Raw genomic sequence first — 55634 nt, forward strand, 5'->3', positions numbered from 1 at the left:
GCAGCGCCAGCGAGATGCCGATCGAGAAGGCGTCCATCACACCGGCCAGGGTCGAGCCCTGCTTGCCCAGCTTGAGGAAGACCTCGCCGAGGCTGCCGTCCTCGTACATGCCGGCGGTCATGTACCCCTCGGCGCCGGCGACGCTGAACGACGTCGTCATGCTGGTCCGCTTCTTGGGCAGCCGCTTGCGCACGGGGTGCGACATCGTGGTCGCCGGCGCGGCCGCCTCCGCCTTCGCCTCGGCCTTCTTGGCCTTGGCGTCGGACAGCGGCTGGCCGACCTTGCAGTTGTCCCGGTAGATGGCCAGCGCCTTCAGGCCCAGCTTCCAGCCCTGGAAGTAGATGCCCTCGACGTCCTCGACGGTCGCGGTCTCCGGCATGTTGACCGTCTTGCTGATGGCGCCGGAGATGAACGGCTGCACCGCAGCCATCATCCGCACGTGGCCCAGCGGGGAGATGGCCCGCTCGCCCATCGCGCAGTCGAAGACCTCGTAGTGCTCCGGGCGCAGGCTCGGGGCGTCGACGACGTGCCCGTGCTCGGCGATGTACTCGACGATCGCCTCGATCTGCTCGTCCTGGTAGCCCAGGCTGCGCAGCGCCCGCGGGACCGTCTGGTTGACGATCTGCATGGACCCGCCGCCGACCAGCTTCTTGTACTTGACCAGCGAGAAGTCCGGCTCGATGCCGGTCGTGTCGCAGTCCATCATGAAGCCGATCGTGCCGGTGGGGGCCAGCACCGAGGCCTGCGCGTTGCGCCAGCCGAACTCCCCGCCGATCTCCAGGCACGCCTGCCACTCGGCGGTGGCGGCCTTGAGCACGTCGGCGTCGTCGGCGCCGACCGGGCGGATCGCGTCGTTGGCCGCGCAGTGCTTGCGCATGACCCGGGCGTGCGCGTCGGCGTTGCGGGCGAACCCGTCGTAGGCGCCCACGATGCCGGCCAGCTCGGCCGAGCGGCGGTAGGCCGTGCCGGTCATCAGCGAGGTGATCGCCGCGGCCAGGGTCTGGCCGCCGCGGGAGTCGTAGGCGTGGCCGGTGGCCATGAGCAGCGCGCCCAGGTTGGCGTAGCCGATGCCCAGCTGCCGGTAGGCCCGCGTGGTCTCCCCGATCGGGTCGGTCGGGAAGTCGGCGAAGCAGATCGAGATGTCCATCGCGGTGATGACCAGCTCGACGGCCCTCACGAAGTTCCGGGTGTCGAACGTGCCGTCGTCCTGCAGGAACTTCATGAGGTTCAGCGACGCCAGGTTGCACGAGCTGTTGTCCAGGCTCATGTACTCCGAGCACGGGTTGGACGCGTTGATCCGCCCGGTCTCGGGGTTGGTGTGCCAGTCGTTGATCGTGTCGTCGTACTGGATGCCCGGGTCGGCGCACTCCCAGGCGGCCTGGGTGACCTTGCGGAACAGGGTCTTGGCGTCGACGGTCTCGATCACCGAGCCGTCCATGCGGGCGCGCAGGCCGAACGGCGTGCCGTCCTCGACGGCGCGCATGAACTCGTCGGAGACCCGGACGGAGTTGTTGGCGTTCTGGTACTGCACGCTGGTGATGTCCCGGCCGCCGAGGTCCATGTCGTACCCGGCGTCGCGCAGCGCGCGGATCTTGTCCTCCTCGCGCGCCTTGGTCTCGATGAACTCCTCGATGTCGGGGTGGTCGATGTCGAGGACGACCATCTTGGCCGCGCGGCGGGTGGCGCCACCGGACTTGATCGTGCCGGCGGAGGCGTCGGCGCCGCGCATGAAGCTGACCGGGCCGGACGCGGTGCCGCCGGAGGACAGCAGCTCCTTGGAGGAGCGGATGCGGGAGAGGTTCAGGCCGGCGCCGGAGCCGCCCTTGAAGATCAGCCCCTCCTCCCGGTACCAGTTGAGGATCGAGTCCATCGTGTCGTCGACGGCGAGGATGAAGCAGGCGCTGACCTGCTGCGGCGCGGCGGTGCCCACGTTGAACCAGACCGGCGAGTTGAAGCTGAAGTACTGGTGCAGCAGCATCCAGGTCAGCTCGTGCTCGAAGACCTCGGCGTCGCCCTCGGTGGCGAAGTAGCCGTGCTCCCGGCCGGCCGCGCCGTAGGTCAGCACCACCCGGTCGATGAGCTGGCGCAGGCTGGTCTCCCGCTGGGGGGTGCCGACGGCGCCGCGGAAGTACTTCGTGGTGACGATGTTGGTGGCGTTGATGCTCCACTCGGCGGGGAACTCCACGCCGCGCTGCTCGAAGTTGATCGAGCCGTCCCGCCAGTTGGTCATGACGACGTCCCGGCGCTCCCAGGTCACCTCGTCGTACGGGTGCACCCCGGCGGTGGTGAAGACCCGCTTGACCTTCAGGCCCTTCCCCCTGGTCGGCGCCTTGGCGGCACGACGCGTACGGCCCGACAGGCGGTCCTCGGTCTCGGTCACGAGCTCTCCCTGAGTTGTGTGCGGTGCTGGTCGGAGAGGCGGCTGGGGAAGAGCCGCACCCTTCCTAGCTGGTGCTGCTGACGTTTCTCAGCCGCCGGCGGAGGAGGCGCTGGTGCGCCCCCCGCCCCGCCGGCGGGGTGGTGGGTCCTGCATGCCGGGCAGCGGGGGCGTGCCGGCGGCGACGTGCCGGGCCCGCAGCTCGGTGATCGCCTTCTCGAAGTCCTCCAGCGAGGTGAACGCCCGGTACACGCTGGCGAAGCGCAGGTAGGCGACCTCGTCGAGCTCCCGCAGCGGCCGCAGGATGGCCAGCCCCACCTCGTGGCTGGGGACCTCGGCCGCGCCGGAGGCCCGGATGGCGTCCTCGACCTGCTGGGCCAGCTGCTGGAGCTGGTCCTCGTCGACCGGCCGGCCCTGGCAGGCGCGGCGGACGCCGGCCACCACCTTGCTGCGGGCGAACGGCTCGCTCACGCCGCTGCGCTTGACGACGGCGAGCACGGCCTCCTCCACCGTGGTGAACCGGCGGCCGCACGCGGGGCACGAGCGGCGGCGACGGGTGGTCGCCCCCTCGTCGGCCTCGCGCGAGTCGATGACCCGGCTGTCGGGGTTGTGGCAGAAGGGGCAGCGCACGCGGTCCCCTCCCCTCCGGGCCTGCTCCGCCACGGTGTCCGCCCGGCCGGCTGTGGACCTCCCTGGGGACATCCGGTGGACGTCGTGGGGAGGGCCTGCGGACCGGCCTGTGGACAACTGCCTGCGGTGCAACTACTAGATGTAGGGGAACCCTAGGCCGGTCCCCACTACATCTGCAAGCCGAGCTGTGGCGCGTCGTCGGTCGAGACGACTCCGTGACCAGCGCGTCCCAGCCGCCCCACGGGCCCCGGCGGGCACGCCGACGAGCGCGCCTCCGGCGGTGCGGCGGCGCGGGAGGGAGCGGGGGCGGGACGGCCGGCTCAGGCCCGCAGCGCCTGGTCGGGACGCACCGGGCGGGGCCGGGCCCCCCGGTCCCCGAGCCGCATCGGCCGAGTCAGGCAGTCCGTGCCGGTCGCGCGCGGCATGAGCACCGTCGCGTCCCCGAGGTCCGGCTCCGCGCCGGCGCCCGTCTGCGGCGCCTCGGGCTGCGTGCGCGCGTCGAGCGCCCGGTGGCGGCCGGGCGCCGCCCCGGCCCGGTGCCGGCCGGCCGCGGCCGCCGCGTCGGTCGCGGCCGGCAGCTCGGCGGTCACGTCGCCGCCGTGGCGGCGCCGGGTGGCCGCGCGCGGGGCCACCGGGAGGACGCCGGCCGCCCGCTGCTCCCGGGCCGCCGCCTCGCTCAGCGACAGCCGCGGGGCGGCCGAGGCGCCGGGGAGCAGCTCCTCGGCCGGGCCCAGGGACAGCGCGGCCGGGGCGTCCGGCACGAGGACCGGCGCGGGATCGGCCTCGGGCAGCCGGACCTCGGGGAGGCCGGTCCAGACCTCGCGGTCGGCACCCACCCGAACCCACACCTGGCACGCACCCCCGCCGTCGTGCCGCCAGCCCAGCAGTGACCCCGGGCACCAGACGCCGTCGACGAGGACCTCGACGTCCTGGGAGGGAGTGCTGAAGACGGCGGCCCGGCGCCCTGGGGTGGCTGACACGGACCCGACGGTAGGTCCGTGACCTGCGACGGTGCGTCAGCGACTCGGCACGGCGGGTTGACGAACCTCGGCGTCCCGTCTTGTCGCTCCTCGACCGCCGCACCCCGCCACCGCTCCCCGCCGCCCCGGTCAGGGCAGTTCGAGCACCTGGCCGGGGACGACGGCGGAGCCCTCGAGGTCGTTGATCTCCGTGATGGCGTGGACCACCGCCCGCACGTCCCGGGTGTCGCCGGCGACCTCGCCGGCGATCGACCACACCGTGTCGCCCTCCCGCACCACGACGCTGCTGCCGCCGGCCAGCCGCAGCTCCCCGCCGGCGTCACCCCCGACGACCGGCGCCACCCAGGCGCCGAGCGCCACCGCGCCGCCCAGGGCCAGCGCGCCCACCAGCGCCCGCCCGCGGCGGGTCAGGCGCAGCCGCGCCTCCCCGCGGCCGGCACGAGCCGGAGCGGCGGCCGACCCACCCGGACGGACCCGGTGCGGACGCGGCAGGACGTCCCCGGGAGCCGGTGCACGGCCGGCCCCCCTCGCCGGAGCCGGGTCCGGGGCGCGGGACCCCGGGGCGCCCGGACGGTCGGGCACCGGGCGCAGGTGCCCGGTGACCCGCGGCCCGGACCCGGGGAGGACCGACCCGGCCGGCGACCGCGCCGGACCCGGCGCCGCACCCGGCCAGGGGGCCGCACCCGGCCGGGGGGGCGCACCGGGCCGCCCGGCCGCGCGGGCACCCCCGGTCGCACCGCCGACGCCCCCCGACCCGAGCAGCGGCCGCCAGGGCACCTGCACCACCGCGTCGAACTCCAGCACCGCCTGCCGCACGTCCACCACGAGCCCTCCCCCTCCCGACCCCGTCGCACCGACCCCGGTGCGTCGAACACGCGTTCGATCGAACGTCTGTGCGATGTCTACCGCATCCCGCTGACGGGGTCGACCCGACCACGCGTCCGGGCTTCGAACACGTGTTTGAAGTACCGGCCCCGAGGCGCTACCGTTCCGATCGACACCCGTCCGCCCCCGCCTCCGGGCCACCGGACCCGGGCCGCCCCTCCTCGGGGGCCGCCGGGCACCGGGGGCGGGCGCAGGACAGGGGGCCGTGGCGGCACGGCCGGCGAGGAGGAGACGTGGCGGGCACCAGGGGGACGTCGGGCAGCGGGGTCCGCGGGGGCGACGGCCCGTCGCGGCGCCCGTCCGGGAGCCGGTCCGGCGCGGGGGCCGGCGCGCCCGACGCGGACGGGACGGCGTCGGTGCGCACCTTCCCCGACCGCGGCGAGGCGGGCGACGGGCTCACCCAGCGGCAGCGGCGGGTCCTCGAGGTGATCCGCGACTCGATCGAGCGGCGCGGCTACCCCCCGTCGGTGCGCGAGATCGGTGAGGCCGTCGGGCTCTCGTCGGCCTCCTCGGTGGCCCACCAGCTGAGCGTGCTGCAGAAGAAGGGCTGGCTGCGCCGCGACCCGAACCGGCCCCGGGCGCTCGACGTCCGGCTGCCCGGCGACTCCCCCGGCGCCCCCGCGCCCGCGGTGGCTGCCCCCGGCGGCGCCGACGAGACACCCGCCCCGACGTACGTCCCGCTGGTCGGCCGGATCGCCGCCGGTGGCCCGGTGCTGGCCGAGCAGGCGGTGGAGGACGTCTTCCCGCTGCCCCGCGAGCTGGTCGGCGAGGGCACCCTGTTCATGCTCCGGGTCAGCGGTGACTCGATGGTCGAGGCGGCCATCTGCGACGGCGACTGGGTGGTCGTGCGCCAGCAGCCGACCGCGGAGAACGGCGAGATCGTCGCCGCCATGATCGACGGCGAGGCGACGGTGAAGACCTACAAGCGGCGGGACGGGCACCTGTGGCTGATGCCGCACAACCCCGCGTACGAGCCCATCCCGGGTGACGACGCCACGGTCCTCGGCCGCGTGGTGACGGTGCTGCGCCGGGTCTAGCAGGGGCCCGTCCGGCTCGGGGCCCCGACCCGGGGGTCAGCCGCGCCGGCGGAGCAGCCGGCTGCCCAGCCAGACGAGCACTCCGGCGGCGGTGGCCGCGGCCGCCGCGGCCACCGCCGTCGGCACCCCGCCGTCGCCCGGACCGGCCAGCAGGCCGTCGGCCGCCGGCGACTCCCCCGGCGGGGCGGGCACGGGCGGCAGCGGGACCACGGTGACGTCGCCGGGCAGCCCCTCCCCCGCCACCACCAGCGCCGACGAGTCGCCGGTGAAGCCGACCGCCTCCCCCTGGGGTGCGGCCGGCAGCGCGACGCGGCGGGGCTCCCCTGCCAGCGCCCCGGCGACGTCGGACCCGGACAGCGGCCAGACGTAGGCGTCGGTGTAGGTGCGCAGCGCCAGGGCCCGTCCGTCCGGGGAGACCGCGCCGCCGGTGACCATCAGCTGCCCGGCCCGTCCGACCGGTCCGCCGGGCGTGCCGGTGAGCACCAGGTCCACGCGGGCGACCTCGGCCAGCCCGACCGTGCCCTCCTCGACCAGCGCCGACACCGGCCGGAACACCGCGCTGGCCCCGAGCACCTCCTTGGTCACCAGGTACGGCGTGCCGTCCGGGGCGAGCAGCAGCGCCTCGGCGTCCCGGGGCCGGTCGGGGTAGGCCAGCCGGTACACCGCCGTGCTGCCGTCGGGACGCAGCGCCAGCAGGGCGACCGTCGCCCGCACCCCGGTGTTGTCGCCGGTGTCGGCCAGCCAGACCGTCCCGTCGGCCCCCACCGCGAGGTCCTCGGGGTCGTAGGGGTCCACCGCCCCGGTCCGGACGTCGAGGACGGTGCAGGCCCGGTCCAGCGCGAACACCTCCAGGCCCGCGCCGCCGTCGTTGTGCACCAGCAGCCGGTCGCCCACCTCGGCCAGGCCGGAGACCTCCGGCAGCCGCGGGTCGGTGATCTGGCAGCGGGTCGCCGGCGGGGCGGGGGCGGCGGCCGCCGCACCCGCCGAGGCCGGCAGGGTCGCGGTCAGCAGCAGCGTCAGCGCCAGCCCGGTGCCCGCACCCCGGCGCCGCACCGGGGTGCGGTCAGGCGGAGGACCGGCCGGTGCGCGCACCGGCCCAGCGTGGCACCACCGCGGCGTCCAGCGCGTGGACCACGCCCAGCAGCAGGACGCCGACCGCGCCGCCGACGAGGGCGTCGGTGACCCAGTGGAAGTCCAGGGACACCATCGCGACCCCGGTCGCCACCGGGCCGGCGACGCTGAGCAGCAGCGCGGTGCGCTGCACCCACGGGGCCAGCCGGTACTGCACGACCTGCCAGCGGGCGACCCCCCACATGAGCACGGCGTTGGCCACGTGCCCGGAGGGGTAGGAGGCGCCGTCCCGGTGGAAGAAGGACCCGGGGTAGGCCGGCGCGGTGCGGCCGGTGCCGTACTTGAACGAGTAGACGACGGCGGTCAGCAGCACCAGGGCGAGCAGCACCCGCACCAGCGGCACCGCGGTGCGGAACCGCCAGCCGAGGTAGCCGACCAGCCCGGCCAGGACGACGAGGATGAACCCGCGCCCCCCGAGCTGGGTCACCGCCCACACCGGCCAGTAGGCGCCGGAGTCGGCGAGCGCCCAGGAGCTGACGACCTCGGAGACCCGCAGGTCCACCCGTTCGAGCACCCCGCGGCCGAGCAGGTCCGCCGTCACCGCCACGGTGACCACCGCGGCCGCGGCGAGCAGCCACCGCGGCGGGCGGCCCACGGGCACGACCGGGGCGGCGCCGGCGTCCGGCGGGGTGGCGCCGGGGCGCCGCCGGACCGCGCCCCTCGTCACGGGGTCACGGTACCGGGCCGTGACCTGACCGTGACGTCGCTCGACGGGGGTCGGCTCAGCCGACCGGTGCGGCGAACTCCTCCAGGGCCGCGGCGAGCGCGCCGTCGACGCGGGCGCCGAGCCGGGTGCCGCCGGCCTCGTGGGTCTCGCGGAGCACCTCGCCGTCCCGGTGCACCCGGGCCACCAGGTCGCCGCGGTCGTAGGGCACCAGCACGTCCACCTCGACGTCGGGGTGCGGCAGCCGGCCGGCGAGGACCTCGCGCAGCTGCTCGATCCCCTGGCCGGTGCGGGCGGAGACCCACACCGCCCCGGGCAGCGCCCGGCGCAGCGTGAGGATGGCCTCCTCGCTCATCGCGTCGACCTTGTTGACGACGACGAGCTCGGGCACCCCGGCGGCGTCGATGTCGTTCAGCACCACGTGCACCGCGTCGATCTGCCCCAGCGGGTCGGGGTCGGAGCCGTCGACGACGTGCACCAGCAGGTCGGCGGCGGCCACCTCCTCCAGGGTGGAGCGGAAGGCGTCCACCAGCTGGTGCGGCAGGTGCCGGACGAAGCCGACGGTGTCGGTGAGGGTGTACTCGCGGCCGTCCGGCGACTGCGCCCGGCGCACCGTCGGGTCCAGGGTGGCGAACAGCGCGTCCTCCACCAGCACGCCGGCACCGGTCAGCCGGTTGAGCAGGCTGGACTTGCCGGCGTTGGTGTACCCGGCGATGGCCACGCCGGGGACGGCGTTGCGCCCGCGGGAGGACCGCTGGGTGGCCCGGGCGGTGGCCATGCCGGCGATCTCCCGCCGCAGCTTGCTCACCCGCGCGCGGATCCGCCGGCGGTCGGTCTCGATCTTGGTCTCCCCGGGACCGCGGGTGCCGATGCCGCCACCGCCGGCGACCCGGCCACCGGCCTGCCGGGACAGCGACTCACCCCAGCCGCGCAGCCGCGGCAGCATGTACTGCATCTGCGCCAGCTCGACCTGCGCCTTGCCCTCCCGGCTGGAGGCGTGCTGGGCGAAGATGTCGAGGATCAGCGCGGTCCGGTCGACCACCTTGACCTTGAGGATCTTCTCCAGCGCGTTGAGCTGGCCGGGGGTCAGCTCGCCGTCGCAGATCACGGTGTCGGCGCCGGCGGCCGCGACGATGTCGCGGATCTCGGCGGCCTTGCCCGACCCGACGTAGGTGCCGGCGTCGGGCTTGTCCCGCCGCTGCACCACCGCCTCGAGCACCTGCGAGCCCGCGGTCTCGGCCAGCGCGGCCAGCTCGGCCAGCGAGCGGTCGGCGTCGGCCTGCGTGCCCTCGGTCCAGACGCCGACCAGCACCACGCGCTCCAGGCGCAGCTGCCGGTACTCGACCTCGGTGACGTCGGCGAGCTCGGTGGACAGGCCGGCGACGCGGCGCAGCGCCCCGCGGGCCTCCAGGGCGTAGGAACCGGTCGTGTCGTCGGCCCCGTCCTCGGGGAACGGCCCCTCCCCGGCGGACGCGGCGCGCAGCGCGCGCTCCTCGGCGTCGGCGAGCACGGCGCGGTTCTGTGCGGTCGTCATCGTCTCCAGCGTGGCAGACCCCAGCACGCGGGGCACCTGAGTTGTCATCAGTCCGTGCAACAACGGGTGCGCCGTGATGCATCCCGGCACGCGTGACCTGGTGGGGGTCGGGTAGGGCGCGGGTGAGGACCCACGACCCCAGGAGGCCCCAGGTGAGCGAGACCGGCAGCACCCCCGACGAGGAGCTCGACGACCCCGGCCGCGACCCGGTGGGCCTGGGCGTGCCGCGCAACCCGATGTCCGGCGGGTTCGGCAACGTCACCGGCGGATCCGACCAGGACACGGGTCAGGGCGAGCCGGAGGGCAGCCCCGGCATCGCCGGGCAGTCGCTGATGCCCGACTCCCCCGAGGAGAGCGGCAACACCCGCGACGGCGGGGACGGCAGCCCCGGCCCCGGGTAGCGGCGGGCTCAGCCGGCCAGCCACTCGGCGGTGAGCTCGCCGGCGGCGACCACGACGGCGGGCCCGGTCAGCACCGTCGTCCGGCCGTCGACGGTGACCCGCAGCCGCCCGCCAGGGACGTCGACGGTCACCGTGCCGGTCGCGGCGCCGGCCGCCTCCAGGGCCGTCCACGCGGCGGCGCAGGCGCCGGTGCCGCACGAGCGGGTCTCCCCGACGCCGCGCTCGGACACCCGCAGCCGCACGTGCCGGCCGGGCTCGACGACGTTGACGAACTCGACGTTGACGCCGTCGGGGAACAGCCCGGCGTCGACGGCCGGCGCGGCGGTCAGGTCCAGGGTGTCGACGTCGACGCGGGTGAGGCAGGCCAGGTGCGGGTTGCCCATCGACACCGCGCGGCCGGGGAACACCGCGCCGTCCAGCTCCGCGGTGCCGTCGCCGAACGGGCGGGCCGGCCCCATGTCCACCCAGTAGCCGCCGTCGGGCGCGGCGCCGACCCGCCGCGGGCCGCCGCGGGTGCCGACCCACAGGCCCTCGGCGCAGGCGGACCGCTCCACCAGCCCCTCGGCGACCAGCACGTGCAGGAACAGCCGGATGCCGTTGCCGCACATCTCGGCGGTGGACCCGTCGGCGTTGCGGTGGTCCATGAACCACTCGCACCGGCCCAGTGCCTCGCCCAGCACGGTCGGGGCGTCGGGCACGTGCACCGAGCGGACGACGCGCAGCACGCCGTCCCCGCCGAGGCCGGCGCGGCGGTCGCACAGCCGCCGCACCACCCGGGCGTCCAGCCGGTCCTCCGGCCAGCCGGTGCCGTCGGGGTCGGGCAGCACGACGAAGTCGTTCTCCGTGCCGTGGCCGACCAGCACCCGCCGCGCGTTCACCGGTCCAGCGTACGGGCGGTGATCACCTGCAGGGCGGCGTCGGCCAGGTCGGGGCGGGCGGCGTCGAGCCAGCCGGTCGACCGGTCGCGGCGGAACCACGAGCGCTGCCGGCGCACGAAGCGCCGGGTGGCGGCCACCGTGCGCTCGCGCGCCTCGGCGGCGGTGAGCGTCCCGGCGAGCTGGGCCAGCACCTGCGCGTAGCCCAGCGCCCGCGAGGCGGTCGGGCCCTCGTGCAGCCCGTCGCGGGCCAGCGCCTCGACCTCGGCGACGAACCCGGCGGCCCACATCCGGTCCACCCGCAGCGCCACCCGCCGGTCGAGCTCGGCCGGCTCCCGGTCCAGGCCGACGACCACCGCGGGGTAGTGCGGCCGCGGCTCGGGCAGCGTCGCCCGGAACGGGCCGCCGGTGAGCTCGACGACCTCCAGCGCCCGCACCACCCGCCGCCCGTTCGAGGGCAGGACGGCGGCCGCCGCGGCGGGGTCGACCCGCGCCAGCCGGGCGTGCAGCGCGGCGGGCCCGGCGTCGGCGAGCTCGGCCTCCAGCCGGGCGCGCACCGCGGGGTCGGTGCCGGGGAAGTCCAGCTCGTCGAGGACGGCGCGCACGTACAGCCCGGAGCCGCCGACCAGCAGCGGGACCACTCCCGCCGCCCGCAGCCGGTCGACCTCGGCCCGGGCCAGCCGCCGGTACTCGGCCACCGACGCCGCCTGCCGCACGTGCCAGACGTCGAGCAGGTGGTGCGGCACGCCGTCCCGCTCCGCCGTGTCGGGCTTGGCGGTGCCGATGTCCATGCCGCGGTAGAGCTGCATCGAGTCGGCGTTGACCACCTCGCCGCCCAGCCGGTGGGCCAGCGCCACCCCGAGCGCGGTCTTGCCGGTGGCGGTGGGGCCGACCACCGCGACCACCGGCGGCGGCCCGCTCACCGCACTCGCCAGTCGGCCACCAGGTAGCCGACCCCGAAGGGCGCCTCGTGCGCGTGCAGCCGCCCGGTGACCGCCCGCCCGGCCAGCACGGCGCCCACCGCCCGCCAGGTGGGCACGCCGGCGGCGAGCAACCGGGCCCCCTCCGTGGCGTCCAGCGCGGCCAGGGCGTCGGCGTCCCCGCCGGCCAGGGCGGCGGCCACCGCGTCGTCGAACGGCTCCGCGGCGTCGTCGAGGTGCCCGGGTGCCTTGACCGACCGGCGCGCCGAGCCGTCGCCCATGGCCAGGACGGCGACCCGGGCCGGCAGGTCGGCGAGGGCGCCGGCCAGGTCGCCCGGGCCGACGCCGAGGCGCAGGCCCGCGTGGCCCGCCTCGTCCAGCAGCCAGGCCCCCACCGTGTGCGCCAGCGGGGTCCGCCACCTGCCCGGCCGGACCCGGCCGGCGAACGGGACGCCCAGGTCGACGCCGAAGCCGCGCAGGTCCCCGCCGTCGCCCTGCCCGTACCGGACGCCCGCGCCGCCCCCGGCGCCGACGACCACGACGACCTCCGGCCGGGCCGCCAGCAGCGCGTCCACCGCCGTGGCGCAGGCCGCCCGCAGGCCGGCGGTGTCCCCGGCGGCCCGCCCGGCCACGGCCGGCAGCAGCAGGGGCGGGCACGGGCAGAAGGCGACCGCCGCGGGGGCCGGGCGGGGGGTGCCGGGGGCGCCGGGACGGGCTGGGGCCGAGCTCACCCGGGCAGTGTCCCGGATGCGTCGTGGGACACTCCGGGACGTGTCGAGCACGGAGAACGCCGCGAGCCCCTCCCCGCTGTCCGAGCCGGAGCCGACCGGGTCCGAGGCGGTCGCCCCCGAGGCGGGGACCACTGGGGGGCCGACCCCGGGGGACGCCGCCGTGGCCGACCCGACCGCGGCGCCCGCCGCCTCCGAGGACGGGGCCGCTCCCGGTGCAGCCCCCGCCGACGACATGAGCACCGCGGACACCCCCGCCGACGACGTGGTCGCCCCGGCCACCCCCGCCGAGGACACCACCCCCCACCCGGCTCCGGCCGCGACCCCGGCCGCCGTCCCGCACCCGCCGGCCGAGGCCGCCGCGCCGTCCGACCCCGCCCGGTGGGGCCGGGTGGACGAGGACGGGACGGTCTACGTCCGCACCGCCGAGGGCGAGCGTGTCGTGGGCTCCTGGCAGGCCGGCGAGCCCGCGGCGGGGCTGACCCACTACGCCCGGCGCTACGACGACCTGGCCACCGAGGTGACCCTGTTGGAGGCGCGCCTGCGGGCGCACACCGGGAACCCCAGCGAGATCAAGGCCAAGGCCCAGGCGCTGGCCGAGTCCATCCCCACCGCCGCCGCCGTCGGCGACCTGGACGGGCTGGCCGCCCGCGCCCGCGCCATGGTCGGGACGGCGGACTCCGCGGCCGCCGAGTCGCGGGCGGAGAAGGCCGCCGCCCGGGCCGCCCAGGTGGTCCGCAAGGAGGCGCTGGCCGCCGAGGCCGAGCAGATCGCCGCGGAGTCCACCGCGTGGAAGGCCGCCGGCGACCGGCTCAAGGCCATCGTCGAGGAGTGGAAGACGATCCGCGGGATCGACCGCAAGACCGACGAGGCGCTGTGGACCCGCTTCGCCGCCGCCCGGGACGCCTTCGGCCGCCGCCGCGGCGCGCACTTCGCCGCCCTCGACGCCCAGCGCGGGGAGGCCCGCGCGGCCAAGCAGGGACTCATCGCCGAGGCGCAGCGGCTGTCCACGTCGACCGACTGGGGCGCCACGAGCGCGGCCATGCGCACGCTGATGGACCGGTGGAAGGCCGTGCCGCGCACCGGGCGGGACGGCGACGACGACCTGTGGAAGCAGTTCCGCGCCGCGCAGGACGTCTTCTTCGCCGCCCGCGCCGAGTCCGACAGGGCGCGCAACTCCGAGCAGGTGGCCAACCAGCAGGCCAAGGAGGAGATCCTGGCCCAGGCCGAGAAGCTGGACCCGGCCACCGACCTGCGGGGCGCGCAGAACGCGCTGCGCAAGCTGCAGGAGCGCTACGACGCCATCGGCCACGTGCCGCGCGCCGCGATGCGCCAGCTGGAGGACCGGATGCAGGCCGTGGAGCAGCGGGTCCGCGGCGCCGTCGACTCCTCCCGCCCGCGGGTGGCCCCGGAGAACCCGATGGTCACCTCGATGCGGCAGGCGGTCACCAAGGCCGAGGAGCAGCTCGCCAAGGCCGAGGCCGCGGGCGACGCCCGGCGGGTCGAGGAGGCCCGGGCCAACCTCAGCACCCGCCGGGAGTGGCTGGCCGAGGCCGAGCGGTCCGCCGCCCGCCGCTAGCCGCAGCGGCTCAGCAGCCGCCGACGGGCGTGAGCGGGGGCGGGACGCCGACCCCCGGCATGCCGAGGGCGACGCCCGGCGTCGTCGGGCGGGTGCCGGCCTCGTGCGCGTCCCCGGCGCGGGTCCGCCGGTGCGCGCGCAGCGGCCCGTCGGCGACCAGGTGGTGCGGCGCGGCCTGGGTGACCACGGTCTCGACGACGTCGCCGGGGCGCACCGCGCGCGCCCCGTCGTCCCCGGGCCGGAAGTGCACCAGCCGGCCGTCGCGGGAGCGGCCGCTCAGCCGGCCGGTCCGCGCGTCCTTGCTGCCCTCCCCGGCGGCGACCAGCAGCTCGACGGTGCGGCCGACCTGGGCGCGGTTCTCCGCCCAGCTGATCTCCTCCTGCAGCGCGGTCAGCCGCAGGTAGCGCTCCTGCACGACCTCCTTGGGCAGCTGGCCGTCCATGTCGGCGGCCGGCGTCCCGGGGCGCCGGGAGTACTGGAAGGTGAACGCGCCGGCGAAGCGGGCCTGCCGGACCACCTCGAGGGTCTGGGCGAAGTCGGCCTCGGTCTCGCCGGGGAAGCCCACGATGACGTCGGTGGTGATCGCGGCGTCGGGCATCGCGGCGCGCACCCGGTCGAGGATGCCGAGGTAGCGGTCCTGCCGGTAGCCGCGGCGCATCCGGCGCAGCACGTCGTCCGACCCGCTCTGCAGCGGCATGTGCAGCTGGTGGCACACCGCCGGCGTCCCGGCCATCGCCTCGATGACGTCGTCGGTGAACTCCCGCGGGTGCGGGCTGGTGAAGCGGATCCGCTCCAGGCCCTCGATCCGGCCGGCCGCGCGCAGCAGGCCGGCGAAGGCGCCGCGGTCGCGGAACTCGACGCCGTAGGCGTTGACGTTCTGCCCGAGCAGGGTCACCTCGAGCACACCCTGGTCGACCAGCGCCTGCACCTCGGCGAGGACCTCCCCGGGCCGGCGGTCCCGCTCCTTGCCGCGCAGCGCCGGGACGATGCAGAACGTGCAGGTGTTGTTGCACCCGACGCTGATCGACACCCAGCCGGAGTGGGCGGAGTCCCGCCGGGCCGGCAGGGTGGAGGGGAAGACCTCCAGCGCCTCCGCGATCTCCACCTGGGCCTCAGCGTTGTGCCGGGCGCGCGCCAGGAGCGCGGGCAGCGAGCCGACGTTGTGCGTGCCGAAGACGACGTCCACCCACGGGGCGCGGCGCACGATCTCCCCGCGGTCCTTCTGCGCCAGGCACCCGCCGACGGCGATCTGCATGCCCGGGCGCGCGTCCTTGACCGGGCGGAGGTGGCCGAGGTTGCCGTAGAGCCGGTTGTCGGCGTTCTCCCGCACCGCGCAGGTGTTGAGCACGACGACGTCGGCGTCGGCCCCCTCGGGTGCGGCGGTGTAGCCGGCGGCCTCCAGCAGCCCGGACAGCCGCTCGGAGTCGTGGACGTTCATCTGGCAGCCGTAGGTGCGCACCCGGTAGGTCCGCGCGGGTGCCTCGAGGTCGCTGGTCATGACGGGTCGAGGGTACGGCGACCCGAACGGGTGTCCCCCGGTCGACCGCACCCGGGCAGTCGTTACGCCTTCGTGATCGCGGGGCGCCGATACCGTTGCCGACCGCCTCTAGGGTCTGCCGGGTGACCAGCCGTACCGCCGGAGAGCCTCTCGTCCGCCTGTCCGCGGTCGACAAGTGGTTCGGCGAGCTGCACGTCCTGCAGGACATCGACCTGTCGATCGACCGCGGTGAGGTGGTCGTCGTCATCGGCCCGTCGGGCTCGGGCAAGTCGACGCTGTGCCGAACGGTCAACCGGCTGGAGCCCATCGACTCCGGCGAGATCACCATCGACGGCCAGCGGCTGCCCGACGAGGGCCGGGAGCTCGCCCGGCTGCGCGCCGACGTCGGCATGGTCTTCCAGAGCTTCAACCTGTTCGCGCACAAGACCGTGTTGGAGAACGTCACGCTGGGCCCGGTCAAGGTGCGCAAGCAGCCGAAGGGGGACGCCGAGCGGCGCGCCCGCGAGCTGCTGGACCGGGTCGGCGTCGGCAGCCAGGCCGACAAGTACCCGGCGCAGCTGTCCGGCGGGCAGCAGCAGCGGGTGGCGATCGCCCGGGCGCTGGCGATGGACCCCAAGGTCATGCTCTTCGACGAGCCGACCTCCGCCCTGGACCCGGAGATGATCAACGAGGTCCTGGACGTGATGACCGCGCTGGCCCGGGACGGCATGACGATGGTCGTCGTCACCCACGAGATGGGCTTCGCCCGCCGGGCGGCCAACCGGGTCGTGTTCATGGACGGCGGCCGGATCGTCGAGTCCGCCACCCCGGAGACCTTCTTCACCCGCCCGCAGTCGGACCGGGCCAAGGACTTCCTCGCGAAGATCCTCACCCACTGAGCCCGCAAGAGAGGAACGCACATGCGCATCACCCGCTACGCCGCCACCCTGGGGGCGGCCGGCCTCGTGCTCGCCGGCTGTGCCAGCGAGGCCGGCCAGCAGGCCGAGCAGGCCGCCTCGGAGGCCCCCGAGGTCGCCCAGGACGCGGAGTTCCCCGCCGGGACGACGATGGCCGAGCTCGCCGAGGCCGGGACGATCACCGTCGGCACCAAGTTCGACCAGCCCGGCTTCGGCCTGGCCAACCCGCAGGGCGTGCCCGAGGGCTTCGACGTCGAGGTCGCCAAGATCGTCGCCGGGGAGCTGGGCATCGCCCCCGAGGACATCGAGTGGACCGAGACGGTGTCGGCCAACCGGGAGTCGTTCATCCAGAACGGCGACGTCGACATCGTGGTGGCCACCTACACGATCAACGACGCCCGCAAGCAGCTCATCGACTTCGCCGGGCCCTACTACGTGGCCGGCCAGGACATCATGGTCGCCACCGGCAACCCGCTGGCCATCGAGGGCCCCGACGACCTCGCGGGCAAGCGGGTCTGCTCGGTCGAGGGCTCCACCCCGGCGCAGAACATCCGGGACAACTACCCCGAGGCCCAGCTGACGCTGTTCGACGTGTACTCCAAGTGCGCCGACGCGCTGCGCAACGGCCAGGTCGACGCGGTCACCACCGACAACGTCATCCTCACCGGGCTGGTCCAGGGCGGGCAGGGCGCCTTCGAGCTGGTCGGCAACCCGTTCACCGAGGAGCCGTACGGCATCGGCCTGGCCAAGGGCGACGACGAGTTCCGCGCGTTCGTCAACGACACGCTGGAGCAGGCCTTCGAGGACGGCACCTGGGCCGCGGCCTGGGACCGCACCGCGGGCGCGATCACCGGCACGGAGGCCCCCGAGCCGCCCATGGTCGACCGCTACTGACCGACCGGATCCCGTGACGCCGCCGGGCGGGGCCTCCCGCCCGGCGGCGCGTCGCCGTCCCGACCCGGAGAGGAGGCGCCGTGGACTTCGTGAGCGAGAACGCCGACCTGTTCGTCGACGCGTTCCTGGCCACCCTCGGCCTGTCGCTGCTGGCCGGCCTGCTGGCGCTGGTGCTCGGCACGCTCCTCGCCGCGATGCGGGTCAGCCCCGTCCCGCCGCTGCGCGGGCTGGCCACCTTCTACGTCGAGACCTTCCGCAACACGCCGCTCACGGTGGTCTTCTTCTTCCTCATCTTCGGGCTGCCGCAGATCGACTTCGTGATCGGCTTCTTCTCGGGTGCGGTCCTGTCGGTCGGCCTCTACACCGCGGCGTTCGTCTGCGAGGCGGTGCGCTCGGGCATCAACGCGGTGGCGGCCGGTCAGGCGGAGGCGGCGCGGGCGCTCGGGCTGACCTTCGGGCAGTCCCTGCGCGAGGTCGTCCTGCCGCAGGCGTTCCGGACCGTCGTCCCGCCGCTGGGCAACGTGCTGATCGCGATGGTGAAGAACACCTCCATCGCCGCGGGCTTCTCGGTCAGCGAACTCAGCTCCCTGCTGCCCCGGCTGGTCAACGCCGACGCCGGTGACCTGACCCTCGTGCTGGTCGGCGTGGTCGTCGGCTACATGGTCATCACCCTGCCGTCCGCGCTGGCGGTCAACCGGATCGAGCGCCGGGTGGCGATCCTGCGATGACCACACCGGTGCTGTTCGACCTGCCCGGCCCCCGGGCCCGTCGGCGGATCCGCATCGCCACGGCGGTCGGCGGCCTCCTCGTCGCCGCGCTCGTCGCCCTCGTGCTCGTCCGGCTGGCCGGCAACGGGCAGCTGGAGGCCCAGCGCTGGGCCGTGCTGTTCGACCCGGCCAGCCAGGTGCCGCAGGCGCTGGGTCAGGCCCTGCTGCGCACGCTGCAGGTCGCCCTCATCGGCATGGTGCTGGCCACCGCGCTGGGCCTGCTGCTCGCGGTCGGGCGGCTCTCGGAGCACCGCTGGGTGCGCATCGTGGTGTCCACGGCCATCGAGTTCTTCCGCGCGGTGCCCCTGCTGGTCCTGATCTTCGCGCTGTTCTTCCTGCTGCCGAAGTTCGGGATCCGGCTCAGCGCGTTCTGGGCCCTCGTCGGCGGCCTGGTCCTCTACAACGGCGCGGTGCTCGGCGAAATCTTCCGCGCCGGCATCCTGTCGGTGGACCGCGGCCAGCGAGAGGCCGCCTACGGGCTGGGCATGCGCAAGACGCAGGTGATGACGCTGGTGCTGCTCCCCCAGGCCACCCGGCGGATGCTCCCGGTGCTCATCGCCCAGCTCGTCGTCCTGCTCAAGGACACCTCGCTGGGCTTCATCATCAGCTTCCCGGAGCTGCTGCGCGGCGCCCGGAGCCTGGTGGAGTTCTTCACCCTGCAGTTCGGCAACCAGTACACCTTCCAGCTCTACGTCGCCGCCGCCGTCGTCTACATCGTGATCAACCTGCTGCTGTCGTGGCTGGCGCGGTACGCCGAGGGGCGCACCCGGCGCAGCGCCAAGACGGCGGCCACGACGCAGACCGAGCTGCCCGCCGACGTGCAGATGGGCGGTGGTGGCGGCGCCGTCCCGGCCGGGCGGTGACAGCGGACGCCGGGTGGGACGGGTGGTCCTCCCGGCGGTGCCGACCGGCGGCCAGACTGCCGAGAACTGCGTCGTGGACACCGCCCTGCGCCCCGCCGTGCCTCCGCTCCCGGTGCCGGTGCACCGCCCCGCCACCCCGATGGACCCCGCCCAGGAGTTCGTGACCCGGCTGCGCGCCTCCGCGTCCTCGCTGGCCGCGGCCGCGGGTGCGGAGTCCGCGGTCGTGCGCGAGGTCGTGCCGCCCGCCCGGCACCGGCGTTCCCGGTGCCGCGTGGTGCTGCGCTTCACCGGCCGGGAGGAGACCGACGTGACGTTCCTCGGACCGGTGAGCTCGCTGACCGCCGGCACCGAGCGGGCCTTCGACCTGCAGATCCGGGCCTGGCTCGCGTCGGGTCAGGGCCGGGAGGGCAGCTGGCTGGTGGCCGACGAGGAGGCCTCGGACGGCGTCGCGGTCGACGTGACCGCCTGGTCGGCGACCGCGCGCCCCACCGACTGACGCCCCCGCGCGCCCGGCTGGGCCGCCGCGGAGGGTCTGCGTGGCCAGCCGGGTCAGGCCGGCCGCGGGGCCCCGGGGCCCGTCGGGGCAGCCCGCGCGGTCAGGGCAGCCAGGCGTCCAGGCCGGGCTCGTCCTGCCCGCCGGCCTCCTCGCCGGAGCGGTCCCCGCCGGAGCGGTCCTCGTCGAGCGCCTCGCGGGCCACCCAGCCGGCCAGCCCGCCCCCGTAGCCGCGTCGCGCGAGCATGCCCACCAGCCGGCGCTCGGCTGTGGCCCGGTCGACCCGCCGCAGCCCGGGCAGGCGGCGCTGCACCAGGCGGCGGGCCGCGTCCCACTCGTCCTGGTCGTCGACGAGGGTGACCGCCTGCTCGGCGACCTCCCCGTCGACGCCCTTGGCGCGCAGCTCCGCCTTGAGGGCCCGTCGCGCCAAGCCGCGCCCGGACTGACGCGAGGTCACCCAGGCCCGCGCGAAGGCGGCGTCGTCGATCAGCCCGACCTCGCCGAACCGGTCGAGCACCGAGCCCGCGACGTCCTCGGGGATCCCGCGCCGGGCCAGCAGGTCGGCCAGCTGCGCGCGGGTCCTGGCCGCGCCGGTCAGCGCCCGCAGGCAGATCGACCGGGCGACCTGCTCGGAGTCGCCTGGGTCGTCTCCCGCGCGGTGGCCGCCGGCCGGCGGGGCGGCGTCCGGACCGTCCGGGTCGGGGGACGGGCCGGGCCGCCGCCCGCGTCGGCGTCCGGGAGCCGGGCGCTCCCGGGCCTCGGGCCAGCCGCCCACGGTCAGAAGTCCGCCGGCGGGGCGGCGGCTGCGGCGGCCGCGGCGTCGACCTGCGGCCCGATGCCGAGCTTCTCCTTGACCTTCTTCTCGATCTCGTCGGCGAGGTCGGGGTTGTCCCGCAGGAAGGTGCGGACGTTCTCCTTGCCCTGGCCGAGCTGGTCGCCCTCGTACGTGTACCAGGCGCCGGACTTGCGGATGAAGCCCTGCTCGACGCCGGCGTCGATCAGGCCGCCCTCGCGGCTGAAGCCGTGGCCCCACAGCAGGTCCAGCTCGGCCTGCTTGAACGGCGCGGCGACCTTGTTCTTGACGACCTTCACGCGGACCCGGCTGCCGACCGCCTCGGTGCCCTGCTTGAGGGTCTCGATGCGGCGCACGTCGAGGCGGACCGACGAGTAGAACTTCAGCGCGCGGCCACCGGTGGTGACCTCCGGGGAGCCGTAGACGACGCCGACCTTCTCGCGCAGCTGGTTGATGAAGATCGCGGTGGTGCCGGAGTTGTTCAGCGCACCGGTGATCTTGCGCAGCGCCTGGCTCATCAGCCGGGCCTGCAGGCCGACGTGGCTGTCGCCCATCTCGCCCTCGATCTCCGCGCGCGGCACGAGGGCGGCGACGGAGTCGATGACGATGACGTCCAGCGCGCCGGAGCGGATGAGCATGTCGGCGATCTCCAGCGCCTGCTCACCGGTGTCGGGCTGGCTGACCAGCAGGGCGTCGGTGTCGACGCCGATCGCCCGGGCGTACTCGGGGTCCAGCGCGTGCTCGGCGTCGATGAAGGCCGCGATGCCGCCGGCGGCCTGGGCGTTGGCCACGGCGTGCAGGGCGACCGTCGTCTTGCCGGAGGCCTCGGGGCCGTACACCTCGATGACGCGGCCGCGCGGCAGGCCACCGATGCCGAGGGCGATGTCGAGGGCGATCGAGCCGGTGGGGATGACCTTCATGGCCACCTCGGGGCTGTCACCCAGCCGCATCACCGAGCCCTTGCCGAACTGCTTGTCGATCTGGGCGAGGGCCATGTCGAGGGCCTTGTCGCGGTCGAGCGCTGCCATGGTGCTCACCTTCGGGGAGTCGCGGGTGCAGTGTGTGGTCGAGCGGGTCGGTGCCGACGCTAGAGCGGGGATCTGACACTTCCGGGGGATCGGCCGACCTGTGGAACGACGCCCGGCCTGTGGACTGCGCTGGCCAATCTATCCCGAACACCTGTTCGACTGCCAGCGTGACACGCCGCTCCCGCGACTCAGCGCTCCCTGCGCGGCACGTCGTACTCCTCGCAGATCGCCAGCCACACCCGGCGCACCGGCAGGCCGGCCTCGATCGCCTCGACGGCGGTCCGCCCGCCGAGGGCGGCGAACACGTGGTCGCGGGCGACGGTCTCCCCGCGCAGGGGCCCGAACTGCTCGGCGAGCCGGGACCGGAACTCCTGCAGGCGCACGCCACCGACGCTAGCGCGCGCCGGGGCGGCCCGGCGGCTCCTACGCTGGGCCGGTGATCGGCACCGGCTCGGCCACCCTGGACCTCGTCCTCGAGATCGGCATCGCGCTGGCCCTGCTGGCCTCCCTCGTGCTGCTCTGGCGCAACTACCGGGGGCGCTGAGCCGCTCTCGGGCCGGTCTGCGCCCCGGTGCGCGCCCACACCACCAGCAGCGGGACGACCAGCGCGGCCGACACGACGGCCACCAGCCCGTAGCCGCCCAGGGCGAGCAGCGGGCCGCCGACGACCCCGGCCAACGCGGCACCCAGGCCCATCAGCAGGTCGCTGCCGCCCTGCGCGGCCGGCCGCTGCCCCTCCCCCACCGCCTCGGTGACCAGCGTGGAGCCGGCGATGAGCCCGCAGGACCAGCCCAGCCCGAGCAGCAGCAGCCCCGCGCCCAGCTGCACCGCGTCCCGCGGGGCCGCCGTCCCCGCCAGCGCGGCCGCCGCCAGCAGCAGGCCGGCCCCCAGGGCGACCGTGGCCCGGCGCCCGGCCCGGTCGGCCAGCAGCCCGACCAGCGGGGAGAACAGGTACATGCCCGCGACGTGCACGCTGATGACCAGGCCGATGACGCGCAGCTCGGTGCCGCCGTCGTGCCCCATGTGCACCGGGGTCATGACCATGACGCCGACCATCACCGCGTGGGAGACCACGACCGCGGTCAGGCCCAGCCGGCCGCGCGGGTCGGCCCACACCGCGCGGACCGCGGCCGAGGTGGCCCGGCGCGGCCGTCCGGCGTCCGCCCCGGTCCCCCGCAGCCGGCGGGCGAGCAGCAGCGGGTCCGGGCGCAGCAGCGCGAGCAGGCCGAGCGCCACCGCGGCGAACACGGCGACGGAGATGGCGTAGGCCCCGGTGAGCGGCGGCAGCCCCAGAGCGGTGCCGAGGACCTCGCCCGGCCCGGCCAGGTTGGGCCCGAGGACCGACCCCACCGTGGTGGCCCACACGACCAGGGACAGCGCCCGGCCGCGGTGCTCGGGCAGCGCGAGGTCGGCGGCGGCGTAGCGGGCCTGCAGCCCGCACGCGGTGGCCGCCCCGAAGGCGAACAGGCCCACCAGCAGCAGCGGCAGGGAGGAGACCACCGCGGCGACGAGCGTCAGCAGGCACCCGAGGACGGCGATCGCGTACCCGGCGGCCAGCCCGGCCCTACGGCCGGCGCGGTCGCTGACGCGGGCCAGCGGGACGGCGAGGACGGCGGCGCCGAGCACGCCGGCGGTCTGGCCGAGCCCGGCCGCGGTGTCGGTGCCGGCCACGTCGCGGGCCAGCAGGCCGCCGACGGTGATCCCGACCGTCACCCCCAGCCCGGCCAGGGCCACGGCGCCGCCGAGGACGCCGACGGTCCGGCGCTGGACGAGGACGGGGTCGTGGACCCGGGTCTGCGCGGTCACGGCCGGGCGCCCCTACAGGCCCAGGGAGCGGCCGACGATCTCCCGCATGATCTCGTTCGTGCCGCCGTAGATGGGCTGGATGCGGGCGTCGCGCCAGGCCTTGGAGACCGGGTACTCGTCCATGTAGCCGTAGCCGCCGTGCAGCTGCAGGCAGCGGTCGGCCACCTTGTTCTGCAGCTCCGTCGTCCAGTACTTGGCCATCGCCGCGTCCACGGGCGTCAGGTCGCCGGCGCCGAGCTGCCGCACGCACTCGTCGACGAAGGTCCGGGCGATGGTGACCTCGGTCTGCAGCTCGGCGAGGACGAACCGGCTGTGCTGGAAGCTGCCGACCGGCCGGCCGAAGGCGGTGCGGCCGGTGACGTACTCGACGGTCCGGGCCAGCACCGCCTCGGCGGCAGCGACCGCGCCGACCGCGATCGACAGCCGCTCCTGCGGCAGGTTGTCCATCAGGTGCGCGAAGCCGCGGTTCTCCGTGCCCAGCAGGTTCTCCGCCGGCACCCGCACGCCGTCGAAGAACAGCTCCGCGGTGTCCTGCGCCTTGAGCCCGACCTTGGCCAGGTTGCGGCCGCGGGTGACGCCGGGCATACCGCGCTCGACCACTAGCAGGCTCAGCCCGCGGGAGCCGGGGGCGTCGGGGTCGGTGCGCGCGACCACGATGACCAGGTCGGCGTTGATGCCGTTGGTGATGAAGGTCTTGGCGCCGGTGAGCACCCAGCCGTCGCCGTCCCGGCGGGCCGTCGTCGTGATGCCCTGCAGGTCGCTGCCGGCGCCCGGCTCGGTCATGGCGATCGCGGAGACCAGCGCGCCGCTGCAGAAGCCGGGCAGCCAGCGCTGCGCCTGATCCTCGGTGGCCAGGTCGCGCAGGTAGGGGGCGACGACGTCGTTGTGCAGGCCGAAGCCCAGGCCGGTGGCGCCGATGCGCATCACCTCCTCGTCGAGCACCGCCTGGAAGCGGAAGTCGCGCACGCCCCCGCCGCCGTGGCGCTCGTCGAGGTCCATGCCGAGCAGCCCGTGCGCGCCCGCCGACGTCCACACCTCGCGCGGCACGATCCCGTCGCGCTCCCACTGGTCGTGGAAGGGCACGACCTCCTTGCCCGCCCACGCGCGGACCGTCTCCCGGAAGTCCTCGTGCTCGGCCTCGTAGAGGGAACGGCGCATGGCCCTCAGTGTGCCGCACACCACGGGCACCCCGGCCCGGTGATCACGGACCGGCGAACTGTCGTCGCCGGCGTGGACACTGGGCCCGTGCCCGCCCTCGACCGGTTCTCCGAGCCCACCCGGGCGTGGTTCACCGGCGCCTTCGCCGAGCCGACGCCGGCCCAGGAGGGTGCGTGGCAGGCCATCAGCAGCGGCGGCCACGCCCTGGTCGTGGCCCCCACCGGCTCCGGCAAGACCCTCGCGGCGTTCCTCTGGTCGCTCGACCGGCTGGCCAGCAGCCCGCCGCCGGCCGACGAGGTGATGCGCTGCCGGGTCCTCTACGTCTCACCGCTGAAGGCCCTGGCCGTCGACGTGGAGCGCAACCTGCGGGCCCCGCTGGCCGGGATCGGCCAGGCCGCGGCGCGCCTGGGCCTGCCGCGGCCGGAGATCCAGGTGGGCACCCGGTCCGGGGACACCCCGGCCGAGGAGCGGCGGGCCTTCGCCCGGCGGCCCACCGACATCCTCATCACCACGCCCGAGTCGCTGTTCCTGCTGATGACCAGCGCGGCGCGGGAGGCGCTGCGCGGCGTGGAGACGGTGATCGTCGACGAGGTGCACGCGGTGGCCGACACCAAGCGCGGCGCACACCTCGCGGTCACCCTCGACCGGCTCGACGAGCTGCTGGAGCGCCCGGCGCAGCGGATCGGCCTGTCGGCGACGGTGCGACCGATCGAGGAGGTGGCCACCTTCCTCGCCGGTGGCCGCCCGGTCGAGGTGGTCGCTCCGGCGTCGGTCAAGCAGTGGGACCTCTCGGTCGTGGTGCCGGTCGAGGACATGAGCACCCTGGGCCAGCCCACCGGCGAGCTCGAGGGATCCGCCGCCGGCGACCAGCCGCGGACGTCGATCTGGCCGGCGGTGGAGGAGCGCGTCCTCGACCTGGTCGCCGCGCACCGCAGCACGATCGTGTTCGCCAACTCCCGCCGGCTGGCCGAGCGGCTGACCAGCCGGCTCAACGAGCTGGCCTACGAGCGGGCCACCGGCGAGCCGGTGCCGCCGGGCACGAACGCCGCCGCCCTCATGGCGCAGGCCGGCTCCGGCGGCGGGGTGCCCGAGGGCGTGCAGCCGGTCGCCGCGGCGCACCACGGCTCGGTGTCCCGCGAGCAGCGCGCGGTCGTCGAGGAGGCGCTCAAGTCCGGCCGGCTGCCCGCGGTGGTGGCCACCTCCAGCCTGGAGCTGGGCATCGACATGGGCGCGGTCGACCTGGTCGTGCAGGTGGAGGCCCCGCCCACGGTGGCCTCCGGCCTGCAGCGGGTCGGGCGGGCCGGGCACCAGGTCGGCGCGGTGAGCCGCGGCGTGCTCTTCCCGAAGTACCGCGGCGACCTGGTGCAGTGCGCGCTGGTCGCCGAGCGGATGAAGGCCGGTGCGATCGAGTCGATCCGGTACCTGCGCAACCCGCTGGACGTGCTCGCGCAGCAGGTCGTGGCGGTCGTCTCCGAGCGGCCGCGCACCGTCGACGAGGTGGCCGCGCTGGTCCGCCGGTCGGCACCGTTCGCCTCGCTGCCGGACTCCGCGCTGCACGCGGTGCTGGACATGCTGGCCGGCCGCTACCCCTCCGACGCCTTCGCCGAGCTGCGGCCGCGGCTGACCTGGGACCGCGTCACCGACACCCTCACCGCACGCGGGGGCGCCCAGCGGCTGGCGGTCACCAGCGGCGGCACCATCCCCGACCGGGGCCTGTTCGGCGTCTTCCTCGTCGGCGGCGAGGACGCGCGCGGCGGCCGCCGGGTCGGCGAGCTGGACGAGGAGATGGTCTACGAGTCGCGGGTGGGCGACGTCTTCCTGCTCGGCTCGTCCTCGTGGCGGATCCAGGAGATCACCCACGACCGGGTGCTGGTCAGCCCGGCGCCCGGGCAGCCGGGGAAGATGCCGTTCTGGCACGGCGACGCGCCCGGCCGGCCGCTGGAGCTCGGCCGTGCCCTGGGCGCCTTCCTGCGCGAGGTCGGCAGCGCGACCCCGCAGGCCGGCCTGGACCGAGCCCGTGCCGCCGGCCTCGACGAGTGGGGCGCGGCCAACCTGCTGGCCTACCTCGCCGAGCAGAAGGCGGCCACCGGCCACCTCCCCGACGACCGCACGCTGCTGGTCGAGCGGTTCCGCGACGAGCTCGGCGACTGGCGGCTGGTCGTGCACTCCCCCTTCGGCGCCCAGGTCAACGCGCCGTGGGCGCTGGTGCTCGCCGCCCGGCTGCGCGAGCGCTACGGGGTCGACGTCGCCTCCATGCACTCCGACGACGGCATCGTGCTGCGGCTGCCCGACACCACCGGCGAGCCGCCGGAGGCCGACCTCGCCGTCCTGGACCCCGACGACGTCGAGCGCGAGGTCACCACCGAGGTCGGCAGCTCGGCGCTGTTCGCCAGCCGGTTCCGCGAGTGCGCGGCGCGGGCGCTGCTGCTCCCCCGCCGCGACCCCCGCCGGCGCACCCCGCTGTGGCAGCAGCGCCAGCGCGCCGCCCAGCTGCTCAGCGTGGCCAGCGAGTTCGCCGGCTTCCCCATCACGCTGGAGGCCGCCCGCGAGGTGCTGCAGGACGTCTACGACGTGCCCGGCCTGGTCGAGCTGATGCGCGACGTCCGCTCCCGGCGGGTGCGGGTCGTCGACGTGCAGACCCAGGCGGCCTCCCCGTTCGCCCAGTCGCTGCTGTTCGGCTACGTCGGCCAGTTCCTCTACGAGGGCGACGCCCCGCTGGCCGAGCGCCGCGCCCAGGCGCTGGCCCTGGACACCGGCCTGCTCGCCGAGCTGCTCGGCCGCTCGGAGCTGCGCGAGCTGCTGGACGCCGAGGCGCTCACCGAGGTCGAGCGGGAGCTGCAGCGGCTGCCGGCCGAGCGCCACCCGCGCGACGTCGACGGCGCCGCGGACCTGCTGCGCCTCGTCGGCGACCTCACCCCGGCCGAGGCCGCCGCGCGCGGCGTTCCGCAGGCGTGGCTCGACGAGCTGGTCGCCGCCCGCCGCGCGCTGGTCGTGCGCATCGCCGGCGAGGAGCGGCACGTCGCCATCGAGGACGCCGGGCGGCTGCGTGACGCGCTGGGCACCGCCCTGCCGGTCGGGGTCCCCGAGGTGTTCACCGAGCCGGTGCCCGACCCGCTCGGCGACCTGGTCGGCCGCTACGCCCGCACCCACGGCCCCTTCCAGCCCGGTGAGGTGGCCCGCCGGCTGGGCCTGGGCGTGGCCGTGGTGACCGCGACCGCGCAGCGGCTGGTCGGCACCGGCCGGCTGGTCACCGGCGAGTTCCGCCCCGGCGGCAGCGGCCAGGAGTGGTGCGACGCCGACGTGCTCCGGTCGGTGCGGCGGCGCAGCCTGGCCCGGCTGCGGCAGGAGGTCGAGCCGGTCCCGGTCGGCACGCTGGCGCGGTTCACCCCGTCCTGGCAGTCGGTGGGCAGCCGGATGCGCGGCCCGGACGGCGTGCTGGCCGTCGTCGAGCAGCTGGCCGGCGCGCTCGTGCCGGCCAGCGCGCTGGAGTCGCTGGTCCTGCCGGCCCGGGTCCGCGACTACTCCCCCGCCATGCTCGACGAGCTGACCAGCGCCGGCGAGGTGCTGTGGGCCGGCGCCGGCGGGCTGCCCGGCGGCGACGGGTGGGTCAGCCTGGTGCCGGCCGACCTGGCGCCGCTGCTGCTGCCCGACCCGCTGGAGCTGGGCGGGTCGGGCGACGGACACGCCGGCTCCCCGGTGCTCGAACAGCTCTCCGGCGGCCAGGCGCTGTTCTTCCGCGGGCTGTCCGACGCCGTCGGCCGGGTCGCCGGCACCATCGACGACGCCGCCCTCGCCGACCTGGTCTGGGACCTCGTGTGGGCCGGCGTGCTCACCAACGACACCCTGGCCCCGCTGCGCACCCGGCTGTCCGGCGGCGGCACGCACAAGCGCACGCCGGCCGCGCCCCGGGCCAGGCTGGACCGCAGCCGCTACGGCCGCACCCGGCTGGGCCGCCCGGCCATGCCGACCCGCGGGGGCCCGCCCGCGATGGCCGGGCGCTGGTCCCGCCTCCCCGACCGGGAGCCGAACACCACCAAGCGGACGACGGCCCGCGCCGAGGCCCTGCTGGAGCGGCACGGCGTGCTGACGCGCGGCGCGGTGGTCGCCGAGCAGGTCGCCGGCGGCTTCTCCGCGGTCTACCCGGTGCTGCGGGCCTTCGAGGAGAACGGCCGGGCCCGCCGCGGCTACTTCGTGGAGACCCTCGGCGCCGCCCAGTTCGGCACGCCGGGGTCGGTCGACCGGCTGCGCGGCTTCGCCGCACCCGACCGGGTGCCCGGCGGCGCGGTGGTGCTCGCCGCCACCGACCCGGCCAACGTCTACGGCGCGGCCCTGGCCTGGCCGGAGCGCCCGGGCACCGCGGCGGGGGCGGGCGGGGAGCCGGGCGGGGCGGTCGACGTCGGCGAGGGCACCGGCGGCGGACGGCGCCCCAGCGGGCACCGCGCCGGGCGCAAGGCCGGCGCGCTGGTCGTGCTCGTCGACGGCGAGCTGGTGCTCTACGTCGAGCGCGGTGGCAAGACGCTGCTGTCCTGGACGGAGGACGAGACGGCGCTCAAGGAGGCGGCCACGGCGCTGTCCGGCGCCGTCGCGGCCGGTGCGCTGGGCCGGATGGTGGTGCAGAAGGCCGACGGCGCCTCGGTGCACGAGTCGACGCCGCTGTCGGCCGCGCTGCAGGCGGCCGGCTTCGCGGCCACCCCCCGCGGACTGCGCCTGCGGGGCTGACCGGCCGCCCCCCGGCACCGGCCGACCGGGGTCACGCCAGGCCGAGAGACCGGTTCACCGCGTGGATGCGGGCGTTGCAGTCCTGCAGCCGCCGGGACATCCGCGTCGCGTCGACGACCCACAGCACGACGAACGCCAGCAGGCCCAGGAAGCCGATGAGCACCACCGTGGTCAGCCAGCTCAGCACGAAGCCCACCGCGTAGGCGACGCCCCACCCGGTGCGCCCCAGGTAGAAGTGGTGGGCGCCGAAGCCGCCGAGGAAGAACCAGAACAGCCAGGCCGCGGTGCCGTCCTTGTACGGCACGGGCACCGCCGGGCGCGCCGGGAGCCCGTACCCGTGCGGCAGGTGGTGGTGGTGCGGCACCGGGCCCGCGGGGAACGACGGGGTGCCCCAGGCCTGCGGCGCACCGGCGGGCTGCCACGGGGCCGGCCGGCCCTCGTGCGGCGGCTGGCCGGCACCGGCGTGCGGCGGATACGTCATGTCGGCTCCTCGGGGTCGGGGCGCCGGGTCGCAGCGACCCCGCTCCCCCTGCATCGGCAGCGCGGGGCGGGCACTCCAGGCGAAGCAGCCGCCGGCCGCAGCGGACCGGCCGCCGGGCGGGGAGACTGGCGGCGTGCCCGAGGGAGACACCGTCTGGCTGGCCGCCCAGCGCATGAACACCGCCCTGGGCGGTGCCACCCTGCGCCGCGGGGAGCTGCGCGTGCCCCAGCTGGCGGCCACCGACCTGGCCGGCCGCACCGTCGCCGAGGTGGTGCCCCGCGGCAAGCACATGCTCACCCGGTTCACCGACGGCTGGACGCTGCGCACCCACTACCGCATGGACGGCAGCTGGCACATCTACCGGCCGGGCGCCCGCTGGCAGGGCGGCCCCGCGTTCAGCGTCCGGGCGGTCCTCGCCACCGACGACTGGGAGTGCGTGGGCTACCGCCTGCACGACGTGGCGATGGTGCGCACCGAGCACGAGGACTCCCTGGTCGGCCACCTCGGCCCCGACGTCCTCGGCCCCGACTGGGACCTCGAGGAGGCGCTGCGCCGGTTGCGCGCGCACCCCGGCGCGGAGATCGGCGCGGCCGTCCTGGACCAGCGCAACCTGTGCGGGCCCGGGAACCTCTACAAGGTCGAGGGCCTGTTCGTGTGCGGCGTGCACCCGTGGATGCGGGTGGCCGACGTCGAGGACCTGCCCGGCCTGGTCGAGCGGACCCGGGCGCTGATGCTGGCCAACCGCGACCGGCCCGAGCAGAGCACCACCGGCGACCTGCGCCGCGGCCGGGACCACTGGGTCTACGGCCGCAAGGACAGGCCGTGCTACCGCTGCGGCACGCGGGTCCTGCGCGGCGACCAGGGCCCGGACCTGCAGGAGCGGATCACCTACTGGTGCCCGACCTGCCAGGCCACCGACGCCCCGGTCGACCCGGCGGCCCGCACCGGCGAGCCCGACCACCCGCCACCGCTGGCCAGCGCCACCTGACCCCCCGCCCCCGCCGCGCGCGCCCCCGCGGCAGGGGCAGGGCCCCGCTCAGGGCTGCTGGTCGCGGTCGGCGGGCTGGGCCACCGGCTGACCGGGGGCGGAGGTCGGCACCGACGGCGTCCCCTCCTCCAGCGCCGGGGCCGCGGCCTGGCCGGTGACCGCCTGCTGCCCCATGGAGGCGCGGATCTGGTCCAGCCGGGAGGCGCCGGCGACGTCCAGGGTCGCCTTCTGCACCTCGAGCATCCGGCCCTCGACCGACGTCTGGGCCAGCTCCGCCTGGCCGAGGGCGTTGGCGTAGCGGGCCTCGATCTTGTCGCGCACCTCGCCGAGGCTGGGCGTGTTCCCCGGCGCGGACAGCTCGTTGACCTGCTTGAGCGAGGCCGCGACGTGCTCCTGCATCTTGGCCTGCTCCAGCTGGCTCATCAGCTTGGTGCGCTCGGCCAGGGTGGTCTGCAGGCGCATGCGGCTCTGCTCGACCGCGCCGCGGGCCTGCTCGGCGGCCTGCAGCGCCTCGTCGTGGCTGCGCTTGAGGTCCTCCATGGCCTGCTCGGCGGCGACCAGCTGGGTGGCGAAGGCCTGCGCCGCCTGCTCGTACTCCGCGGCCTTGGCCGCGTCCCCGTTCGCGCGGGTCTGGTCGGCCAGGACGAGCGCCTGCCGCGCGGAGGCCTGCAGCTTCTCCACCTCGCCGAGCTGCCGGTTGAGCCGCATCTCCAGCTGCCGCTGGTTGCCCAGCACCGCCGCCGCCTGGTTGGCCAGCGCCTGGTGCCGCTGCTGCTCGGCCTCGATCGCCTGCGCGATCTGGATCTTCGGGTCGGCCTTCTCGTCGATCTTCGCGTTGGCGGAGGCCGTGAGGTACCTCCACAGCTTCACGAACGGGTTCGGCATCGGTCCTCCTGCGCAGTAGCGGTCGTCCGCCGGGGCACACCCGTCCGGCGGGCCGCAACGATCGATAGTCCCCGTCATCGTCCCAGGTGCGCCCGAGGGTCAGCCAGCGCGAGGTGGGCGGGCACCGCGGTCGCTAGGGTCGCGGCGTGACCAGCGACCGCTCGGTGCTGAGCGTCCTCGGGGAACTCGTCGTCGACATGCTCCCCGACACGGCGGCCGGCGCCGGGCCGCACGGCACGGCACCGCACTACGTCGCCCGTCCCGGCGGCAACGCGCTGAACGTCGCGGTCGCCGCCGGCCGCCTGGGCGTGCCGGTGCGGCTGCTGGCCCGGCTGGGCACCGGGCCGCTGGCCGTCGGGCTGCGGCGGCACGCGGAGCTGGCCGGCGTCGACCTCGCCGGGCTGGTCCCGGCCACCGAGCCGGTGAGCCTCGCGGTGGTGGGCCTGGGCCCCGACGGCTCGCCGGGCTACGGCTTCCACGTGCAGGGGGCTGCCGACTGGCAGTGGACCGACACGGAGCTCGCCGCCGTCCTCCCGCCGGGGACGGCGATCCTGCACGTGGGCTCCATCTCCAGCTGGACGCCGCCGGGCTGCGAGGCCATCGCCCGGCTGGTGGAGCAGGTGGCCGCCGACGGCCGGGCGTTGGTGAGCGTGGACCCCAACATCCGGCCGATGCTGGCCGACGGCCCGGTCGGGACGGCGCTGGGCAACGCGCCGGGGTCGGTGCGGGCCCGGCTGGACCGGCTGCTCTCCCGCGCCGACATCGTCAAGGTCAGCGCCGAGGACCTCGCCTGGCTCGAGCCGGACGCCGCCGGGGACCTGGACGCGACGGCGCTGCGCTGGGCCGACCGCGGCGTGGCGCTGGTGCTGCTCACCGACGGCGGGGCGCCGCTGCGCATCGCCCGGCCCGGCCGCGAGCTGGTGCACCGGGAGCCGCCGCGGGTGACCGTCGCCGACACCGTGGGCGCGGGCGACTCGCTGGCCGCGGGCCTGTTCGCCGGGCTGCTGGAGGCCGGCGTCACCACCCGGGAGGCCCTGGAGCAGCTGCCCGACGAGCGGCTGCTGCCGATCGTCGACGACGCCGCGCTGGTGGCCGCGCTGAACTGCACCCGCGAGGGCGCCGACCCGCCGATCCGCGACGAGCTGGCCGCCGCCCGCCGGTGAGCGGCCCGGCCGCGTCGCTCACCGCTGGTCGGTCCGCAGCCAGACGGCGGTGTCGGCCGGCAGCCCGCCGTCGACGGCCGCGCTGGCCAGCACCGGACGGCCCTGCCCGGTCAGCGGCACCGGCCGCGCGGAGAGGTTGACGACGCAGCGGAAGGCGGGCCCGCGGTCGAAGGCCAGCACGCCGTCCCCGAGGTCGCGCCAGGTCAGCCGCGCGTCGTCGGCGAGGCCCGGCAGCCCGCGGCGCAGCCGCAGGGCGCTGCGGTACAGCGACAGGGTGGACGCCGGGTCGTCGCGCTGGGCGGCCACGGTCAGCTCCCGCCACCGCTCCGGCTGCGGCAGCCACGGGCGGACGCCGTCGGCGGTGAACCCGAACGGCGGCCGGTCCCCGGACCACGGCAGCGGCACCCGGCAGCCGTCCCGGCCGCGGGCGGTGCGGCCGGAGCGCTCCCAGGTCGGGTCGGTCAGGGCCTCCTCGGGCAGGTCCTCCACCTCGGGCAGGCCCAGCTCCTCCCCCTGGTACAGGTAGGCCCCGCCCGGCAGCGCGAGGGTGAGCAGCGCCGCCGCGCGGGCCCGGCGCAGGCCGAGGACGGGGTCGGCGGGCACGGAGCGGTCGAAGCCCATGGTCGCCGCACCGCTGGCCGCCCGGCCGAACCGGGTCACGTGCCGGGTCTCGTCGTGGCTGGACAGCACCCAGGTGGCCGGGGCCCCGACCGGCGCGAGGGCGCCGAGGGTGCCGTCGATGGCCGCCCGCAGGCTCCCGGCGTCCCAGGGGGCGCGGAGGTAGTCGAAGTTGAACGTGGTGTGCAGCTCGTCCGGGCGGACGTAACGGGCCAGCCGCTCGGGGCCGGCGACCACCGCCTCGGAGACGAACAGCCGGTCGCCGGGGTAGGCGTCGCTGATCCGGCGCCAGCGCCGGAAGACCTCGTGCACCTCCTCGCGGTCCCAGTGCGGGTTGTCCCGCCAGCGGCTGGACTCGAACCGCGCACCGGGGCCGTGGCCGGCGTCCGGCAGCCCGGGGACCTTGGCCAGCGCCGGTGCGGCGTCGACGCGGATGCCGTCGACGCCGCGGTCCAGCCAGAACCGGACGATCCCGTCGAACTCCTCCTGCACCGCCGCGTCGTCCCAGTCCAGGTCGGGCTGCTCCGGGGCGAACAGGTGCAGGTACCACTGCCCCGTCGACCCGTCCGGCTCGCGCACCCGGGTCCACGCCGGGCCGCCGAAGGCGCTGATCCAGTCGTTGGGCGGGCTCGCGCCCCCGTCCCGGCCGTCCCGGAAGAAGTACCGCGCCCGCTCGGGTGCGGCCGGACCGCCGGCGACGGCCGCGCGGAACCACGGGTGCTCGGCGGAGGTGTGGTTGGCGACCAGGTCGACCACCAGCCGCAGCCCGGCGTCGTGCAGCTCGGCGAGCAGCGCGTCGACGTCGGCGAGGGTGCCCAGCCGGGGGTCGATGGCGCGGTGGTCGGTGACGTCGTAGCCGCCGTCGGCCATCGGTGAGGGGTACCAGGGCGTGACCCAGACGGCGTCGGCGCCGAGGTCGGCCAGGTAGGGCACCCGGCTGCGCAGCCCGCCCACGTCGCCCACGCCGTCGCCGTCGGAGTCGGCGAAGCTGCGCAGGTAGACCTCGTAGACGACCGCCGTCCGCCACCACGGACGGCGGTCGTCACGGGACGACGACGTCACCTCGGCCCCGTCCCGGGGCCCGCCCCGAGCCTGCGAGGGGTGGGGAGGACGGGGTCCTCCCTCAGGCCGCGCCCGCCCGGGAGGCCCCGCCGCCGACCGTGGATCCGTGGGTCTGCGCCTCCTGGACCTGCTCGACCCGGTCCTCGGTGGCCATCTGGGTCAGCCGCGCGCCGGCCTCGGCGTCCCGGGTCAGGTTCTCGCCGGTCTGCGGGTCGAAGACGTGCACCTTGCGGGAGTCCAGCCAGAAGTCGGCCTCCCGGCCCTCGCGGATGCGGCTGGTGGCGTCGATGGACACGATCGCCTGGGTGCGCAGCTCCTCGGAGTCCAGCTCCCGGGACAGGTCCCGCAGCTGGGTGCGGATCGCGTCGGGCGCCTCGTAGGGGATGTAGGCGTACTGGGAGTCGCCCAGCCACTCGGTGACGTCGACCCGCGCCCGGAACACCGAGCCCAGCGGCCGCTTGGCGTCGTCGACCAGCGAGGCGTCCTCGAAGTACTCCGGGCGGATGCCGACCAGCAGCAGGTCGCGCCCGCGGACGGCCGCGGCGCGCCGCTCGTCGAGGACGATCGGCCCGAACGGCGTCTGCAGCCGGTCGCCCTCCAGGCTGGCGGGCAGGAAGTTCATCGGCGGGGAGCCGATGAAGCCGGCGACGAAGAGGTTGACCGGCTGCTCGTAGAGTTCCCGCGGCGAGGCCACCTGCTGGATCTTGCCCTTGCGCAGCACGCAGACCCGGTCGCCGAGGGTCATGGCCTCGGTCTGGTCGTGGGTGACGTAGACCGTGGTGATGCCCAGCCGGCGCTGCAGCCGGGAGATCTCGGTGCGCATCTGACCGCGCAGTTTGGCGTCGAGGTTGGACAGCGGCTCGTCGAAGAGGAACGCCTCGGCCTGGCGCACGATCGCCCGGCCCATCGCGACGCGCTGCCGCTGGCCACCGGAGAGGTTGGCCGGCTTGCGCTCCAGGTGCTCCTTGAGCTCGAGCACGTCGGAGGCCTCGGTGACCCGGCGGCGCACCTCGTCGTCGGGCATCTTGGCCAGCCGCAGGGGGAAGGCGATGTTCTCGTACACGGTCATGTGCGGGTAGAGCGCGTAGTTCTGGAACACCATCGACAGGTTGCGGTCGCGCGGGGCGAGGTCGTTGACCCGCTTGCCGCCGATGATCATGTCGCCGCTGGTGATGTCCTCCAGGCCCACGATCATCCGCAGCAGCGTCGACTTCCCGCAGCCGGACGGGCCGACGAGGATCATGAACTCCCCGTCGGCGATGTCCAGGCTGACGTCGTTCACCGCCGGGTAGCCGTCGCCGTACTGCTTGACGATGTGGCGCATCTCGATCGATGCCATGAGATCTCTTCCCTCGCTGAGGTGGGTGGGTACGGGGGTCAGCCCTTGACCGCGCCGTTGGTGAGACCGGCGACGATGCGCCGTTGGAAGAGCAGGACCAGGACGACCACGGGGATGGTCACCAGGACCGCCGCGGCGGCGATGGCCCCGGTGGGGTCCTCGAACTGCGAGGCACCGGAGAACAGCCCCAGCGCCGCGGGCACCGGCCGGGAGGCCTCGGTGGAGGTGAGGGAGATGCCGTAGGCGAAGTCGTTCCAGGCGATGAAGAAGGCGATGATCGCCGTGGTGAACACGCCGGGCGCGGCCAGCGGCACGATCACCTTGCGGAACGCCTGCCACGTCGTCGCGCCGTCGACCTGGGCGGCCTGCTCCATCTCCCAGGGGATCTCCCGGAAGAACGCCGACATCGTCCAGATGGAGATCGGCAGGGTGAGCGACAGGTAGGGGATGATCAGCCCCGGCCAGGTGTCGTACAGCCCGATCTGGCGCCACAGGTTGAACAGCGGCGTGACGATCGAGATGACCGGGAAGATGGCCACCGCGAGCGCCGTGGAGAGGATCAGCCGCTTGCCCGGGAAGTCCAGCCGGGCGATCGCGTAGGCGGCGAACATCGCCAGGACGCAGGAGATGAACGTGGCGATCAGGCAGATGCCGAAGGAGTTGCGCAGCGCCGGCAGGAACAGCCCGCTCGCCGACCCGGTGAGGATCGTCGTGTAGTTGTCCACCGTGGGGGACGTCGGAAGGAACGACTGGTTGGCGATGTCGGAGGCGTCCTTGAACGACAGGGACACGATCCAGGCGATGGGGAACAGTGCGTAGACGACGATCAGGAAACCCCCGACCCACCACCAGGTCCTCTCCCGCGTGGACATCACTTATCCCCTCTCGTCTGGGACAGGTCGACCCTGAAGCCCTTGATGAAGCCGAAGGCGATGATCACCACGGAGAGGAACAGCAGCACCGACACCGCCGAACCCAGGCCGATCTCCACCCGCGCGATGGTCTGCCGGTAGGCCAGGAAGGACACCGACTCGGTCCCGTTCGCGCCGGCGGTCATGATGAAGATCGAGTCGAAGATGCGGAACGCGTCCAGGGTCCGGAACAGCAGGGCGACCATGATCGCCGCCTTCATGTTCGGGATGGTGACCCGCCACATCCGCTGCCACCAGGTGGCACCGTCCACCTTGGCCGCCTCCTGCAGCACCTCCGGCACCTGGGCCAGGCCGGCGAGCAGCAGCAGCGAGATGAACGGGGTGGTCTTCCAGATCTCGGCCAGGCAGATGACCAGCAATGAGGTGGCCTGGCCGCCGAACCAGTCGGTCTCCGCGGAGATCCCCGGCAACCAGCCGAACCAGCTGTTCACGAAGCCGGTCTCGATCTGGAAGGCGAACGCCCAGGCGAAGGCGGACACGACCGTGATGACCGCGTACGGGATGAGGATCGCCGCGCGGACCACCGGGCGGATGGAGGACAGCGCCTTCGCCATGACCAGCGCCAGGGCGAAGCCGAGCACCAGCTCCACCGCCACGGTCACCACGGTGATGACCACGGTGACCAGCAGCGCCTGCCACCACAGCGGGTCGCTGAGGATGACGGCGTAGTTGGACAGGCCGTCGAACGACCGGTTGCTCGGGTCGGTCAGCCGGTAGCTGAACAGCGAGTACCAGACCGCCTGCAGGATGGGGTAGGCGGTGACCAGCAGCATCACCAGGAACGCCGGGCCGGCCAGCAGCCAGCCCAGCTTCCGCTCGGCCCGCGACCGGTCGCTGATCGTCCCCTGCGGCGTGGAGACCGGCTGGGTCTTCTCGGTGGGGGGCAGGGTCGTGGTGCTCACAGCAGCTGGTCTCCTGCCAGGACGGCGCTGATCAGCGCCTCGGCTGCCTCGCCGGTCTCCGGCGTCACCGACGACGGCGGGTGGTAGGTCCGCTGGAGGCCGCCGGACACCTCGCTGTAGTAGGCGGTCTGCGGCCGGTTCGCGGCCGCCTCCAGCGACTCCAGGATGGTGGCTGCCATGGGGAAGACCTCCTGGACGTCGGGACGCTCGTACACCGCGGCCGACGAGGCCGGGTTGCCGTTGGTCGTCATGTAGTACGCCTGGTTGTCGTCGTTGGTGATGCACTCGATGGCCGCGTAGGCCAGCTCCACGTTGCGGCTGACGGCGCTGACCGCGATGTCGATGCCGCCGAACGGCGGGGCGCTCGGCTGGTCGGCGTCCACCCGCGGGTACAGGGCCCACCCGTAGTCCTCCGGCACGGAGGCGTCCAGGGTGCCCGCCTCGACGGCGGACAGGGCCCGGGACCAGACGAACGGCCAGTTGACCATGAAGCCGGCGTCCGGGCTCTCGAACTCGGTGGCGCTGGTGTCCTCGCTCGACGTGGAGAACGCCGGGCCGACGGCCGTGGAGCTGGCCACGGTGTTCATCACCTCGGCGGCCCGGTCGGCCTCCGGGGTGGTCAGCCCCAGCTCGATCTGGTCCGGGTCGGTGGCGTTCTCCGCGATGATCGAGCCGCCGGCGGACTCGATGAGCGCGTTGAGCCACACCGTGAGCGACTCCGCGCGCCGCCCCTGGGCGCTGAGGACCTTGCCCTGCTGCTCCGCCGCCGTGACCAGCTGGTCCCAGGTCACCGGCTGGGACATGTCCAGGCCGGCCGCCTCGGCCACCGACTCGCGGTACCACAGCAGCTGCGTGTTGGCCCAGAACGGGATGGCGACCAGCTCGTCGTTCCACGTCGCGGAGTCCAGCGAGCTCTGCACGACGCCCTCGCTGACCCGCTGCGCGACGTCCTCGGGCACGGGGGCGAGGAAGCCGGCCTGCGCGAACTCCGGGATGTAGGGCGGGTCCAGGCTCATCAGGTCGATGGAGGTGTCGTTGGCCGCGAGGCGGCGGACCAGCTGCTCGCGCTGGGCCGAGGACTCGCGGGGCAGCTGGGCCACCTCGATCGTGTACGCCCCGCCGGACTCGGCGCTGCACCGCGCGGCGATCTCGGCCTGGCCACCGGAGTCGGGGTTGATGTACCAGGTGAGGGTGTTCCCGCCGCCGGAGTCACCGCCGCAGGCCGCGAGCGTGGAGGCCATGACCGCCGCGGCCGCGGCCCCGCCCACCGAGCGTCGGCGCCTGCGCGTCACCGCCCGCCCCGCGGCCCCGCTCCTGCTGTCACTCGACACCGTCATCCGCCTCCGTTGGAGCGCAGCGAGTCTCGGTTCCCCGCGGTTTTCGTACCGTGGCCCAGGCCACAGTGGGTGTCAACTCGAACGAAACCGCCTCGTTACCGAGCTCGTCGGCCCGTCACCACGTGCCGTTGCGGGGTCGCGCGGGGAGATCATCCGCGGCTGCCGACGATGGCCGAGGGCGTGGTCACCTCCTTGGGCGTGCGGGGCAGCACCGTCTCGAAGTACGAGCGCGCCGCCCGCGTCGTCCCGACGTCGTGGCCGGCTCGCTCGGACAGGAACCAGCGGTGCTCGAGGATCTCGTGGAAGACCTCCGCGGGCGCCAGCCGGCCGACCAGGTCCGGCGGGATCGCGTCGACCACCGGCTGGTAGGCCTCGGCCAGCCACCGGTAGCCGGCGACGGTCTCCGGGACGGGGGTGCCGGTCTTCTGCTCGAGGGTGGCCCGGTAGGCCCGCAGGTCGTTGAGCAGCCGGCGGGCCTGGCGCTCCTGTACCTCCAGCCCGGTCAGCCGGAACAGCTCCCGGCGGTTCTGCCCCGGCTCGGACACCCGGGTCTCCACCCGGAGCCGGGCGCCGCCGTCCGGGTCGGTGACCAGCTCGATCTCCCCGACGTCGAAGCCCAGGTCGTTGAGCCGCTGCAGCCGCTCGGCCACCCGCTGGCGCTGCTCGGCCAGCGCGAAGACCTCCTCGTGGGTGACCTCGTCCCACAGCGCCTCGTAGCGCACCGGCAGGCTGTCGGCGACCTCGATGGGGTCGACGTGGGCCGGCAGCAGGTCGCCGAACTGCAGGTCGAGCAGCTCCGCGCCCACCCGCTCGCGGGCCAGGTCGACGTCGTAGCGCCGCTGACCGGTGCTGAGCTGTCGGTGGCGCTCGGAGGTCTCGGCGTCGACCAGGTGGGCGGTGAAGGCGCCGGCGTCGAGCCGGAACAGCGTGTTGGACAGCGAGCAGTCGCCCCAGAAGACGCCGGCCAGGTGCAGCCGGACCAGCAGCACCACCATGGTGTCGAGGAGCTGCTCGGCGGAGTGCTCGCCGTGCGGGCGGGAGAAGAGGTACCGGTAGGACATCGAGTACTCGAGGTAGCGGGTCACCAGGACGGCGTCCTGGTCGTGCGGGCGGTCGACGCAGATGCCGAGCACCGACACCGACGGCAGCCCCTCCCCCTCGAACTGGCCGAGCAGCGCGTACTCGTGGCGGGCCAGGCGCTCGGGGATCTCCTTGAGCGCGTAGACGTGTCCGCCCTGCGCGGTGAAGCGCACGACGTGCCGGGAGATGCCGCGCTGCGGCACCTCGAGCAGCAGGTCGGGGTCCCACTCCTCGAGGGGCAGGTGGAAGGGCAGGCCGAGCAGGCCTGCTCCATCGGTGGCCGGTGGCCGGAAGAGGTACCGCACGACGAGCTCCTGGGGTCCGTGACCGCAGCCGACGCCCCGGCTGGCGGTGCCGGACCGTCACCCTCCCATGCCGGGCGGGTCCGGCGCGCAGCCGTCCCGACCCGCTCTCCCGCCGGGAGGGACCTCGCTCAGGCGGCCAGCGACACCGCGCCGGTCGGCCGACCCGCGGCCCGCGCGGGCGCGCCGACCAGGGCGAGGGCCGGCTCGGCGACCGGCTGCCCCTCGCCGGCGGCGGCCGGGTCCTGCTCGGCGGGGACCTGCTCGACCGGGGCGGCGGCGGGCGCGACCGGGCGCAGCAGGCCGTCCTCGCCGCGCAGGCCGAGGCTGACCTCGGCCAGCAGGTCGGCCAGCTCGACGTCGAGGGCGTCGCAGATGGAGGCCAGCAGCTCCGAGGACGCCTCCTTCTGGCCCCGCTCGACCTCGGAGAGGTAGCCCAGGCTCACCCGGGCGGCGCCGGAGACGTCGCGCAGCGTCCGACGCTGGCGCAGCCGGTGGCCGCGCAGGGTCGTCCCGAGCTGGGTGCGCAGCAGCGTCATCGCCGTCTCCTGTCCTGCCTGTGCGGGGCGGCGGCACCCGGGGGATGCCGTGCGCTCACGGTACGCGGCGCCGCTGACGGTCACCGGAGGATGCCGGACCGGTCCGCTGTGGGCGTAACGCCCCAGGCCGCCGGCCGCTTCCCCCTCCCCGGGCGGGGGCGAGGCGTGGGGGGAGGGTGGTCCCTCCTACGCAGCCGGCTCGGTGCGCGGGCCGCCGGCCGCGCGGCGGGCGGCGGCGGCCCGCGCGGCCCGGATGCTGGTGCGCCGCAGCGCGAGGGCGCGGTGCACGTAGTCCAGGCCGGTCACGACGGTGAGCACGACGGCGGCGGCCATGACCCACCAGCGGGCGGTGCCGAACAGGCCGTCGAGCGGGAGGGTGTACAGCCCGATGGCCAGCGCCTGCACGACGGTCTTGGCCTTGCCGCCGCGGCTGGCCGCGATCACCCCGTGGCGCAGCACCCAGAAGCGCAGCAGCGTCACCCCGACCTCGCGGACGACGATCGTGAGCGTGACCCACCAGGGCAGCAGCGCCAGCACCGACAGGCCGACGAGCGCGGTGCCGGTCAGCGCCTTGTCGGCGATCGGGTCGGCGAGCTTGCCGAACTCGGTGACCTGCCCGGTGCGCCGGGCGATCATCCCGTCGTAGCGGTCGGTGATGATCGCCAGCGCGAAGACCAGGGTGGCCCAGTAGCGCAGGCCGTCGTCCGCCCCGCCCTCGGCGAGCAGCAGGACGGCGAAGACCGGCACCACGGCCAGGCGCACGAGGGTGAGCGCGTTGGGCAGGTTGACCACCCGCGCCGACTGCGGCGGCGTGGCGGCCGGGTCCGCCGGAGGGCTCATGCGCCCACCGCGGGGACCAGCGCCGACGTGACCAGTGCGGCGGCGACCAGGTCCACGCCCTCGGTGGCGACGACCTGCGCGCCGACCAGCCCGCCGGCGACCGCGCGCGCCGGCACACCGGTGACCGTCGTCGTCCCGTCGGCGTCGGGGTCCTGGTGGGCGGCGTGGCCGGCCCACGTGCCGGCGCCCTCGTCGGCGGAGAGGTCCTCGGTGAGCAGCACCTCGATCCGCTCACCGAGGCGGTCCTCGGCGCGCTGCGCGGTGAGCTCCTCGACCAGGTCGGTGACCCGCCGCACGCGGGCGTCGATCTCGGCCCGGTCCAGCTTGCCGGGCAGCCCCATCGCCTCGGTGCCCTCCTCGTCGGAGTAGCCGAACACGCCGACGGCGTCCAGGCGGCCCTCGACGAGGAAGCGCTCGAGCTCGGCCACGTCCTCCTCGGTCTCGCCGGGGAAGCCCAGGATGACGTTGGTCCGGAAGCCGGCCGCCGGCGCCAGCGCGCGGGCCCGGCCGATGAGCGCGAGGAAGTCCTCGGTGCCGCCGAAGCGGCGCATCCGGCGCAGCAGTGCCGGCGAGGAGTGCTGGAAGGACAGGTCGAAGTAGGGCGCGACCCCCTCGGTCCCGGCGACGACCTCCAGCAGGCCAGGGCGCAGCTCCGCCGGCTGCAGGTAGGCCACCCGCACCCGGGCGACGCCCTCGACGGCGGCCAGCTGCGGCAGCAGCCGCTCCAGCAGCCGCAGGTCCCCGAGGTCCTTGCCGTAGGAGGTGGAGTTCTCGCTGACCAGAACCAGCTCGGTGACGCCCTGGGAGGCCAGCCACTGCGCCTCGCCGAGCACCTCGGCCGGCGGGCGGGAGACGAACGACCCGCGGAAGGCGGGGATGGCGCAGAAGGCGCACCGCCGGTCGCAGCCGGAGGCGAGCTTGAGGGCGGCCGAGGGACCCGAGGCCAGCCGGCGGCGCTGCACCCAGCCGTGGCCGGGGATCACCGGCGCGTCGTCCGTGGCGACGGCGGCGGTGCGCTCGGCCGGGCTGATCGGCAGCAGCGTGCGCCGGTCGCGGGGGTCGTGCGGGACGAGCGGGCGGCCGGTGAGCACGTCGTCGAGCCGGTCGCCGATGGCGGTGTAGTCGTCGAAGCCCAGCACCGTCGCCTCGGGCAGCGCGCCGGCGAGCTCGGAGCCGTACCGCTCGGCCATGCAGCCGACCGCGACCACCCGGGCGCCGGAGTCGGTGGCGGCCAGGATGGCGTCGACGGAGTCCTTCTTGGCCGACTCGATGAAGCCGCAGGTGTTGACCAGGACGGCGTCCGCGCCGTCGGCGTCCTCGACCAGCCGGTACCCGCCGGAGGCCAGCCGGCCGGCCAGTTCCTCGGAGTCGACCTCGTTGCGGGAGCACCCGAGGGTCACCACCGCCACGGTGCGGGCAGGGTCGGCCGGACGGGTCACCCGACCATCCTAGGCCCCGTCCCGGGGCTCGCCCCGGGCCTGCGAGGGGTGAGGAGGACGGGGTCCTCCTCCTGCCCCCGCAGCGGGGCCACCGGCGGTTACGCGCTGCCGCGGAGGGTGAACAGCACCGACTCCAGCTCGTCGGGCTTGACCAGCACGTCGCGGGCCTTGGAGCCCTCCGACGGGCCGACGACGCCGCGGGTCTCCATGAGGTCCATCAGCCGGCCGGCCTTGGCGAAGCCGACCCGCAGCTTGCGCTGCAGCATCGACGTCGAGCCGAACTGGCTGGTGACCACCAGCTCGACGGCCTGGACCAGGAGCTCCAGGTCGCCGCCGATGTCCTCGTCGATCTCCTTCTGCTCGCCGGCGGCGGCGCTGAAGACCTCCTCGCGGTACTCCGGCTCGGCCTGCCGCTTGGTGAACTCGACGACCGCCTCGATCTCCGCGTCGGAGACGTAGGCGCCCTGCACGCGCATCGGCTTGCCCTGGCCGATGGGCATGAACAGCGCGTCGCCCATGCCGATGAGCTTCTCCGCGCCGGGCTGGTCCAGGATGACCCGGCTGTCGGTGAGGCTGGAGGTGGAGAACGCCAGCCGGGAGGGCACGTTGGCCTTGATCAGGCCGGTGACGACGTCGACGGAGGGCCGCTGGGTGGCCAGCACCAGGTGGATGCCGGCGGCGCGGGCCTTCTGGGTGATCCGGACGATCGACTCCTCGACGTCGCGCGGGGCGACCATCATGAGGTCGGCGAGCTCGTCGACGATCGCCAGGATGTAGGGGTAGGGGCGGTACACCCGCTCGCTGCCCGGGGGCGCCACGATCTCGCCGCGCTCCACCTTGCGGTTGAAGTCGTCGATGTGCCGGACGCCGGTGGACCGCATGTCCTGGTACCGCTGCTCCATCTCCTCGACCAGCCAGGCCAGCGCGGTGGCCGCCTTCTTGGGGTCGGTGATGATCGGCGTGATCAGGTGCGGGATGCCGTCGTACGGCGTGAGCTCGACCATCTTCGGGTCGATGAGGATCATCCGCAGCTGGTCGGGGGTGGACCGCAGCAGCAGCGAGGTCAGCAGCGAGTTGACGCAGCTGGACTTGCCGGCGCCGGTGGCCCCGGCGACCAGCAGGTGCGGCATCTTGGCCAGGTTGGCGCAGACGAACCCGCCCTCGATGTCCTTGCCCAGGCCGACCAGCATCGGGTGCGGGTCCTGCTTGGCCACCTGGGAGCGCAGCACGTCGCCGAGGCTGACCATCTCGCGGTCGGTGTTGGGCACCTCGACGCCGACGGCGGACTTGCCGGGGATCGGCGCCAGGATGCGGATGTTGTCGTTGGCCACCGCATAGGCCATGTTCTTGGTCAGCGCGGTGATCTTCTCGACCTTGACCGCCGGGCCCAGTTCGATCTCGTAGCGGGTGACCGTCGGGCCGCGGGTGAAGCTGGTGACGGCGGCGTCGACGTTGAACTGCTCGAGCACCCCGGTGATGGCCTCGGTCGCGGCCGCGGTGGCCGCGGAGTTCTTCTTGGGCGGGTCCCCGGGCCGCAGCACGCCGACGGAGGGCAGCGTGTACTGGCCCTCCACCGGCTCGATGCGCAGCTGCTCGGGCTCGGTGACCGGCTCGAGCTCCTCGGCCGGCGCGGTGCGGTCCACGACCTCGGCCCGGCGGGTGGGCACCGGCGGGGGCGGCGGCTCCGACAGCACCGCCAGGGGCGCCTCGTCCAGCGCCCCGTGGTCGATGGCCGGCACGGCCGGGACCGGCCCGGTGTCCATGAGGTCGTCCAGCGACGACCGGCGGCGCGACATCCGTGGCGCGGGCGCCGGCTCCTCGTCGTCGGACCAGTCCTCGTCGTCGTAGCCGTCCTCGTCGTCCCGCCGCTGGCCGAGCAGCCGGTCGCCGAGGTCGCGCAGCCGTTCGGGGATCTGGTGCACCGGCGTGGCGGTGAGCACCAGCAGCCCGAAGAAGGCCAGCAGCACCAGCAGGACGACGGCGACGACGGCGCCCACGCCGGCGACCAGCGGCGTCGCGGCGGCCCAGCCCACCAGCCCGCCGGAGCCGGGCCGGCCCGCGGCGGGGTCGGCACCCTCGCCGACGACCTGGGCGATGCCCAGCACGGACACCACCGCGCACAGCCACCCGATGGCCAGCCGGCCGCGCGCCTCCGGGCGCGGGCCGCGGCGCAGCAGCCGCAGCGCGGCCACGAACAGCACGACCGGCAGGACGACGACCAGCGAGCCGACGACCCAGCGGACGCCGTCGGCGAACCCGGCGCCGACCGGGCCGATGCCGTCGGTCCAGGCGGCCGCGCCGAGGACGACGGCCAGGCCGAGCACGGCCAGGCCGACGCCGTCGCGGCGGTGCTCGGGGGCCAGCGGCTCGGCCTCCGCCGGGCGGGCCACCGAGCGGGCCAGCCCGCCGGCGCCGCGGGCCAGCAGGGACCAGCCGCCGCTGACCACGCCCCAGAGCCCCGGCCCGGACGCCGGCGTGCGGGCGGCGGGCTTGCGGCCGCCGGCGGCGGGTCGCTTGGCGGGCGGGCGCTTCCGGGACGCGGTCGACCCGGAGGCCGCCCGTCCGCGCGCGGACGAGCGGCCCGAGGCGCGGGTCGTCGTCGTGCGAGCAGGCATGTGCCGACGGTAGACGCCCCGCCTGCCCGGCGACGGCAGGCGCGGGCCCGTGTCCGGGACCTACGGTCGGACCCGTGCCCGACCGCGGACCCCTCCCCCACGGCAGCTGGCCCACCCCGGTCACCTCGCAGCTCGTGGTCCGGGCCGCCGCCCGGCTCGGGGAGGTGGCCGTGGACGGCGACGCCGTCTGGTGGTCGGAGTCCCGCCCCGGCGAGGGCGGCCGCTCCGCGGTGGTCCGGCGCGCGGCCGACGGCAGCACCGCCGACGTGCTGCCGGCGCCGTGGGACGCGCGGACCCGCGTGCACGAGTACGGCGGCGGCGCCTGGGCCGTCTCCGGCGGCGTCCTGTGGTTCACCCACTCCCCCGACCAGCGGCTGTACCGGCTGGACCCCGGCGCGGACGGGCCGGTCGCGGTGACGCCGGAGCCGGAGCTGCCGGCCGGCGTCCGGTACGGCGACCTCACCCCCACCGCCGACGGCGGCCTGCTGGCCGTCCGGGAGACGCACACCGCGAGCGGCGCGGCGGCCGACGTGCGCAACGAGGTGGTGCGCATCGGGGCCGGCGGCGAGGTAGAGGTCCTGGTCAGCGGGCCGGACTTCGTCTCCGACCCGCGGCCCTCCCCCGACGGCCGGTCCCTCGCCTGGCTGCAGTGGCAGCACCCCGACATGCCGTGGGACGCCGCCGAGCTCGTCGTCCGCGGGCCGGACGGCACCGGGACGGTCGTCGCCGGCGGCCGCGGCCCCGACGGCCGGGCCGAGTCGGCCGTCCAGCCGACGTGGGACGCCGACGGGGCGCTGTGGTGCTGCGCCGACCGCTCCGACACCTGGGCGCTGTACCGGTGGCGGCCGGGGGCGGGCCTGGCGGCGGTGGTCGACGTGGGTGCCGACATCGCCGGGCCGCAGTGGGTCCTCGGCGCCCGCCGCTTCGCCGTCCTCGACGACGGCCGGGTGGTGCTCGCCCACCCGCGGGGCGGCGCGGACCGGCTGGCCGTGCGGACCCCCGACGGCGCCGTGCGGGAGCTGGACCTGCCGTACACGGCCCACCGCCAGGTGACCGCGGCCGGCCGGTCGGTGGTGTGCGTGGCGGGCGGCCCGGTGAGCGAGCCGGTGGTGCTGCGGGTGGACCCGGACGACGGCGCGGCGGAGGTGCTGCGGGCGCCGCGCGACCTGGGCGTGGGCCCGGCCTGGTTCTCCCGTCCGGAGCACGTCACGTTCCCGACGCCCGAGCGCGGCACCGGCATCGGGCAGGCGCACGCGCTGGTGTACCCGCCCACCAACCCGGAGGCGACCGCACCGGAGGGCGCGCTGCCGCCCCTGCTGGTCGTCGTGCACGGCGGGCCGACGTCGGCGGCGAGCGCGGTGCTCGACCTGGGTGTGCAGTACTGGACCTCCCGCGGCTTCTGCGTCGCCGACGTCGACCACCGCGGCTCCACCGGCTACGGCCGCCGCTACCGGGAGGCGCTGCGCGGCGCCTGGGGCGAGGTCGACCTCGACGACGTGGTGGCCTGCGCGCGGTCCCTCGCCGACTCCGGCCGGGTGGACCCGGCGCGGATGGCGATCCGCGGCGGCTCGGCCGGCGGGTACACGACGCTGGCCGCGCTGTGCCTGCGCCCGGGGGTCTTCACCGCGGGGGCCAGCCACTACGGCGTGGCCGACCTGGCCGCGCTGGCCGCCGAGACGCACAAGTTCGAGTCCCGCTACCTGGACTCCCTGGTCGCGCCGTGGCCGGAGGGCGCCGACGTCTACGCCCGGCGCTCCCCCCTCACGCACGTCGACGCGCTCGACACCCCGTTGGCGGTGTTCCAGGGCACCGAGGACCGCGTCGTGCCGCCGGCGCAGGCCGAGGCGATCGTGGCGGCGCTGCGCGCCCGCGGGGTGCCGCACGCCTACCTGCTGTTCCCCGGCGAGCAGCACGGGTTCCGCCGGGCGGAGAACATCCGGGCCGCGCTGGACGCCGAGCTGTCCTTCTACGCCCAGGTGTGGGGGTTCCCCCTGCCGGAGGAGGAGGGCATCGCACCGGTCGAGGTGGTGCGCACCACCGGATGAGGCGTGAACGCGACCGCCCTCGCGGCCGTACCCCCACCGACCGGGAGCAGGACGGGAGGAGCCGGATGGCGCGCCACCACAGGCGGCAGGGCGGGCCGGAGCTCGACGTCCGTGCCGCCTACGCCGCGCACGGCCCCGAGCTCTACCGGTTCGCACTGCGCCAGCTCGGGGACGGCGGGGCCGCGCAGGACGTCGTCCAGGAGGTGTTCCTGCGGGCGTGGCGCTCGGCCGGCGCCTACGACCCCCAGCTGGCCAGCCTGCGCACCTGGCTGTTCGCGATCGCGCGGAACGTCGTCGTCGACGAGGCGCGTCGCTTCGCCGTGCGGCCGTGGCAGCGCACGCTGACCGAGGTCACCGAGACCGACGCCCCCGCCGTCGTCGCGATCGACGAGGCGCTGGTGGACGCCTGGGTGGTCGAGGAGGCGCTGCGCCGGATCGGGGAGGAGCACCGGGCCGCCATCGTGCAGACGCACCTGCGCGGCCGGCCGCACGCCGAGGTGGCCGCCGAGTTCGGGATACCGGTCGGGACGCTGCGCAGCCGGGTGTTCTACGGCCTCAAGGCACTGCGGCTGGCGATGGAGGAGATGGGGGTGGAACCGTGACCGAGCGGGGAGAGCACCGCAGGGTGCGAGAGCAGCTGGGCTGGTACGCCCTCGGGCACGGGACGCCGGAGGAGCGGGCCGGCGTCCGCGCGCACCTGGACGGGTGCGCCGCCTGCCGGGCCGAGCTGGCCGAGCTGACCCCGCTGACCGCCTGGCTGGCGCGCGTGGACCCCGACCGGCTCGACGAGCCGCAGCCGGCGCCACCGGCCGGCCTCGGGGACGCGGTGTTGGCCCGGATCGCCGCCGAGGGTGACGCGCGGCGCGGGCCGTCGCGGCGGGTGCTGGCCGCGGCCGCCGCCGTGGGCATCGCCGCCGCCGGCTTCGGGGTCGGCTGGCTGGTCCGCCCGGTGCCGCCGCAGCCGCCGCTGGAGCCGGTCGCCGTGGAGGTCACCACGACCGGCATCGAGGCGACCGCCGACGTCATCCCGCACACCTGGGGAGTCGAGGTGCGGCTGGTCGGCGAGGGCTTCACCGCCGGCGCGGTCTACGAGGTCGTGGTCACCGACGAGGACGGCACGCCGGTCCCGGCGGGGCAGTTCCTCGGCATCGGCCCGGCGGAGCTGCGCTGCAACCTCAACTCCTCGGTGCTGCGGGAGGACGCCACCGGCTTCGAGGTGCTCGCCGCCGACGGCACGGTCGTGGCCACCTCGGAGCTGTGACGCTCACACCTCCAGGACGGTGGGGATGATCATCGGCCGGCGGCGGTAGGTGTCCGACACCCACTTGCCGATCGTCCGGCGGATGACCTGGGACAGCCGGTGCGGGTCGGTGACCCCGTCGGCCAGCGTGCGCCGCAGGGCCTCCTCGACCAGCTGCAGCGCCGGGTCGAAGACGGCCGGGTCGTCGGCGAAGCCGCGGGCGGACAGGTGCACCGGCCGCACGATGGTGCGGGTCGAGGGCTCGATGACGACGGTCAGCGCGACGAACCCCTCGTCGCCGAGGATGCGGCGCTCCTGCAGCGACTCCTCCCCCACGTCGCCGACGTTGAGGCCGTCGACGTAGACGTCGCCGACCGGGACCGAGCCGACGATCGTCGCCTTGCCGTCGACCAGGTCGACGACCACGCCGTTCTCCGCGAGCAGCACCCGGTCGGCGGACATGCCGGTCTCCTCGGCCAGCGCCGCGTGCGCCCGCAGGTGCCGCCACTCGCCGTGCACCGGCATGAGGTAGTGCGGCTTGGCGACGTTGAGCAGGGTGCGCAGCTCCCCGGCCGGCGCGTGCCCGGAGACGTGCACCCGCGCGGTCTCCTTGTGCACGACGGTGGCCCCGAGCCGGGCCAGCCCGTTGATGACCTTGTAGACGGCGGTCTCGTTGCCGGGCACCAGCGAGGACGCGAGCACGATGGTGTCGCCGGCCTCGATGGTCACCTGGTGGTGCTCGCCGCGGGCCATCCGCCCCAGCGCGGACAGCGGCTCGCCCTGCGAGCCGGTGCTGACCAGGACCACCTGCTCCGGCGGCATGCTGGTCGCCTCGTCCAGGCTGACCATGAGGCCGGGGGCGACCCGCAGCAGCCCGAGGTCACGGGCCACGCCCATGTTGCGGACCATCGAGCGGCCGACGAACGCGACCTTGCGGCCGTGCACCTCGGCGGCGTCGAGCACCTGCTGGATGCGGTGCACGTGGCTGGCGAAGCTGGAGACGATCAGCCGCTGGGTGGCCCGCCGGAACACGTCCTCCAGGACCGGGCCGATGGACCGCTCCGGCGTCACGAACCCGGGGATCTCGGCGTTGGTCGAGTCGGCGAGCAGCAGGTCGATGCCCTCCAGGCCCAGCCGCGCGAAGGCGCCCAGGTCGGTGAGGACGCCGTCCAGCGGCAGCTGGTCCATCTTGAAGTCGCCGGTGTGCACCAGGACCCCGGCCGGCGTGTGCACGGCGACGGCCAGCGCGTCGGGGATCGAGTGGTTGACCGAGACGAACTCGCAGTGGAACGGGCCGGCGACGTGGTCGTCGTTGGCCGCGACCTCGACCAGCACCGGGTCCAGCCGGTGCTCGCGCAGCTTGGCCTTGACCAGCGCGAGGGTGAACCGGGAGCCGACCAGCGGGAGGTCGCGGCGCATGCGCAGCAGGTAGGGGATGGCGCCGATGTGGTCCTCGTGCCCGTGGGTGAGGACGACGGCGAGGACGTCGTCGAGCCGGTGCTCGATGACCCCGAAGTCCGGCAGGATGAGGTCGACGCCGGGCTGCTCGGCCTCGGGGAAGAGCACGCCGCAGTCGATGACCAGCAGCTTGCCGTCGAACTCCAGCACGGCCATGTTGCGGCCGATCTCGCCGAGCCCGCCGAGCGCCATGACGCGCAGGCCGCCGGCCGGCAGCGGCGGGGGGACCTGCAGGTCCAGGTGCGGCTGGGTGGTCGCGGTGGTCACGGGGTGGCGCTCACAGGGGGATGCCTCCGTCGGCGAGGTCGGCGCGCAGCTGCGCGACTTGGTCGGGGGTGGCGTCGACCAGGGGCGGGCGCACGGGCCCGGCCGGCAGGCCCAGCTCGCGCAGCGCCGCCTTGGTCAGGATGACGCCCTGGGTGCGGAAGACGCCGGTGTAGACGGGCAGCAGGCTCTCGTTGACCGCGCGGGCCTTGACCAGGTCGCCGGACTCCACGGCGGCGATCAGCTCGGCCAGCCGCGGGCCGGTGAGGTGGCCGACGACGCTCACGACGCCCACGGCGCCGACCGCCAGCAGCGGCAGGTTGAGCACGTCCTCGCCGCTGTAGTAGGCCAGGTCGGTGCGGGCCAGCGTCTGCATGACCGCGCCGAGGTCGCCCTTGGCGTCCTTGACCGCGACGATGCGCGGGTGCTCGGCCAGCCGGGCCAGGGTGTCCACCTCGATGGGCACGACCGAGCGCGGCGGGATGTCGTAGAGCATCACCGGCAGGTCGGTGGAGTCGGCGACGGCGGTGAAGTGCCGCAGCAGTCCGGCCTGCGGGGGCTTGTTGTAGTACGGGGTGACGACCAGCAGGCCGTGCGCGCCCAGCCGCTCGGCGCGGCGCGCGTTGTCGATGCTGTGCGCGGTGTCGTTGGTGCCCACGCCGGCCACCACGGTGGCCCGGTCACCGACGGCGTCGAGGACGGCCTCGAGGACGGCGGACTGCTCGCCGTCGCTGAGGGTCGGCGCCTCCCCCGTCGTGCCGAGCACGACCAGCCCGTCGTGCGCCTGCCGGTCGACCAGGTGGGCGGCCAGCTCCTGGGCCCCGGCCAGGTCGATCGAGCCGTCCTCGGCGAAGGGGGTCACCATCGCCGTGAGCACGCGGCCGAAAGGCCGGGCGGGGTCGCTGGTCATGTCCTGAATCTACCGACCTCGGGCCGGCGACACGTCGGCGTCGGCCGGCGCGCGCCGGTACTCCGACACCGCGTACCGCAGTCCGGTGGCCGAGACCGACCAGCCCGACCCGGGGGTGCGCACCACCCGCAGCCAGCCCGCCCCCAGGCCGGGGGCCCAGGTGTCGCCGTCGGCGTCGGTGTCGACGTCGGTGACCACCACCCGGTCGGCGTGCGGGAGGAAGGCGGTGTACACCCGGCCGCCGCCGATGACCCACAGGTCGCCGCCGTTGCGCCGGGCCAGCACCTCGCCGACGCCGCCGGCGCGCTCGGCCCCGTCGGCGGCCCACGCCGGGTCGGTGGTGAGGACGACGTTGCGCCGTCCGGGCAGCGGGCGGGACCGGGCGGGCAGCGACTCCCAGGTGCGCCGGCCCATGACGACGGTGCCGCCGGTGGTGAGCTCACGGAACAGGCGGAGGTCCTCGGGCAGGTGCCAGGGCAGCCGGCCGCCGGCGCCGATCACCCCGCCGCGGGCCTGCGCCCAGACCAGTCCGAGCACCCGGTCGCTCAGACCGCCACCGCGGCGCGGATGGCCGGGTGGTGCCGGTAGTCGCGCAGCGTGAGGTGCTCGTAGGTGTAGTCGAACAGCGACGGGGCGGGGGCCAGGTCCAGCGCCGGGAAGGGCAGCACCTCGCGGGAGAGCTGCTCGCGGACCTGCTCGACGTGGTTGCTGTAGACGTGGCAGTCGCCGCCGACCCAGATGAGGTCGCCGGGGGCCAGGCCGGACTGGGCGGCGACCATGCGGGTGAGCAGCGCGTAGCTGGCGATGTTGAACGGCACCCCGAGGAACATGTCGGCGCTGCGCTGGTACAGCTGGCAGGACAGCCGCCCGCCGGCGACGTGGAACTGGAACAGCGCGTGGCACGGCGCGAGCGCCATCTCCGGCAGGGCCGCCACGTTCCACGCGGAGACCACCATCCGCCGGGAGTCCGGGTCCGTGCGCAGCGTCTCCAGGACGCCGGCGAGCTGGTCGACGTGCCGGCCGTCCGGCGTCGGCCACGACCGCCACTGGACGCCGTACACCGGCCCCAGCTCCCCCTCGGGCGAGGCCCACTCGTCCCAGATGCTGACCCGGTTCTGCTGCAGCCACCGCACGTTGCTGTCCCCGCGGAGGAACCACAGCAGCTCGTAGGCGATCGACCGGAAGTGCACCGACTTGGTGGTGACCAGCGGGAACCGCTCGGACAGGTCGTAGCGCAGCCGCTCGCCGAACAGGCTCACGGTGCCGGTGCCGGTCCGGTCGGACTTGGGGGTGCCCTGCTCGAGCACCCGGCGCAGCAGGTCCTCGTACTGCGTGTCGACCTGTTCCACGTCGGTGCCCACCGGATCCGATCCCCTCGCCGTACGACTGCCGGGCCCAGGGTAGGCCGAGCCACCGACCAGACTGGAGCCCGTGGGGTGGCCGGAGCTGGTGGTGTCGGGAGGGGCCGGGGTGCTCCTGCTGTGGGGCGCGCTGCTCCTGCTGCTGTGGTGGGCGCGGCCGGGTGAGCTCACCCTCGGCGAGGCGCTGCGGCTGCTGCCGGACCTGGTGCGCCTGGTGCGCCGGCTGGCCGCCGACCGGGCCCTGCCGCGCGGCGTGCGGGTGCGGTTGTGGCTGCTGCTGGGCTACCTGCTGCTCCCGGTGGACCTGGTGCCCGACGTCGTCCCGGTGCTCGGCTACGCCGACGACGTGGTCGTCGTCGCCCTGGCACTGCGCTCGGTGGTGCGGGCGGCCGGGGACGCCGCGCTGGTCCGGGCCTGGCCGGGCAGCCCGGCGGCGCTGGCGGTGGTCCGCCGGCTGGCCGGCCCACCGGCCGGCTCATGAGCGGCCGACGGAGGCGGCGAGGTCGGCGGCCAGGTCGCCCCGCTCGGCCACGACGACCGCGTCGAGCAGCATCCACCCGGCCATGAGCGCCAGCTCGCCGGCGAGGGCGGCGGCCACCTCGGCGCGGTCCACGCCGTCCTCGGCGAACGCGGACTGCACCCGCAGGACGCCGGCCTGCCGGTCGGCCTTGAGGTCGACCCGGGCGACCAGCCGGTCGCCGAGCAGGAAGGGCAGCACGTAGTAGCCGTGCACCCGGCGGGCGGCCGGCGTGTAGATCTCCAGCCGGTACCGGAAGCCGAACAGGCGCTCCACCCGCGGCCGCTCCCAGACCAGGGAGTCGAAGGGGCTCAGCAGCGCCCGGGCGCGCACCCAGCGGGGACGGCGCGCCGCCGGGTGCAGCCACGCGGGCGCGCCCCAGCCGGCCACCTCGACGGGCAGCAGCTCGCCGGCGTCCGCCAGCTCGTCGATCGCCGCCCGCGCGGCGGGCGGGCGCAGCCGGAAGTAGTCGCGCAGGTCCCGCTCGGTGGCCACGCCCAGCGCGCGGGAGGCGGTGCGCACCAGCTCGCGGAGGGCGTCGGCCGGCTCCGGGGTGGGTGCCCGCAGGACGGCCGGGGGCAGCACCCGCTCGGTGAGGTCGTAGACCCGCTCGAACCCGGCCGTGCGGCCGCGGGTGGTGACCACGCCGGTGTAGAACAGCCACTCCAGCGCCACCTTGCCGGCGTGCCAGTTCCACATGCTCCCGGAGCGGTCGGGGCGCGGCTCGGCCAGGTCGCTCGCCTTGAGCGGCCCGGCCTCGCGCACCCGGTCGAGCACCTCGCCGACGTAGCCGGGCCGCTCCCGCTGGATGCGCACCATGGAGCCCCAGGCGTGCTCCTCGGCGGCGGCCATCCGCCAGCGCAGGTGCGGGTGCAGCCGGATGGGCAGCAGCGACGCCTCGTGCGCCCAGTACTCGAACAGCTCGCGGCGGCGGCCGGCGAGGTCGTCGAGCACCTCCCGCGGATAGGGGCCCAGCCGGCTGAAGGCCGGCAGGTAGTGCGCCCGGGACAGCACGTTGACGGAGTCGATCTGCAGCACCGCGAGCCGGGCGGCCAGCCGGCGCAGCGCCCGGGCGTCGACGACGCCCTCCGGCCGCGGGTCGGCGAAGCCCTGCGCGGCGAGGGCGATGCGCCGGGCCAGGGCGGCCGGCAGCCGGTCGGCGACGGGTGCTCCCACGGCGCCGATCCTGCCCGTGGCCCCCGACGTCCTCGGCGGGTGCCCGTCCCGGCCTACGCTCCCTGGCGTGCAGCCGTCCTCGCCGTTCCCCCGCCGGTCGGGGACCGCGGACGTCTCCGTGCGTCCGGCCCGGCCGGGCGACGCCGCGGCCATCGCCCGCGTGCAGCTGGTCACCTGGCGGACGGCCTACCGCAGCGTGCTGCCGGTCGAGGTCCTCGACGGCTGGGACGAGGCGACGGCCGCCGACACCTGGCGGGCGGCGGTCACCAGCCCGCCCACGCCGGGGCACGGTGTCCTGGTGGCCGTCGAGCAGGACGCCGTGGTCGGGTTCGCCGCGCACGGCCCGGCGGAGCTCGGCGCCGGCGAGGCCCCGCACCCGGCCGGTCCGAGCAGCGAGGTGGCCACCCTGCTGGTCGAGCCCCGGTGGGGACGGCGCGGGCACGGCAGCCGGCTGCTCGCCGCGGTCACCGACCTCGCCCGCGCCGACGGGACGGCGCGGCTGCAGGTGTGGCTGCCCGAGCAGGACGTGGTCTCGGCCGGCTTCTTCGAGTCGGCCGGCTGGGACCGGGACGGCTGGGTGCGCACGCTGGACACCGGCGGGACGCCCCTTCGCGAGGTCCGCTGGCACACGCTGCTGGAGGAGGCGGGCGGGGGTCGATGAGCTTCGAGGGGTTCCCCGACGAGGGGCTGGTCTTCTACGAGGGGCTGGAGGCCGACAACAGCAAGACCTACTGGACCCGCCACAAGGCGGCCTACGACGGCTGCGTGCGCGCCCCGATGCAGGCGCTGGTCGACGAGCTGGCTGCGGAATTCGGCACCGCGAAGGTGTTCCGGCCGTACCGCGACGTCCGCTTCGGCCACGACAAGACGCCGTACAAGACCAGCCAGGGGGCGGTGGTGACCGTCGACGGGCGCGGCCCGGGGGCCTGGTACGTGCAGCTGTCGGCCGGGGGGCTGCTGGTCGGGGGCGGGTGCTGGCGACTGGAGTCCGACCAGGTGGCCCGCTACCGCCGCGCCGTGGCCGACGACGTGCAGGGGGCTCGGCTGCGCGCCGAGGTCGACCGGCTCACCCGCGCCGGCTGGGGGATCGGCGGCGACCGGCTGGTGCGCCTGCCCCCCGGCTTCGACGTCGACGACGGCCGCGCCGACCTGCTGCGGCACAGGTCGCTGCACGCGGCCCGGCACTGGGACCCGACCGGCTGGCTGCACGACCGCCGGGCGCTCGAGGAGGTGCGGACCGCCTGGCGGGACCTGGTGCCCCTCAACGCCTGGTTCGCCGACAACGTCGGGGCCTCGACCGCGGAGCCGCGCGCCCGGCGCTGACCGGCGCCGGCCCCAGCATCGTCCGGGAATGCGTGCAGGGCCCTCACCGGGTGGTGAGGGCCCTGCACGGGAATGGTCGTCCGGCGGCGTCCTACTCTCCCACCCCGTCTCCGGGGCAGTACCATCGGCGCTGAGAGGCTTAGCTTCCGGGTTCGGAATGGG

General features: G+C 75.5%; 50 protein-coding genes and 1 rRNA gene (1 of these 51 running past the window's edge). 17 read left to right on the plus strand and 34 right to left on the minus strand.

Features of this window, described 5'->3' with window-relative positions; all coding sequences use genetic code 11:
* From CHB98_RS18095 to CHB98_RS18110, 4 genes are all read right to left on the minus strand, one after another.
* Nucleotides 1-2380, minus strand: the 5' portion of a protein-coding gene (locus tag CHB98_RS18095) for a vitamin B12-dependent ribonucleotide reductase (RefSeq protein ID WP_089306992.1). 485 nt of this gene lie to the left of the window's left edge; only the first 2380 of its 2865 coding nucleotides appear in the window; it begins with the start codon at nt 2378-2380; its stop codon lies off the left edge, out of view.
* Between the two features lie 87 nt (nt 2381-2467).
* On the minus strand, nt 2468-3007 hold the full coding sequence (gene nrdR, locus CHB98_RS18100; protein WP_089306993.1) for a transcriptional regulator NrdR: 540 nt from the start codon (nt 3005-3007) through the stop codon (nt 2468-2470).
* Between the two features lie 320 nt (nt 3008-3327).
* Nucleotides 3328-3987: a hypothetical protein gene (locus CHB98_RS18105; RefSeq protein WP_143425127.1), complete on the minus strand. Its 660-nt coding sequence runs from the start codon at nt 3985-3987 to the stop codon at nt 3328-3330.
* A gap of 129 nt (nt 3988-4116) precedes the next feature.
* Nucleotides 4117-4812, minus strand: coding sequence for a LysM peptidoglycan-binding domain-containing protein (locus CHB98_RS18110; protein WP_179224661.1), 696 nt, complete (start codon nt 4810-4812; stop codon nt 4117-4119).
* 293 nt (nt 4813-5105) lie between these two features.
* On the opposite strand from CHB98_RS18110, the gene lexA reads away from it, so the two are divergent.
* Nucleotides 5106-5909 carry a transcriptional repressor LexA gene (gene lexA, locus CHB98_RS18115; protein WP_218822421.1) on the plus strand — a complete coding sequence of 268 codons (804 nt, stop codon included), beginning with the start codon at nt 5106-5108 and terminating at the stop codon, nt 5907-5909.
* 36 nt (nt 5910-5945) lie between these two features.
* Here the strand turns inward: lexA and CHB98_RS18120 are convergent, their stop codons facing one another.
* Genes CHB98_RS18120 through hflX form a run of 3 tightly spaced genes read right to left on the minus strand, consistent with a single transcriptional unit; the run spans nt 5946 to nt 9238 of the window.
* Nucleotides 5946-6962, minus strand: coding sequence for a hypothetical protein (locus CHB98_RS18120; RefSeq protein ID WP_089307049.1), 1017 nt, complete (start codon nt 6960-6962; stop codon nt 5946-5948).
* 10 nt (nt 6963-6972) lie between these two features.
* Nucleotides 6973-7707, minus strand: coding sequence for a phosphatase PAP2 family protein (locus CHB98_RS18125; RefSeq protein ID WP_245821369.1), 735 nt, complete (start codon nt 7705-7707; stop codon nt 6973-6975).
* 55 nt (nt 7708-7762) lie between these two features.
* Entirely contained in the window at nt 7763-9238 is a 1476-nt protein-coding gene (hflX, locus tag CHB98_RS18130) for a GTPase HflX (RefSeq protein WP_179224663.1), read from the minus strand.
* 152 nt (nt 9239-9390) lie between these two features.
* Here hflX and CHB98_RS18135 point away from each other — a divergent pair, with 152 nt between their 5' ends.
* Entirely contained in the window at nt 9391-9639 is a 249-nt protein-coding gene (locus CHB98_RS18135; RefSeq protein ID WP_089306997.1) for a hypothetical protein, read from the plus strand.
* An 8-nt stretch (nt 9640-9647) separates the two neighbouring features.
* Here the strand turns inward: CHB98_RS18135 and dapF are convergent, their stop codons facing one another.
* The 3 genes from dapF to CHB98_RS18150 are packed head-to-tail and all read right to left on the minus strand — an operon-like array spanning nt 9648 to nt 12165.
* Nucleotides 9648-10517 (minus strand): diaminopimelate epimerase, encoded by an 870-nt coding sequence (dapF, locus tag CHB98_RS18140; RefSeq protein WP_245821371.1) that lies wholly within the window; start codon nt 10515-10517, stop codon nt 9648-9650.
* Nucleotides 10514-11437 (minus strand): tRNA (adenosine(37)-N6)-dimethylallyltransferase MiaA, encoded by a 924-nt coding sequence (miaA, locus tag CHB98_RS18145; protein ID WP_089306998.1) that lies wholly within the window; start codon nt 11435-11437, stop codon nt 10514-10516. Before miaA ends, dapF begins: the two co-directional genes overlap by 4 nt.
* The gene (locus tag CHB98_RS18150) at nt 11434-12165 is read right to left on the minus strand and encodes a class III extradiol ring-cleavage dioxygenase family protein (RefSeq protein WP_089306999.1); all 732 of its coding nucleotides are present in this window, start codon (nt 12163-12165) and stop codon (nt 11434-11436) included. Before CHB98_RS18150 ends, miaA begins: the two co-directional genes overlap by 4 nt.
* Nucleotides 12166-12205: 40 nt before the next feature.
* On the opposite strand from CHB98_RS18150, the gene CHB98_RS18155 reads away from it, so the two are divergent.
* On the plus strand, nt 12206-13741 hold the full coding sequence (locus CHB98_RS18155; protein WP_089307000.1) for a DUF349 domain-containing protein: 1536 nt from the start codon (nt 12206-12208) through the stop codon (nt 13739-13741).
* 10 nt (nt 13742-13751) lie between these two features.
* On the opposite strand, the gene miaB is transcribed toward CHB98_RS18155, so the two are convergent.
* Nucleotides 13752-15239: a tRNA (N6-isopentenyl adenosine(37)-C2)-methylthiotransferase MiaB gene (gene miaB / locus CHB98_RS18160; RefSeq protein ID WP_089307001.1), complete on the minus strand. Its 1488-nt coding sequence runs from the start codon at nt 15237-15239 to the stop codon at nt 13752-13754.
* A 122-nt stretch (nt 15240-15361) separates the two neighbouring features.
* On the opposite strand from miaB, the gene CHB98_RS18165 reads away from it, so the two are divergent.
* The 5 genes from CHB98_RS18165 to CHB98_RS18185 all read left to right on the plus strand — a co-directional run bounded on the left by CHB98_RS18165 (nt 15362) and on the right by CHB98_RS18185 (nt 19155).
* On the plus strand, nt 15362-16117 hold the full coding sequence (locus CHB98_RS18165; protein WP_089307002.1) for an amino acid ABC transporter ATP-binding protein: 756 nt from the start codon (nt 15362-15364) through the stop codon (nt 16115-16117).
* A 21-nt stretch (nt 16118-16138) separates the two neighbouring features.
* Complete coding sequence (locus CHB98_RS18170) at nt 16139-17029, plus strand: glutamate ABC transporter substrate-binding protein (protein WP_089307003.1); 891 nt, start codon at nt 16139-16141, stop codon at nt 17027-17029.
* Between the two features lie 80 nt (nt 17030-17109).
* A complete protein-coding gene (locus tag CHB98_RS18175; protein WP_089307004.1) occupies nt 17110-17757 on the plus strand; it encodes an amino acid ABC transporter permease in 648 nt (215 codons plus the stop codon).
* Nucleotides 17754-18659, plus strand: coding sequence for an amino acid ABC transporter permease (locus tag CHB98_RS18180; protein WP_089307005.1), 906 nt, complete (start codon nt 17754-17756; stop codon nt 18657-18659). The genes CHB98_RS18175 and CHB98_RS18180 overlap by 4 nt, the downstream gene beginning before the upstream one ends.
* 13 nt (nt 18660-18672) lie before the next feature.
* Entirely contained in the window at nt 18673-19155 is a 483-nt protein-coding gene (locus tag CHB98_RS18185; protein WP_245821374.1) for a hypothetical protein, read from the plus strand.
* Between the two features lie 100 nt (nt 19156-19255).
* Here CHB98_RS18185 and CHB98_RS18190 read toward each other — a convergent pair whose 3' ends face one another.
* From CHB98_RS18190 to CHB98_RS18210, 5 genes are all read right to left on the minus strand, one after another.
* Nucleotides 19256-19927, minus strand: coding sequence for a regulatory protein RecX (locus CHB98_RS18190; protein WP_089307006.1), 672 nt, complete (start codon nt 19925-19927; stop codon nt 19256-19258).
* 2 nt (nt 19928-19929) lie between these two features.
* Nucleotides 19930-20973: a recombinase RecA gene (gene recA, locus CHB98_RS18195; protein ID WP_089307007.1), complete on the minus strand. Its 1044-nt coding sequence runs from the start codon at nt 20971-20973 to the stop codon at nt 19930-19932.
* A 188-nt stretch (nt 20974-21161) separates the two neighbouring features.
* Nucleotides 21162-21356 carry a DUF3046 domain-containing protein gene (locus tag CHB98_RS18200; RefSeq protein WP_089307008.1) on the minus strand — a complete coding sequence of 65 codons (195 nt, stop codon included), beginning with the start codon at nt 21354-21356 and terminating at the stop codon, nt 21162-21164.
* Between the two features lie 145 nt (nt 21357-21501).
* On the minus strand, nt 21502-22779 hold the full coding sequence (locus tag CHB98_RS18205; RefSeq protein WP_089307009.1) for an MFS transporter: 1278 nt from the start codon (nt 22777-22779) through the stop codon (nt 21502-21504).
* Nucleotides 22780-22791: 12 nt separating this feature from the next.
* Nucleotides 22792-23937 carry an acyl-CoA dehydrogenase family protein gene (locus CHB98_RS18210; RefSeq protein WP_089307010.1) on the minus strand — a complete coding sequence of 382 codons (1146 nt, stop codon included), beginning with the start codon at nt 23935-23937 and terminating at the stop codon, nt 22792-22794.
* Between the two features lie 87 nt (nt 23938-24024).
* On the opposite strand from CHB98_RS18210, the gene CHB98_RS18215 reads away from it, so the two are divergent.
* The gene (locus CHB98_RS18215; RefSeq protein ID WP_089307011.1) at nt 24025-28656 is read left to right on the plus strand and encodes an ATP-dependent helicase; all 4632 of its coding nucleotides are present in this window, start codon (nt 24025-24027) and stop codon (nt 28654-28656) included.
* 31 nt (nt 28657-28687) lie between these two features.
* Here the strand turns inward: CHB98_RS18215 and CHB98_RS18220 are convergent, their stop codons facing one another.
* Nucleotides 28688-29137, minus strand: a complete 450-nt coding sequence (locus tag CHB98_RS18220) for a TM2 domain-containing protein (protein ID WP_089307012.1) — start codon at nt 29135-29137, stop codon at nt 28688-28690.
* A gap of 133 nt (nt 29138-29270) precedes the next feature.
* Between CHB98_RS18220 and CHB98_RS18225 the strand changes: the two genes are divergently transcribed.
* Nucleotides 29271-30125 (plus strand): DNA-formamidopyrimidine glycosylase family protein, encoded by an 855-nt coding sequence (locus CHB98_RS18225; RefSeq protein ID WP_089307013.1) that lies wholly within the window; start codon nt 29271-29273, stop codon nt 30123-30125.
* Nucleotides 30126-30173: 48 nt separating this feature from the next.
* On the opposite strand, the gene CHB98_RS18230 is transcribed toward CHB98_RS18225, so the two are convergent.
* The gene (locus tag CHB98_RS18230) at nt 30174-31010 is read right to left on the minus strand and encodes a PspA/IM30 family protein (RefSeq protein WP_089307014.1); all 837 of its coding nucleotides are present in this window, start codon (nt 31008-31010) and stop codon (nt 30174-30176) included.
* Nucleotides 31011-31156: 146 nt separating this feature from the next.
* On the opposite strand from CHB98_RS18230, the gene CHB98_RS18235 reads away from it, so the two are divergent.
* A complete protein-coding gene (locus CHB98_RS18235; protein ID WP_089307015.1) occupies nt 31157-32173 on the plus strand; it encodes a carbohydrate kinase family protein in 1017 nt (338 codons plus the stop codon).
* A gap of 18 nt (nt 32174-32191) precedes the next feature.
* On the opposite strand, the gene CHB98_RS18240 is transcribed toward CHB98_RS18235, so the two are convergent.
* The 10 genes from CHB98_RS18240 to CHB98_RS18285 all read right to left on the minus strand — a co-directional run bounded on the left by CHB98_RS18240 (nt 32192) and on the right by CHB98_RS18285 (nt 45178).
* Nucleotides 32192-33853 (minus strand): glycoside hydrolase family 13 protein, encoded by a 1662-nt coding sequence (locus CHB98_RS18240; RefSeq protein WP_089307016.1) that lies wholly within the window; start codon nt 33851-33853, stop codon nt 32192-32194.
* A 61-nt stretch (nt 33854-33914) separates the two neighbouring features.
* Nucleotides 33915-35192 carry an ABC transporter ATP-binding protein gene (locus CHB98_RS18245; RefSeq protein WP_089307017.1) on the minus strand — a complete coding sequence of 426 codons (1278 nt, stop codon included), beginning with the start codon at nt 35190-35192 and terminating at the stop codon, nt 33915-33917.
* A 38-nt stretch (nt 35193-35230) separates the two neighbouring features.
* Entirely contained in the window at nt 35231-36064 is an 834-nt protein-coding gene (locus CHB98_RS18250) for a carbohydrate ABC transporter permease (protein ID WP_089307053.1), read from the minus strand.
* A complete protein-coding gene (locus CHB98_RS18255) occupies nt 36064-37026 on the minus strand; it encodes a carbohydrate ABC transporter permease (RefSeq protein WP_089307018.1) in 963 nt (320 codons plus the stop codon). Before CHB98_RS18255 ends, CHB98_RS18250 begins: the two co-directional genes overlap by 1 nt.
* Nucleotides 37023-38318, minus strand: a complete 1296-nt coding sequence (locus tag CHB98_RS18260; RefSeq protein ID WP_245821376.1) for an extracellular solute-binding protein — start codon at nt 38316-38318, stop codon at nt 37023-37025. The genes CHB98_RS18255 and CHB98_RS18260 overlap by 4 nt, the downstream gene beginning before the upstream one ends.
* Nucleotides 38319-38512: 194 nt before the next feature.
* A complete protein-coding gene (locus CHB98_RS18265) occupies nt 38513-39748 on the minus strand; it encodes a DUF4032 domain-containing protein (protein ID WP_089307020.1) in 1236 nt (411 codons plus the stop codon).
* Between the two features lie 128 nt (nt 39749-39876).
* Nucleotides 39877-40284 (minus strand): helix-turn-helix domain-containing protein, encoded by a 408-nt coding sequence (locus tag CHB98_RS18270; RefSeq protein WP_089307021.1) that lies wholly within the window; start codon nt 40282-40284, stop codon nt 39877-39879.
* A 186-nt stretch (nt 40285-40470) separates the two neighbouring features.
* Complete coding sequence (gene pgsA, locus CHB98_RS18275) at nt 40471-41124, minus strand: CDP-diacylglycerol--glycerol-3-phosphate 3-phosphatidyltransferase (RefSeq protein ID WP_089307022.1); 654 nt, start codon at nt 41122-41124, stop codon at nt 40471-40473.
* Nucleotides 41121-42563 carry a MiaB/RimO family radical SAM methylthiotransferase gene (locus CHB98_RS18280; RefSeq protein WP_089307023.1) on the minus strand — a complete coding sequence of 481 codons (1443 nt, stop codon included), beginning with the start codon at nt 42561-42563 and terminating at the stop codon, nt 41121-41123. Before CHB98_RS18280 ends, pgsA begins: the two co-directional genes overlap by 4 nt.
* 98 nt (nt 42564-42661) lie before the next feature.
* On the minus strand, nt 42662-45178 hold the full coding sequence (locus CHB98_RS18285) for a DNA translocase FtsK (RefSeq protein ID WP_089307024.1): 2517 nt from the start codon (nt 45176-45178) through the stop codon (nt 42662-42664).
* Nucleotides 45179-45252: 74 nt separating this feature from the next.
* Here CHB98_RS18285 and CHB98_RS18290 point away from each other — a divergent pair, with 74 nt between their 5' ends.
* The 3 genes from CHB98_RS18290 to CHB98_RS18300 all read left to right on the plus strand — a co-directional run bounded on the left by CHB98_RS18290 (nt 45253) and on the right by CHB98_RS18300 (nt 48484).
* Nucleotides 45253-47223 carry an alpha/beta hydrolase family protein gene (locus tag CHB98_RS18290; RefSeq protein ID WP_089307025.1) on the plus strand — a complete coding sequence of 657 codons (1971 nt, stop codon included), beginning with the start codon at nt 45253-45255 and terminating at the stop codon, nt 47221-47223.
* Between the two features lie 65 nt (nt 47224-47288).
* Nucleotides 47289-47825, plus strand: a complete 537-nt coding sequence (locus CHB98_RS18295) for a sigma-70 family RNA polymerase sigma factor (RefSeq protein WP_089307026.1) — start codon at nt 47289-47291, stop codon at nt 47823-47825.
* A gap of 23 nt (nt 47826-47848) precedes the next feature.
* On the plus strand, nt 47849-48484 hold the full coding sequence (locus tag CHB98_RS18300) for an anti-sigma factor family protein (protein ID WP_245821379.1): 636 nt from the start codon (nt 47849-47851) through the stop codon (nt 48482-48484).
* Nucleotides 48485-48487: 3 nt separating this feature from the next.
* Here CHB98_RS18300 and CHB98_RS18305 read toward each other — a convergent pair whose 3' ends face one another.
* Genes CHB98_RS18305 through CHB98_RS18320 form a run of 4 tightly spaced genes read right to left on the minus strand, consistent with a single transcriptional unit; the run spans nt 48488 to nt 52456 of the window.
* A complete protein-coding gene (locus CHB98_RS18305; protein WP_089307028.1) occupies nt 48488-50188 on the minus strand; it encodes a ribonuclease J in 1701 nt (566 codons plus the stop codon).
* A 10-nt stretch (nt 50189-50198) separates the two neighbouring features.
* Nucleotides 50199-51095: a 4-hydroxy-tetrahydrodipicolinate synthase gene (dapA, locus tag CHB98_RS18310; protein WP_089307029.1), complete on the minus strand. Its 897-nt coding sequence runs from the start codon at nt 51093-51095 to the stop codon at nt 50199-50201.
* A 9-nt stretch (nt 51096-51104) separates the two neighbouring features.
* A complete protein-coding gene (locus tag CHB98_RS18315; protein ID WP_089307030.1) occupies nt 51105-51632 on the minus strand; it encodes a dihydrofolate reductase in 528 nt (175 codons plus the stop codon).
* A gap of 8 nt (nt 51633-51640) precedes the next feature.
* Entirely contained in the window at nt 51641-52456 is an 816-nt protein-coding gene (locus CHB98_RS18320; RefSeq protein WP_425432520.1) for a thymidylate synthase, read from the minus strand.
* 70 nt (nt 52457-52526) lie between these two features.
* On the opposite strand from CHB98_RS18320, the gene CHB98_RS18325 reads away from it, so the two are divergent.
* Nucleotides 52527-52937 (plus strand): DUF1232 domain-containing protein, encoded by a 411-nt coding sequence (locus tag CHB98_RS18325; RefSeq protein ID WP_089307031.1) that lies wholly within the window; start codon nt 52527-52529, stop codon nt 52935-52937.
* Here the strand turns inward: CHB98_RS18325 and CHB98_RS18330 are convergent.
* A complete protein-coding gene (locus tag CHB98_RS18330) occupies nt 52932-54149 on the minus strand; it encodes a winged helix-turn-helix domain-containing protein (RefSeq protein ID WP_089307032.1) in 1218 nt (405 codons plus the stop codon). The two genes, CHB98_RS18325 and CHB98_RS18330, sit on opposite strands and share 6 nt — an antisense overlap.
* Before the next feature lie 67 nt (nt 54150-54216).
* Here CHB98_RS18330 and CHB98_RS18335 point away from each other — a divergent pair, with 67 nt between their 5' ends.
* Both CHB98_RS18335 and CHB98_RS18340 read left to right on the plus strand, forming a co-directional pair.
* Nucleotides 54217-54810, plus strand: a complete 594-nt coding sequence (locus tag CHB98_RS18335) for a GNAT family N-acetyltransferase (protein ID WP_218822423.1) — start codon at nt 54217-54219, stop codon at nt 54808-54810.
* Nucleotides 54807-55472 (plus strand): DUF2461 domain-containing protein, encoded by a 666-nt coding sequence (locus CHB98_RS18340; RefSeq protein WP_089307034.1) that lies wholly within the window; start codon nt 54807-54809, stop codon nt 55470-55472. The genes CHB98_RS18335 and CHB98_RS18340 overlap by 4 nt, the downstream gene beginning before the upstream one ends.
* Before the next feature lie 78 nt (nt 55473-55550).
* Here the strand turns inward: CHB98_RS18340 and rrf are convergent.
* Nucleotides 55551-55634: ribosomal RNA gene (gene rrf / locus CHB98_RS18345) — 5S ribosomal RNA — on the minus strand; the annotation flags it as partial.

Source organism: Geodermatophilus pulveris, from assembly GCF_900188375.1.
Classification (GTDB): Bacteria; Actinomycetota; Actinomycetes; order Mycobacteriales; family Geodermatophilaceae; genus Geodermatophilus; species Geodermatophilus pulveris.

Coding starts and splice junctions, on each gene's coding strand:
- CHB98_RS18245 (WP_089307017.1), bottom strand. CDS start 35,192: ATGGCATCGATCGAGATGCGCCACATCGTCAAGCAGTACGGCGACGGC.
- hflX (WP_179224663.1), bottom strand. CDS start 9,238: ATGACGACCGCACAGAACCGCGCCGTGCTCGCCGACGCCGAGGAGCGC.
- CHB98_RS18285 (WP_089307024.1), bottom strand. CDS start 45,178: ATGCCTGCTCGCACGACGACGACCCGCGCCTCGGGCCGCTCGTCCGCG.
- CHB98_RS18270 (WP_089307021.1), bottom strand. CDS start 40,284: ATGACGCTGCTGCGCACCCAGCTCGGGACGACCCTGCGCGGCCACCGG.
- CHB98_RS18250 (WP_089307053.1), bottom strand. CDS start 36,064: ATGTCCACGCGGGAGAGGACCTGGTGGTGGGTCGGGGGTTTCCTGATC.
- miaB (WP_089307001.1), bottom strand. CDS start 15,239: ATGACCAGCGACCTCGAGGCACCCGCGCGGACCTACCGGGTGCGCACC.
- CHB98_RS18295 (WP_089307026.1), top strand. CDS start 47,289: ATGGCGCGCCACCACAGGCGGCAGGGCGGGCCGGAGCTCGACGTCCGT.
- CHB98_RS18180 (WP_089307005.1), top strand. CDS start 17,754: ATGACCACACCGGTGCTGTTCGACCTGCCCGGCCCCCGGGCCCGTCGG.
- CHB98_RS18340 (WP_089307034.1), top strand. CDS start 54,807: ATGAGCTTCGAGGGGTTCCCCGACGAGGGGCTGGTCTTCTACGAGGGG.
- CHB98_RS18230 (WP_089307014.1), bottom strand. CDS start 31,010: ATGCCGAACCCGTTCGTGAAGCTGTGGAGGTACCTCACGGCCTCCGCC.
- CHB98_RS18170 (WP_089307003.1), top strand. CDS start 16,139: ATGCGCATCACCCGCTACGCCGCCACCCTGGGGGCGGCCGGCCTCGTG.
- CHB98_RS18210 (WP_089307010.1), bottom strand. CDS start 23,937: ATGCGCCGTTCCCTCTACGAGGCCGAGCACGAGGACTTCCGGGAGACG.
- pgsA (WP_089307022.1), bottom strand. CDS start 41,124: ATGAGCCCTCCGGCGGACCCGGCCGCCACGCCGCCGCAGTCGGCGCGG.
- CHB98_RS18220 (WP_089307012.1), bottom strand. CDS start 29,137: ATGACGTATCCGCCGCACGCCGGTGCCGGCCAGCCGCCGCACGAGGGC.
- recA (WP_089307007.1), bottom strand. CDS start 20,973: ATGGCAGCGCTCGACCGCGACAAGGCCCTCGACATGGCCCTCGCCCAG.
- dapA (WP_089307029.1), bottom strand. CDS start 51,095: ATGACCAGCGACCCCGCCCGGCCTTTCGGCCGCGTGCTCACGGCGATG.